This is a genomic window from Pseudomonas sp. LARHCG127 (genome assembly GCF_052871455.1).
On sequence record NZ_JBIXJT010000022.1, the window covers coordinates 1 to 57,671 of the forward strand.

A 57,671-nucleotide genomic window follows, 5' to 3' on the forward strand; every position below is an offset into this window, starting at 1 on the left:
TGGTCAGGAGAAACACGTAACTGGAGGCCAGTCGGGACGGTGTATCTGAACCCTGAAAGAGAGCTTACTGTGATCGCAAAAGTGGCATAACAAAACGGTGACGCGACAACTACCTTGAAAAACGCCGCTATCGCGAGCAAGCTCGCTCCCACAGGGGAAGGTGCTCGACCAGGCCCCGCCTGCTCGCCGCCGCTGATGGTGTTCACAGATAACCCAGCCACCACAAACGCCGTGGCGAGGGAGCTTGCTCCCGCTGGGTTGCGAAGCAGCCCCAACCAGGTGATCCCCAATCAACCTGACCCACCGCGCTGCATGATTTTGGGGCCGCTGCGCAGCCCAGCGGGAGCAAGCTCCCTCGCCACAAGAGCCGGCGCGGGTGCATGCTCTGCCACTAATAGACCAAACACTGAAAAATACCTGTGGGAGCGAGCTTGCTCGCGATGGCGGTAGACCAGTCGACATCAATGTTGCCTGACCTGGCCCCTTCGCGAGCAAGCTCGCTCCCACAGTGGTCTGTGTTCGGCCAGTCAATTCTGTCGGCTTTCCCCCCACCCACCACTTCGCCCACCCCCTGGTCAAAACGCCCAGAAAATAGAGCAAATTGGCATATTTCACTGCCCACCCCACACCCCTAACCTAGATCCCAACAACCTCATCACCCGGATCAAGGACATAACAAAAATGACTGAATACAAACTAGCTCTAGTCGGCTTCGGCGGTGTGAACCGGGCATTGGCTCAACTGATTGCCGAGCGCAACCAGCAGTGGAAAACCGAACTCGGCTTCACCCTGAAAATCGTCGGCGTCACCGACCTGTTCCTCGGTTCGGTGATGGACCGCCACGGCCTCGACGCCGCCTCACTGGCCAAACTGCCCACCACCAAAGGCGCCATGGCCCAACTCCCCGGCGGCACCGTCGACGCCCTCAACGAAGCCGTGATCAAAGACTGCGGCGCCGACATCATCGCCGAAGCCACCTTCACCAACCCGGTGGACGGCGAGCCCGCCACCTCGTTCTGCCGCTGGGCCCTGGAGCGTGGCAAACACGTGGTCACCACCAACAAAGGCCCCATCGCCCTGCACGGCGCCGAACTCAAAGCCCTGGCCCAGCGCAACAACGTCGCCTTCGAATACGAAGGTTCGGTCATGAGCGGCACCCCCGTCATTCGCCTTGCCAAACAATCCCTGGCCGGCAGCTCGATCACCGGCTTCGAAGGCATCCTCAACGGCACCTCCAACTTCGTCCTGACCTGCATGGAAGGCGGCCTAGGGTTCGCCGAGGCCGTCAGCCAGGCCCAAGCCCTGGGCTACGCCGAAGCCGACCCAACGGCCGACGTCGCAGGCCATGACGTGCGTCTGAAAGTGGTGATCCTGGCCAACGAACTGCTCGACGCCAAACTCACCGTCAACGACGTCACCTGCAACGGCATCGCCTCCCTCACCCTTGACGACATCGAAAAAGCCCGCCGCGACAACGCACGCTGGAAACTCATCGGCGCCGCCACCCGCAATGCCGACGGCTCCATCAGCGCCAGCGTCGAACCGCGCCTGCTCAGCAACGACCACCCACTGGCGAGCATCAGCGGCGCCACCAACGCCGTGTCGTTCACCAGCGAACTGCTCGGCGCCGTCACCGTCTCCGGCCCGGGCGCCGGCCGCACCGAAACCGCCTTTGCACTGCTGTCCGACATCATCAGCATCCACCAATCGGCAACCCTCAAACAGGAGCACACCCTGTGAACGTATCGCGCCTGGCCCTGGCGGTCGTCGAACCGCACATCGAAGTCCTCAACCCGTTTGACTGCAGCGTCGTCGGCACCGTCGCCGACGTGTGCGCCTCAGAAGTCCCACACCTGCTCGAGACCGGGCGCAGCGGCGCCAAAACCTGCGCCGCACTCCCGCGTCATCGCCGCGCCAGCATCCTCGAACAAGCAGCACTCAACATCGAACGCGACGCCAAAGCCTTCGCCCGACTCATTGTCGACGAAGCCGGCAAGACCCTCAAACAGGCCGAAAAAGAAGTCAAACGCTGCATCAACACCCTCAAACTCTCCGCCGAAGAAGCCAAGCGCAACGCCGGCGAAATCGTCCCGTTCGACGCCTACGAAGGCGCCGAATCGCGCCAGGGCTGGTTCACCCGCGAACCCCTCGGCCTGATCGTCGCCATCACCCCCTACAACGACCCGCTGAACCTGGTCGCCCACAAACTCGGCCCGGCCATCGCCGGCGGCAACGCGGTAATCCTCAAACCGTCCGAACTGGCCCCGTTGTCCGCCCTCAAACTCGTCTCGTACCTGGTCGCCGCCGGCCTGCCTGAAACCGTGGTCACCGTCGCCACCGGCGGCGCCGAACTGGGCAAGGCCCTGGTCGCCGCCCGCGATGTGCGCATGATCTCCTTCACCGGCGGCTTCGTCACCGGCGAACAAATCGCCCGCACCGCCGGCCTGAAAAAACTCGCCATGGACCTCGGCGGCAACGCCCCCGTCATCGTCATGGGCGATTGCAACCTCGACGCCGCCGTCGACAGCTGCGTCTCCGGCGCCTTCTGGGCCGCCGGGCAAAACTGCATCGGCACCCAACGCCTGCTCATCCACGCACCGATCTACGAAGCCTTCCGCGAACGCTTCGTCAACCAGGCCCAAGCCCTCGTCGTCGGCAACCCGCTGCTCGCCAACACCGACATCGGCCCGATGATCACCCAACAAGCCGCGCAGAACGCCGAACAAGTGGTCAACGAAGCCCTGCAACAAGGCGCCACCTTACTCTGCGGCCATCGACGCCAGGGCACCTGCTACGCCGCCACCGTCCTGGAAAACGTCGATCATTCCAGCCGACTCTGGCGCAATGAAGCCTTCGCCCCGGTGGTGGTGTTGCAGCCGTTCGAGACGTTTGATGAGGCGATTACGTTGGCGAACGAACCTGAATACGCGCTTCACGCTGGGATTTTCACCAACGACCTCTGCACCGCGATGAGCGCTGCACGACGGATCGAGGCGGGGGGCGTGATGATCAATGACTCCTCGGATTTCCGTTTCGATGCGATGCCGTTTGGCGGGTCGAAGTATGGGAGCTTGGGCAGGGAAGGGGTGCGGTTTGCATACGAGGAAATGACCCAGCCGAAGGTGGTTTGTTTGAATACGTTGGGGTGAGGGTGGCGAATCAGGTCTCGGACTATGGCCGAGGCGCAGGCGTCGCTTACCTGTCATGTCGCCAAAACGCCATTTCGACAACACGTTTCGTCCTCACGTCGTCACCAGCGACATGAGGACGAAGGGTGTCGCTGGTCAGGGTGATAGGCGCAATCAGCCACATCAAAGCAACTGACCCACCGCCATAACAGGCACTCCACATACCCCCTGTGGGAGCGAGCTTGCTCGCGATAGCGCAACACCAGTCACATCAAAACAACTGACCCACCGCATAAGGCATTCCACACCTCCCATTGTGGGAGCGAGCCTGCTCGCGATAGCGCCAAGCGCCCAGAACACCAAGCGTGCAGGCAACATCGGCGATCTCCCAAAAAACCAACTTCTTCAAACGCTCAAAGCTGAAACGTATCAGCTGTGAGAAAAAAACAAAATATGCACAAATGCATTTTTATGCTTGACCTGCATAGGCAAGCCTCTATAAGGTGATTTCACTGTATGCACATACAGTATTTCTAAATCGCTACTTATTTAAATCCATTCATGGACGAGGCAATAACCTATGAAAACCACCACTGAAAAATTCGGTGCAACCCCCCATCAACCCAGCCTCTGGACCCGCGCCGACGCGCTGAAAGTCCGGGCCGACGACCCCACCACCACTCAACCACTGGTCAGTCCGGATTTCCCGGTACTGAACAACGACGTGTTCATCTGGGACACCATGCCCCTGCGCGACCTGGACGGTAACGTGACGTCCGTCGATGGCTGGTCGGTGATCTTCACCCTGACCGCCGACCGTCATCCAAACGACCCGCAGTACCTCGACGAGGACGGCAACTACGACATCCTCCGCGATTGGAACGACCGCCACGGTCGGGCAAAGATGTACTACTGGTTTTCTCGTACCGGCAAGAACTGGGAGTTCGGTGGCCGCGTGATGGCCGAAGGCGTTTCGCCCACCGCCCGCGAATGGGCCGGCACGCCGATCCTGTTGAACGACCGAGGTGAAGTGGACCTGTATTACACCGCCGTCACCCCAGGCGCGACCATCGTCAAGGTGCGCGGTCGCGTGGTGACCACTGAACACGGTGTCAGCATGGTCGGCTTCGAGAAGGTCAAGCCGCTGTTCGAGGCTGACGGCAACCTGTACCAGACCGAAGCCCAAAACGCCTTCTGGGGTTTCCGCGACCCATGGCCTTTCCGCGACCCGAACGATGGCAAGCTGTACATGCTGTTCGAAGGCAACGTCGCCGGTGAGCGCGGCTCCCACAAAGTAGGCGAGGCAGAAATCGGCGACGTGCCACCGGGTTATGAAGACGTCGGCAACTCGCGCTTCCAGACCGCCTGCGTCGGCATCGCCGTGGCCCGCGACGCGGACGGTGACGACTGGGAAATGTTGCCGCCACTGCTGACCGCCGTCGGGGTAAACGACCAGACCGAGCGCCCGCACTTCGTCTTCCAGGATGGCAAGTACTACCTGTTCACGATCAGCCATACCTTCACCTATGCCGACGGTGTAACCGGGCCGGACGGCGTATACGGTTTCGTCGCGGACTCGCTGTTCGGCCCTTACGTGCCGCTGAACGGTTCCGGCCTGGTGCTGGGCAACCCGTCCTCCCAGCCCTTCCAGACCTACTCGCACTATGTCATGCCAAACGGCCTAGTGACCTCCTTCATCGACAGCGTACCGACCGACGAAACCGGCACGCAGATTCGTGTCGGCGGCACCGAGGCACCCACGGTGGGCATGAAGATAAAAGGTCAGCAGACGTTCGTGGTGGCCGAGTACGACTACGGTTACATCCCGCCGATGCTTGACGTCACGCTCAAGTAACAGCGACACCGGGGTTTCAGGCAGCGGGTTTGCGGTCGATGACAAAACCGTCGTGGATAGGATCGAGATATCCCGCCTGATTCATTGCGACGTTGCTCGCAAGCCTCATTGAACAACGCTTCGTAACCCTCTTCGCGACTGGCTGCAAGGATGCAGCCAGTCGCGCATGCATTCCCCTGCAACGCATGTTCACAAGCTCCTCTGTGGGAGCGAGCTTGCTCGCGATAGCGGTGTGTCAGCCAATATTTCGGCAGCTGTTTATCGTGATCCAGCGAGACCAGCCACGACCGACATCGCCTTGCGCCATTGCCTACAACTACGCCAGAATCCGCCGGCTTGTGCGTCCTTGGCTTCGTCGGTAGTTTTGATCCTGTCACTGCCCATCAGTGATCGGGTTTAGCAGCCCGTCGAGTTGAGTCGCATCAAGCTTCATCAGTCAGGTATCCCCATCCCTGCATTTGATGGTGGCTGTGCGTGGGGCGCCCCCGGGCGCGCCGATTTCTTAACTCGTCGGTCTGCTAACCCGCGTACAGCTGCCACCCACTCGTTTAGCAGCGAGAGGGTTGTGGCCTCACCAAAGAGAGTTAAGGCTATGGTCAAAATTACACCGAACCCTCCGACCACAGATGAGCATGTGTCTCGCGCTCAGTCTGCTCGTAACAATAAGCTTGATGAGGCTGCCAACCGGGCGTTGGATTACTACCTGAAGCCTAAGCCGAAGGAAGAAACGTCTGACAAGCCCAACACCATTTTCCGTATTGCGCCTGATGTTGATTCGGAGTGTCTGCTGGCCAATCTCAGTGAAAACCTGGCTTCGGCGAATGCCATGATCAGTGATTTGGCGTTTGGTCTTGAGGGATCACGACGGCATTTTGCGTTGGGGATTTTGCAGGTGATTGAGGTGAGTGAACTGTTGGCGAATCGGGCTTTGGATATTGTTGAGGTGAGGTAGCAGAGGGTATGGCTTGTCCCTCGGACGTAAAAAAGGTCTTGCATGGCAAGGCCTTTTTTATTGGTTTTTTAGAAGCGCGGAGCTTGTTCCAGTTAGTCTTCTGATTACAACGGCGCAGTTCGCCCTGTATTGGGAGCTTTCAGCGCATCAAGGCGGATGGCAGCAAGTTTTCCTTTCGGGTGGCCGGATCAGCGGTTGCTACGGTCCGGTCGGGCGTATCGAGCCCGGCATCGAGCTGTTTATCGTCGAGGGCATTGCAACGGCTTTCACTCTTCACGAGTAGACCGACAAGCAGTCGCCGCGGCAATGAGCTCCAGTAACTTGCTGCCGGCTGGCTTGGAATTGGAGCGCCTCCGTCCCAGTGCTCTGCTGGTCGTCGGCGGCGATGATTACCGTGTCAAGGACGTTGAGGGCAAGCCCCGCGCGGCCAAGGTGGCCGCCATCCATGCGGCTTCGATTTTCGACTGGAAGTACCTCCTGCCGGCCTGGTCGGAGAATGCGCCGCTGCACCTGTTGGACTTCAACGATTTGGCCGTCTGGCGCGAGGGCCGGGTATAATGCGCCCCGGTGACTGAAATTCAGCCCCCACAGAGCTGACACCTAAGCCGCTGCTACCGGATACCGCGCCACAGACGCTCTATCCCTTGGACGGTCAGACCTACGTGATGCGTGGCGCAGTCGAGGCCATTGTTGAGCATGCAATGGTGTCTGCCGCTATTGCCGGGCAGTGCGTTATTGGCGTAGCCACCCGTCTGGCGCAGCTCCGTGCAAACGCTTGGCACTACAATGGTAAGCCGGAAGGCGCGCTCTGCTCGCTCTTCATGCTGTCGCTGTTCGATTCGGGGGAAGGCAACGATGCAGCTAGAAGAAATCGGCAAATTGCAGGCGCTCGCAGACGTCGAGGCTCAACCAATACCGGTCATAGACACTTTGCACGCTACTCGCAATGCTCCTGGAGAGAATGACACCTGAAGGTAGAGGCTGCTATTTGTGCTCAGCAAGGGAGTCGTTTTCAACGTTTGCGCACAGCACAAATAACTTTCCGGGCCAAAAAACAATACGGCGCGTGTCCTGCAGGTTATGCTCGCCGCTTGCACGGTTTTCAGCGTTCGGCTGAGCAACCTAATAATTGTCTCAAGTCGTTCACTTCGCTCACTCTGGCCTCCAACCGCAGCGCTTTTGAGCGCCGTTTAGCAAAGCGCTAGGCCTTCCGAGCAGCGCTCGAGAAAATTGGGCCGACGCGGCTTATGAATGAAATTAAAACGGATCACCGATGACGAGTACTGAAGCAAACACCGCCGATCTAACTTACGCAGACACACTCTGGAAAACCGCAGACACCCTGCGTGGCCAGGTGGACGCTGCTGAGTACAAGCACGTTGTCCTGGGCTTACTATTTCTCAAATACATCTCCGATAGTTTCGAGAGCCGCAGTGACGACTTACGTGTCGAGCTGATGAACGACGGCATCAAGGGTGAACAGCTCGAACGCCTGCTTGAATCGCGCGACGAATACACTGCCGAGCGTGTGTTTTGGGTGCCGCCCGAAGCGCGTTGGTCGAACTTGCAGAATCAAGCAACGCGCCCCGACATTGCCACGCTGATAGACGACGCGATTCTTGCCGTCGAACGGGACAATGCGAACCTTAAGGGCAAGCTGCCGCGTGATTACGCCCGTCGCGGCATAGAACCGGTGAAAATGAAGGGGCTGATCGACGCGGTCGCTAGCATTGGCTTCAAAGGCGGCCGTGGTCGCGCGCGCGACATGTTGGGTCGTGTATATGAATATTTCCTCGGTAAGTTTGCTGCCGCCGAGGGCAAACTGGGCGGTGAGTTCTACACGCCGCGTAGCGTGGTGCGCGTGTTGGTCGAGATGCTGGAGCCCTACGAGGGTCGTATCTACGACCCCGCTTGCGGTAGTGGTGGTATGTTCGTCCAGTCGGAAAAGTTCGTTGAGGCGCATGGCGGCCGGCGCACCGACGTCTCAATCTTCGGGCAAGAAAGTAACCCTACCACATGGCGCCTAGCGCACATGAACCTCGCCATTCACGGCATCGAAGCAAGGCTGGGTGAGCAACCCGCCGATACTTTCCTACGCGACCAGCATCCCGATCTTCAGGCCGACTTCGTGCTCGCGAACCCGCCGTTCAACGTGAGTGACTGGTCCGGCCAACTGCTGCGAGGCGACAAGCGATGGGCCTACGGTGACCCACCCGTCGGCAGCGCTAACTACGCCTGGATTCAGCACTTCATCCATCATCTTGCCTACCCGAATGGCAAGGGTGGTGGTATGGCAGGATTCGTGATGGCCAACGGCAGCCTGTCGAGCATCACTGGCGGTGAGGGCGACATCCGCCGGAAAATCATCGAGGATGACCTCGTTGATTGCATTGTCGCATTACCAACTCAGCTCTTTTTCACCACCGGCATTCCGGTGTGCCTATGGTTCCTCACCCGCGATAAGACCGGTCGAAATATCCGCAGCGGCACACCCAATCGCCCCGGCGGTCGTTCGGGCGAAACGCTCTTCATTGACGCGCGCAAGCTCGGCACAATGCAGACTCGCGTGCTGCGCATACTCACAGGTATCGATGATGCCGAGTGCGTCCCCGGCACGGGCGACCCACTGCCCACATCGGATGTCGGCCGCATCGTCTACACCTACCGCCGTTGGCGTGGCGAGCCCGCGCCAGATTGGTGGAGCGAGGAAGAACATGGTCCGTGGGCCTTCGCTCCTACTCCCGGTTTCGCCAAGTCAGCGACGATCGATGAGATTGCTAGGCATGGTCACGTCCTCAGCCCCGGCCAATACGTTGGCGCCGAAGAGCAGGTGGAAGACCCCGAGCTTTTCGCCGAGAAGTACCCGCGGCTGATTGCGGCATTGGAGGAGCAACTGGCTGAGGAGGAGCGATTGGTGGCATTGATTCGCGCGGAGCTCGGGAGGCTGGAAAGTGGCGAGTAGCCGATTAACAACCATCGGTGATCTGCTTGCCGAAGACGAGGGCGACATTCAGACCGGTCCTTTCGGCACCAAATTGAAAGCGTCCGAATATACCTCTATTGGCGTACCGGTTATTTCCGTTGGTGAAATTGGGTACGGACGTTTGCGGTTGCATGATCGGACACCACGTGTTGACTCGGCCACTACTGACCGTATGCCTGAGTATGTGCTCAGAAGCGGGGATATCGTCTTCGCACGTAAAGGTGCAGTAGATCGAAGTGCGCAGGTTCAGCCAGAGCAGGATGGTTGGTTTCTAGGCTCCGATGGCATCAGGCTGCGACTTCCACCTTCATGCAATTCAACATTCGTCGCTTATCAACTGCAGCTTCCGGGCCATCGTGCGTGGATGTTGCAACATGCGGCAGGGTCTACAATGCCGTCTCTCAATGAGCGCATCGTGCGACGAATTCCCATCGTTCTCCCCAAACTTGATGAGCAGCGTGCAGTCGCTGCTGTACTTAGCTCAGTGGATGATAAGATCGAGCAAAGCCGTCGGACGATTCGGGCGTTGGAAGAACTGGCTCAGGCGACGTTCAAAGCATGGTTCGTGGACTTCGAACCGGTCAAGGCCAAGGCCGACGGGCAGACCAGCTTCCCCGGCATGCCCTCCGCCGCCTTTACGGCCCTCCCCGACCGCCTAACCGAATCAACGCTGGGGTTAGTGCCTCAGGGGTGGGATATACGACCCATAGGAGATCTCGTGTCGGTTAAGGGCGGAGGTACGCCAAGTACGAAAGTCGCCGAGTATTGGGATAGAGGCACTCATTTTTGGGCGACACCGAAAGACCTCTCCGGTTTGCAAGACCCCGTGTTACTCGAAACGAGCCGGCGTATCACGGAGGCGGGGGCCGAATGTATCAGTTCCGGTGTATTGGAAGAGAACACCGTGTTGTTGTCTTCGCGTGCACCGGTAGGATACACGGCGCTATCCAAAGTGCCGGTAGCGGTTAATCAGGGGTTCATCGCGATGACATGTGACGGACCGCTCCCCCCGCATTACGTACTTCACTGGACGCGATCCATGCTTGGGGAAATTAAGTCACGAGCGAGTGGAACAACATTTCCCGAAATCAGTAAAGGAGCGTTTCGTCCGATACCGGCCATTCTACCTTCTGCAGTCGTGCTGCGTGCATTCGAGAGCTTCACAGCGAATCTTTTCGATCTCATTGAAGCGAATGCACGACAGCGTTCTTCACTCAAGGAGATGAGAGACTATCTGCTCCCGCGACTGCTGAGTGGTGTCGTGAAGGTGCGTCTATGAACGATTTGGCCGCTCGCGATCATGCCGAGCTGGATTCCAAGAACCCGGCCGAAGCGTTACTCCAATGGCGGGAGACGCGCGATGCGGATCGTTACCGCCAATGGTGTTTTGATGCATTTGAAGGATACGTCAGAGTCGGTACGCATGAGTTCCATCCATCCGAAGTGCTGCGCCTTAAGCCGGATGTGGTCGACAAGACCATAGCTGAGTGCAAGTCTCAACTGTTGGAACAGGATGACGAGACGATCTGCGATCAGTTTCCATCACCCATCGCTATCCCTTATCAACAAGTCATTTACGGGCCGCGCGACTCTAATCGTCGATTGACGCGAATGCGTGATACTTGGGAGGGTTTAATTAATTTGCTTTTCGCTATGGTAATTGCTGAGGCCGGAGTAGTTGGAGTCGGAGGCTCGCCCGTTCAGGTGATTGAGGCTGCTTCAAGGCGCGCTATCAAACATAAAGATTTGCGGAGCGACAAACTTTCCATTCGAGTTGGCATAATTGAAGGGATTCTTGAAAGCTGGCGAGCCGCTGGTGTGCAGGCGATACTATCTGATTTGATTCCGGTCGGACTTCCAGCGGAGTTGCGTCGTCTTAATTCGGTGCGTAACGGATTCTCGCATCTAGGAACACTCTCTGACATGCAAGCAGCTCGTTTGGTAGAGGAAAGTCGGCCGATACTACACGACGTTTTGGTGGATTGCCTTTTCCTAGCTGAGACGCAGCTTGCCCGTTTAATCAAAGTGACACCTGGATCCCCGCCTTGTGCGGAAGTAGACCGGTTGAACGGTCACTCGACAGCACGCCATGTCAGCGACTTGGAATTGGATGCGGAAGCACAAAAGGTCGTAATGCAGTCGGGGAAGGTTGGGCCGTATGACCGTGTCCTCGCGAAAGTACGTTCTCGTTGCCTTGATCTGTCTCCCTACTTCTATGCTTGCGATGATAACTCGGGGCATCACACCCTTATTGCATTCTTTAAAAAACGAGCAGCGGATATGTGTCACTTGGAAGTTGTTGGTGAATCCCTTCCGCTGACGTCCGCCGCTAACCTTCATGCGCCCGAGTTCGCCCGCTGCGAAGTTGCGGTTGTTGGGAGCCAAGGAGTTGTTGGCGATGAGTAGCATTTCTGAGCGTTTCATCGAGGAAGAAGCTGCTCGAGTATTCGCAGAGGTAGGCATTCCATGCGAACTGACGCCAAGTCTCGACTTTGACAGTCGCGAGCGACCGGACATTAGCAGTGGTGTCCTCCCGCGTCGACTCGTTGAGCGCGTGCAAGGAATTAATCAAAGTCTACCGAATTCAATCAGCGCGGAAGTTGCGTTGGAGGCCAGTCGGGCGCCCCATCCCACGCTCATAGATAACAATCGATGGTTCCACGACCTACTTACCAATGGGGTGCCAGTGGAATACAAAGATGTTGTCTCCAGCGAGACGCGCGGTGGGCGGATGTGGCTGATCGACTTTGACAATCCCGCCAACAACGACTTTCTGGTCGTGCGGCAGCTCACGATCGCCGGGGCGGATGGCAAGACCATCCGGCCGGATCTTGTGCTCTACGTCAACGGCCTGCCACTAGTTGTTATCGAACTGAAGGACCCGGCCAATACATCGGCGACGTTGGATGCCGCGATGGATCAGCTAGGGCGATACAAGACCATCGCGCCTGATCTGTTCGTACCAAACCTGCTGCTGGTTGTCAGCGACGGGCTGTTGACGCGGGTCGGCAGCATCACCAGCGGCCGGCAGCGGTTCACACCATGGCGGCCCGCCCTTGGAGGCGAACCGACGTTGGAGGCGTTGATCCGCGAACTGCTTAACCCAGCGGCGCTGCTGGAGTATCTGCGGTCTTGCGTGGCGTTCGAGGAGGACGAGCGAGGGACCATTGTCAAGAAGGTGGCGGGATATCATCAATTCCGCGCGGTTCGCAAGGCCCGTGAGAGCATAATTGGTGCAATCAAGAGGCCGGAGCGCACCGAAGAGGAGGCCGCGGGCAAGGGCGGTGTAGTTTGGCACACGCAGGGCAGCGGTAAGAGTCTGACGATGCTGATGTTGGCCGGCACGTTGGTGCGCGCGGCGGAGATGTCCAACCCAACCGTGGTGATCGTCACGGACCGCAACGATCTGGACGATCAGCTCTTTGATACCTTTGCGATGGGCCGCGCATTGCTGCGGCAAGACCCCGTGCAGGCGGACAGTCGCGAGCATCTGCGACTATTGCTCGACCGAGCAAGCGGCGGTGTGGTGTTCACGACGATACACAAGTTCACCGAGGCGCACGGCGCGATCAGTGAGCGTGCGAATGTCGTCGTGATTGCGGACGAAGCGCACCGTAGCCAATACGGCTTTGTCGAAGGCGGGGCACGGTGGATGCGTGAAGCGCTGCCGAACGCGACGTTCATAGGCTTCACCGGCACCCCTTTAACTGCAGGCGACCGCGTGACTCGAAATGTGTTCGGCGAGTACGCCGACGTTTACGACATCCGGGAGGCAGTAGCCGACGGTGCGACGGTACCCATCTACTATGAGTCGCGCATCGTGAAGCTCTCGATCGACGAAGCGGGCGCGCAGCAGGCGGAGGCAAAGATAGCGCAGTATGCGACCCGCGACGAAAACGGACAGGCGACGCCGGAAAACATTCGCATTCCTTTAGAGGGGTTGTACGGCGCACCGGAGCGACTGGAACGCGTGGCGAAGTTCGTGGTGGAACATTGGGAAGAGCGCCGCGCGGCGATGGAAGGCAAGGCGATGCTCGTGACAATGAGCCGCGACATCGCCGCACGGCTGTACGACGAGATTTGCAAGCTGCGTCCGGCGTTTCACGACGACGATGATGCGAAGGGTGTGATGAAGGTCATTATGACCGGTGGCCCGGACGACCCGGAGCACATGGCGCGGCACGCGCGCAGTAAGGCACAGCGCAAGTCGTTGGCAGACAGGTTCAAGGACCCGGCTGACGACTTCCGACTGGCCATCATCGTGGACATGTGGCTGACGGGATTCGATGTGCCTAGCGCGCACACGATGTACCTAGACAAGCCGCTGGCCGGACACAATCTGATGCAGGCCATTGCGAGGGTGAACCGGGTGTACGGCGAAAAGCCTGGTGGGTTGATCGTCGATCTGATCGGGCTGGCCGATCCGTTGGCCGACGCTTTGGCGACGTATGCGAACGCGACGGGTGAAACTGACAAGCCAGTCAAAGAATTGCAAGATGAAGCAATTCCTGCCATGCAGTCGGCGTTTGAGCAACTACGCAGCTTCTTCCACGACTTCAACTATGCTGTGGCGTTAGACATTGATCCGTCGAGGGTGTTGCGTGTGTACCTCGGTGCAATCGACTACGTGCTGGACGTGAAACACACCGTGGGAGACGAAACAGGATGGCGGCGTTTCGGCGGGATGGTGAAGAGGCTGGCAACGGCATTCGCCTTGGCCGTGCCACGGGAGGAAGCGCGGAACATCGCGCCTCATCTAGCGTTCTTCCAGCGTGTAGCCGCGATGATCCGCAAGCGGCTTGCCGACGAGGACGGACCGATAGAGGGGCGAAGTGATGGTTCTACTGACATCGACGCCGCCGTGCGGCAGATCATCGGCAGTGCGGTGGATGCAGGCGAGGTGATCGATCTGTTCGCCGCCGCTGGGCTCGATGCGGCACGGCTGGACATTCTCAGCGACGACTTTCTGGATCGGGTATCAGCTCTGACGCAGAAGAATCTGGCCTTGGAGACGCTGCGCAAGCTATTGGCCGACCAGATCAAACTCAGCGAGCGGTCTAATCTCGTGCAAGCGCAGAAGTTTCGCGAGGCGCTGGAAAGGGCGATACGCGGCTACACAAACAAGCAGATCACCACCGCTCAGATGATTGCGCAGTTGCTAGAACTAGCGAAGTGGGTCCGCGAGGCGAAGCAGCATGGGCAAGAGCTCGGGCTTAGTGACGAGGAAACAGCGTTCTACGATGCCTTGACGGAGAACGGTTCGGCTAAAGAGGTCATGAAGTCCGACCAGCTTCGCGTGATGGCTCGCGAGTTGGCGGAAATGGTCAAGAAGATGCCCCGACTCGACTGGACCCAGCGGGAGAGTGTGCGAGCAGACCTCCGACGAAAGGTGCGTCGCTTGCTGGCTATGTATGGGTATCCGCCGGATCTATCCGAAGTAGCAACGCAGCTCGTCTTGCGTCAAGCTGAGTTATCGACGGAGAGCGCGAAATAGCAGAATGATTTGGGTAGGTGGCTAGCGGTCTACCTATGGCATACAAGGGACGGCGTTAGTGCGCCCATTGAAGCTGAACGTTTACGTCTGCCATAGGCCGATAGCATCCTTTTTTTGGTGGGGCTTCTAAGGCAGCCGCGGCGAAAGGTGTGGCCGAAACGCCCTCTTGAAATGCATCTTAATGTGGCGTTGCCCAACCATGTCGGCTTGGCCGGACACAATTGGGTAATGTCCGAGTTGATTTACGTAGGGTTTACAATCGCTGTTTGAGCCGCGATCACGTTCTGGATCGCTGCATATAGATCGATGGCGGTTTGCTCCGTCTTGATTGAGACAACGAGGCTGTACCGGACACGGTCATTGTAGCGCTCCTGCTTCAGCAGGGTCTTCCACCAGCCGAGGGCTGGGTAGATACCGATCATGCTGCGGTCAGCCAGTTCGGCGGCAGTACCGCGCCAAATATCCGAGTGCAGTGAACCTCGGTGCCGCGTCTGGGTTCCCAACAGCCAGTTAGGATCTGCTCCGCCGCCCTGATAGATACCGTCTTCTTCGTCGCGTGCACGTTTGTTGATACGCTGGCGGAACTGAGTCTTTTCTTCCGTAGGGCGGCTGACATCGAACCTGAGGCCGTGAGATTCGTACCTGTAACGACCTTTGATGCCGCGTTCGACAACTCCGGGGTTGGGCTCAACAAAGTAGGAAAGCGTCACACGCATCTCTACGTTGGTGTTGCCAAGATCGAGCAATTCTTGTTTTGGCCATGGCAGATCATGAAGATGCATATCGCGAGCAGTGGGATTGCCCTTGATCGGCTTCATGAACGGTTGCAGCTCGTCCTCAACGATCAAGGTGAGTGAGTCGCCGGCGCTCCACAGTGCTCGCCCTAAGTCGGGCACCCCAAATCCGCAGGTTTTCACTAGCCGCTCGTAATCGCCTTTCGACCCTGCGCCCAGGAAGTCCTCCTTCATGCGTTCGGTCCACTCAGCAGAGTGGACCACTAGCGCCCGAACAGTCTCTGGCCAGAAGACCGGGTACCTGGACAAAATCTGTACAGCCATGCGGGCTGCCAGCGCAGAGGCCGCGCTGGTGGCCCTAGTGAGGTCGAACAGCCTTACAGTAGGAGTGTGGCAGGTTGTCAGTAGGGAGACCGAGGGATAGTTGTAGGCGGCGAACTGATCCTTAACCAGATTGCCGCCCTCGAACACCACATCAGGCTTAAGTGGCCAGGCGGTGCGCTGCCAGGTCAACGACGTAGTGCTGTAAGGGCTCAGGCTTCCAGCACGAGCCACTGGCTGCAGCGTGGTATTGGGCGGATCGATAGTGACTTTTTGTGTGTACGCCCCTACGCATAACGCGTTCCAGGATTGGCCGGGGTCATGGATACCGTCGGTGGCATTGCTGTTGGGGTAGTCCAACGCCTGATTTTGATCTGCGTTACCGGCTGAAACCACAATCAGTCGTGGATTCGCCCGTTCGCCGAGAACATCGGAAGCCAATCCATCAACTGCGGCGGACCAAGCAGACGGGCGCCCGCGGTCACGAGCATCGGTGCTAGTAATGGCCATGCTGAAGACCCGGCCCACATTTGGCTGGGCGATTTCCGGTAAGGCAACTGCCCACATGGTGAGGGCGCCATAGGGTTCTTTCTGGTTACCTACGGAGGCTTGCAGGATCTTCACTGACTCGACCCGGTGCTGGATTGTGATGGGGCTTTGTGACGACAGCGGGTCAACGAGATCGCCATAAATGGCGAGCCCGGCCAGACCCGTACCGTGGCCCACGTTGTCCTGTACTCCCCACGCTGGATCGACGCTGTACAGGTCGTTAAGGTCGACATGCGAAGCCAGAAGTGGGTGTCCTGGGTTCACTCCGGTGTCGAGGAGGCAGAGGCGCACGCTGTCATCAGGGCCAGCAGTGGTCCGCGCGAGCAACTCATCGACCCATGCGTGTTGCTCGGTTGCGGGCATAGCGTCGAAGAACTCTGCGGTTTCCTTTGCCCTTCGAATTTCTGCGACTTCGTTGAGGAGCAGAATCGATTGGGTAATTGCCGCTTTCGATGCGAAGACGTTCAGCACTGTGCGTTCAGGGAAGTGGAGAGTTTTCTCTGAAGTGATGAAGCCAGAGGCTTCTGCAATGGTTCGGAATCGATTGAGTACAGCCTCGCGATCTTGCCGGACCGGCAACCAAAATTCCCACCATATTGTGTCGGTATCGTTCGCAGGAAGTACCGAGGGATCATCGGTCCAGAGTGCATTGAACGCGGCAAACCGGATCTCCTGAATCGGGTTGAGCAGCGGTGCGTTACGTGGTTGCCCCTTGGACGTATTCGCCTCCAGATACTGGCTAATGATGCTCTCAAAAGCCTTAAGCTGGCCATCGGGAACGAAAACCGTTGCCATGTCGGTATGGTTTTCTCGGTCACGGCGCAGGTTTAGTAACTCAATGCGCTGCGCTCCACGAGCAAGCCCCTCGAACGCCAACTCGAATCCGGGGAAGCTTTTGAATTCGATCTGCAGACCAAACCCGCTATCTCGACCTGATTGGCGCTGAAGATTGATGGCCTCGGTCATCTGCGAGCCAACGGATCGCAATTGGCCAAGCAACGCCGCACCGTGTCTGGCTCGGTCCTGCGGCGGGAAACGTGGTTCCCTAGTTGCGGATGCTGTGGAGCGGAACCTTTCTGGTTGCCCTGTTCCATGAAAGTGAAAATGTGGTCGCTGTCCTGCCTTTGGTTCCGTCATCTAGAGGCTCTACTAACTTAAGAACGTTGTCTCCCATGGAAAGCCTTTCGTTCCTCAAGATGCTTTTCCACGTCCTTGATGTCGACCTGTAGGCGGTCATTAATGATCGCATCCTTGATCGCATCGTCTGCTGCCCTTGCAAGCTCTGCGTAGCTGAGGCCCTCTGCAATCTTGCAGAGTTTTTCCCAACTGCGAATCGACTTCGAGTAATTGACGAGCCGACTCTTCAGCGCGGCTTTTGTTTGTTCCTGATTAGGGAGCCCATATTCGATAACATCATCGAAGCGGCGGAACAAGGCGTAGTCAAGAATTTCTGGATGGTTCGTGGCCGCGATGATCAGGCTATTGGACTGATCCTGCTCAATCATCTGCAGGAAGCTATTCAGGACGCGACGGATCTCGCCCACGTCGTTGGCCAGGCTGCGTTGTGAGCCGATCGCGTCGAACTCGTCAAAAAAGTAGATGCCGCGTGTATCGCGGATGGCATCAAAGATCTGGCGAAGCTTTGATGCAGTTTCACCCATGAACTTGGTGATGAGGCTGTCTAGGCGAACGGCGTATAGAGGAATGCCTAGTTCGCCAGCAAGTGCGGAGGCCGTCATGGTCTTACCGGTGCCGGGTGGACCAACAAGTAGGAGTTTGCGACGTGGTGATAGGCCGTGAGCGCGGATTTTCTCGAAATTACGCTGCTCATTGATGATCCGGGCCAAGCGATTGTGCGTGGCCTCATCCAGGATCATTTCCGAAAATCGAGTGCGAGGTAGAACGGCAGAGAGCAGATTACCCAGCTCGCCTCGTGGCTGACCGATCGGAACCGGAGAGTTCAACGGCATGCGGTTTTTCTTGGCCGAGTCGATGAGGGCCCGCAAGTCCTCCGCGAGCTTGCCATGCCCCTGCTTTGCTTCATGTGCCGCCAGCTGCATAGCGACGGACAAGAAGTGGGCATCATCCCCCTTGATGTGTGAGCGCAGAAGCGCTTTCAGATGTTCGCTGCTAGCCATAGTGCTCAACCCTTCTAAGCCGGTAGTGTAACCGCTTAGAGGTGAATAGACCTTGATAGGATCAATTTTCCTGTTGCGTAGTAGCGGTCCGGTGCTAGATCGACCATTCGTCGAATTCATTCTGAAAAAAACAGCGATTTCATAGATTCATAATGACTACCTCTGGCCGATTTTTCCTCTCGCCGCCGGTAGCTCCGATTCGAGCTCACCCGGTCTTACTATGGCGTGTATAGCTCAAACCGCGTGCAAGCAGGTGGTCAATATGAATGCAAATGGTGGTCACGCGATATGACGACAGATCGATTGCGTCAAAGAAATCGCGTAAATGGAACAGCGGCTCACCCAGAGCTTGGGTGTGGGTCAAAGGTCGGCATTCTGTCCGGCTTTCAGACATTAAAAAGCCGGCTTATGGCCGGCTTCTCGTTGACTAACTCAGTTCGTTTTTGACAAACCTCACCAGCCTTCAAAACGTACATCCGGCTCTTGCGGCCGGCTGTGGGACTTGGTCAGAAAGTGATCTGCCTTGTCGGTGCGAGGCGTGGGCTCGCAAATGTGGGGCGGAGGATACGCGGGTTTGCTTTGGAATCCCAGTGGTAAGTGGTGTGGAATCATTGGGTTAGGGGTGAAAGAGCAAAAGATCGCAGGCTTCGCCAGCTCCTACAGGGCCCAGCGGGAGCAAGCTCCCTCGCCACGGGGAGCTGCGGTGGATTTGGGTTAGTCGAACACCGGCGGTCTCTGTTTGTTGAGGGTGGACCACCAGAACACCCAGCCGATCACGTGGATGTGTTGCTTGTCGATCTGTTCTGCGCTGAAGACTTCGTCGGGATACGCAGCACTGTTATGGCTCCGCAGCCGCAGTCGATTACCGGGGATTCTGTGGAGGTATTTGATGCGGAGCATGCCGTCATGTTCGAGGGCGTAGATTTGGCCGTCGACGATTTGGGTCAGGCCGCGGTCGATGGCGAGGGTGGAGCCGTCTTCGATGCGTTCGGCCATGCTGTCGCCGACCATGGTGATGCAGATGGCGTCGTTGGGGTCGATTTCCAGGGATTCGAGGTGGCTGCGGGGCAGGCGGATGGATTGGTCGGGGATTTCGACGATGTGGGTTTTGGTTTCGCCGGGGGCGATGGGGACTTCCTTGTAAAAAGGCAGTTCGATGTCCGTGGGTTCTGCCACGCTATAGACGCCGTCGTTTTCGGCGGCTTCATAGGTGGTGCCGGGGCCGAGGCCCAATGGGGTTTGCGGGCCTTCGCCGTGGGCGAGCCATTGCGGGCTGACGGTCAGCAGGCTGGCGATGCTGTGGATGCGCCCGGGCGGGATGCCACGGTTGAACCAGTTGTTCACGTGTTGGGATTTCACGCCATATAACTTCGCAAAGTCGGCGGAACGGATGTTCGCTTCTTTTAGAAGGGCTCGGAAGCGGTCGCCACTGGACTGTATTTTCATAAACGGGAAGTTTAGGGGCGACGGTGTTTTCGGCAATAAACAGGTTGTTCAAATATATAAGATGATCTTTCCGTTTGCAGGATTTGAAAGGCGCGGGCTAAACGGGTTTAAACGATGTTAATACGAAGCTGTATTAAGGTCCATTAAGGCATAAAAAAACCCCGGTGCAAACCGGGGTTCTTTATTCAAGTACGGCTTAGCCTTTGTAGGCGGCAACCGACTGGGTGATCGCTTCGCGGGCGGCGTCTGCGCCGGCCCAGCCTTCGATCTTGACCCACTTGCCTTTTTCGAGGTCTTTGTAGTTCGCGAAGAAGTGTTCGATCTGCTGGATCAGCAGCGGTGGCAGGTCGGTGTATTCCTTCACGTCGACGTACAGTTGCGACAGTTTGTCGTGTGGCACTGCGATGACTTTGGCATCGCCGCCGCCGTCGTCGGTCATGTTCAGGATGCCGACTGGACGGGCGCGGATGACCGAGCCTGGGGCCACTGGGTAGGGGGTCACGACCAGCACGTCGAGGGGGTCGCCGTCGTCGGCCAGGGTGTTGGGGATGTAACCGTAGTTGGCCGGGTAGAACATCGGGGTGGCCATGAAACGGTCAACGAACAGGCAGTCGCTGTCTTTGTCGATTTCGTATTTGATCGGGGCGTGGTTGGCCGGGATTTCGATTGCGACGTAGATGTCGTTCGGCAGGTCTTTGCCAGCCGGAATCTTGCTGTAGCTCATTGGGCGGTGCCCCCGTTAGTTGACCAAATGACTGGTCGGATTGACCAAAAAGTGGCGGCGATTATAGGCATATTCCGCCGCTGTTGCCACGCTACCAGGGTCTTAGGCTTTGTACGAAAAGTGCCTGCGCGACGATCATGCTGCGTTGAAAACAGGCTCGGAATGCTCATTGACAACCAGTCAACTCCGCTTCCTCGCCTGTTTTCGCCTTGCCTGATCGCCGCTCGGCGACTTTTCGTACAAACCCTAGACCTTAGTATGACGCCTGATAGACCGGATCTTCGGCCTGAAGTTGCCGCAGCCGGGCCAATGGATCCTGGCGGTAGAACCCCTTGAGCTGTTCATACACCCGTGGATAGGCCTGGTGTAGCAGGTCTGGGGCGCTGAAGAAGTATTCGCTGGTGACGGCGAAGAACTCGGCGGGGTTTTCCGCGGCGTAGGGATCGATGGCGGTTTGTGCGTCGGGGTTCTGGTCGAGTTGGCGGTCGAGGTCGTCGAAGGCTTGCTGCATGGCCTCGGCCCAGTCGCTGACGCGCATGTCGGCGTGCAGCGGTGGCAGGCCGTTGGCGTCGCCGTTGAGCATGTCGAGTTTGTGCGCCAGTTCGTGGATCACCAGGTTGTAGCCGTCCCAGCCGCCGCTGGCCATGACGCCGTCCCAGGCCAGGATGATCGGGCCTTGGGGCCAGGCTTCGCCGCTGTGTTCGCCGTCCCACTCGTGTTCGATGCCGCTGGCGTCGCGGTACCGCTGGGGGCTGAGGAAGTCGTCGGGGTAGAGGACGATTTCGTGGAAGCCCTGGTACCAGTTCAGCTCGCCGAGGTGCATCAGCGGTAATTGGGCCTGGGCGGCGAGCAGCAGGCGTTGTTCCTGGTGCAGTTCGACGCCGGGCAGGGCGGTGAGGTGTTTGTCATGCAGGAACAGCACGCAGGCTTCCCGCAGCCATTGGTCCTCGGCGGGGCTGATGCCGTCGAGGAAGCTCAATTGTTGGCGCACCCGCTGCCAGGTGTCCTCGGCCATGGGGTGTTTGGCGAGGGTGCGTCGGCGGCGCCAGTTGCTCAGGGACCACATGGCGATCAGCGCGGTTGGGCTTTCGAGGCGCGCTGGCTCAGTTTGCTGCGCACCAGGCTGATGATCATCGGCAGCAGCGACAGCAGGATGATGCCCACCACCAGCAGCGACAGGTTTTGCTTGATGAAGGGCACGTTGCCGAAGAAGTAGCCGAGGGTCACCAGGCCGCCGACCCAGAGGACGGTGCCGAGGACGCTGAAGCCGAAGAAGCGCAGGTAGTTCATCTTGCCGACGCCGGCGACGAAGGGGGCGAAGGTGCGGATGATCGGCAAGAAGCGCGCCAGGGTCACGGTTTTACCGCCGTGTTTGGCGTAGAAGTCGTGGGTTTGCTGCAGGTAGTCGCGGCGGAAGATTTTCGAGTTGGGGTTGCTGAAGAGTTTTTCGCCGGCGGTGCGACCGATGAGGTAGTTGGTGCTGTCGCCGAGGATGGCCGCGAGCATCAGCAGGCCGCCCAGCAGGACGGGGTCCATGGCGCCACCGGCGGCGACGGCGCCGGCGATGAACAGCAGGGAATCGCCGGGCAGGAATGGCATGACCACCAGGCCGGTTTCACAGAAGATCACCAGGAACAGGATGGCGTAGACCCACGTCCCGTAGTTGGTCACCAGCATGTCGAGGTAGACGTCGAGATGCAGGATGAGGTCGAGGGGGTTGAAATCCATGTATGGCACCTGTGGTGGCGGCCCGACTCGGCAGGCGGGTGGGTCTGGCTTTGAGTATGGCTACAGGGTGTGTAGCTTTTTCTTACAAGCTGGGAAGAGCGGCATTATACGGTGGGGCGGGGGGAGTGCGGGGGGAGTTTGTAGCTGGGGATTTCTGAGGGATTGCCTGGATGAGGCGTGGCTCGGACCGCTTTTGTGGCGAGGGAGCTTGCTCCCGCTGGAGCGCGAAGCGGTCCTAACAGCTGCCACCGCGGTCATCCTGATGTACCGCGTGCTCAGGGATTGGGGCTGCTGCGCAGCCCAGCGGGAGCAAGCTCCCTCGCCACAAGGGGGTTACTCGGCCACGAAGTTTCATTCCGTCCCAAGGACGGTGGTGCTAAGGGGGGGCTTTGGTTGTTGGGTCTGTAATGGGTGCTGGCGCAGGCTGTCTTGTGTGGCGAGGGAGCTTGCTCCCGCTGGAGCGCGAAGCGGTCCCAACAGCAGCCATCGCGGTCATCCTGATGTACCACATGGTCAGGGATTGGGGCTGCTGCGCAGCCCAGCGGGAGCAAGCTCCCTCGCCACAAGGGTTTCACTCGGCCACAGAGGTTTGATCGCTCCCACGCGGAGCGTGGGGACGATCAGTCCGCGGTCATCAGGTCAAATCTTCGCTGATCGGCAGCACGTAGTTCTTGAACTCGGTGTCTTCCTTGAAGCCGATCGACTCGTAGGTCTTCTGCGCCACTTCGTTGTTGCTGCTGGTGGAGACGCGCATGCGCACGGCGTTGGTTTCCTTGGCCATTTTTTTTGCGGTGCGGATCAGGTTGTCGGCGACCAGTTGGCGGCGGGCGTCTTCGGCGACGTAGATGTCGTTGAGGATCCACACGCGCTTGAGCGACAGCGATGAGTAGCTTGGGTAGAGCTGGCAGAAGCCCAGCAGTCGGTTGTCGTCGTCATCGGGCAGGGCCAGGTAGATCACCGACTCTTTGCGGCGCAGGCGCTTTTCGAGGAAGGCTCGGGACGAATCCGGGTAGGGCAGTGAGCCGTAGAATTCCCGGTATTTGACGAACAATGGGGTCAGCAGGTCCAGGTGTTCCAGGGTTGCTTGGATAATCCGCATGGTAGGTCTCGTCTGCAAGGGTCGACAGATATTCAGACAACACTGTCGCGCTGCCGTGCTTTTGATGCTGCCTGAAAGCGGATCAAAAACGCAATCGGATAAACGGATCAGTTGCGGGGCGGCGCCAGTAGGAAATTACCTTTCATATCGGCAGCGTTTTCCGCCTCTAGAGTGTTTACCTGGGCTTCGTCCTTCAGATTGACCCCCGAGAGCTGCCGGCGGCAGGCCTCGCGCATCAGGTAGATCAGGCGATGAGCCGCCATGCCGTAGCTCAGGCCTTCGAGGCGAACGTTGGAGATGCAGTTGCGATAGGCATCGTTCAGGCCGACCTTGGGGGCGTAGGTGAAATACAGCCCCAGGCTGTCGGGGGAGCTGAGGCCGGGGCGTTCGCCGATCAGGATCACCGACATCTTGGCACCGAGCCGTTCGGCGACTTCATCGGCCACGGCGACGCGGCCTTGTTCCACCAAAACGATGGGCGACACCGACCAGCCTTCAGCGGTGATCTGCTCTTCCAGTCGCGCGAGGAACGGCAAGGTATGCCGATGCACGGCCAGCGCCGACAGGCCGTCAGCCACGACGATGACCAGGTCCACGCCGCCCGGATGGGCCGCCGCGTACGCGTCCAGGATTTGCGCGGATGCCTCATCGAGCCGTCGGCCCAGGTCCGGACGTTGTAGATAACTGTTGCGGTCGCTGGCCGCGCTATGGAGCAACAGGCTCTCACGGCCGCGTTCATCCAGTTGTGCGCGGATGCCCGGGTGGTCGAACGCCAGGTGTACGGCATCGCGAGCCTGGGCATGGGCGAACTGGAAATCCAGTTGCGCCGAGGTCGGCAGGCTGGTGCCGGTGCGGCCTAGGGCGATGCGCGCCGGGGTCAGGTTGCGCAGGTTCAGCCAGGGGTTTTGTGGATCGACAGGTGATTTATCCATGGCAGGTCTCTTATCCCAAGTGCGCTAAGGCATGACGAAACGCCGGTGGCAGGTTGTCGCCGAACCGCACCCGGCCATCGGCCTGGGTGAAGATGCCCATGTTCGCGAGCCACAGTTCGAATTCCGGCGCCGGCTTGAGGCCGAGGGTCTGGCGGGCGTAGAGGGCGTCGTGGAACGAGGTGGTCTGGTAGTTGAGCATGATGTCGTCGGAGCCGGGGATGCCCATGATGAAGTTGATCCCGGCCACGCCCAGCAGGGTCAGCAGGGTGTCCATGTCGTCCTGGTCGGCTTCGGCGTGGTTGGTGTAGCAGATGTCGCAGCCCATTGGCACGCCCAGCAACTTGCCGCAGAAGTGGTCTTCGAGGCCGGCGCGGATGATTTGTTTGCCGTTGTAGAGGTATTCCGGGCCGATGAAGCCTACAACCGTGTTCACCAGGAACGGGTTGAAATGTCGCGCCACCGCGTAGGCCCGGGTCTCGCAGGTCTGTTGATCGACACCGTGGTGGGCGTTGGCCGACAGCGCGCTGCCCTGGCCGGTTTCGAAATACATCAGGTTGTTGCCCAACGTGCCGCGATTCAGGCTGAGCCCGGCGTCGTAGCCTTCCTTCAAGATGTTCAGGCTGATGCCGAAACTGGCGTTGGCCGCTTCGGTGCCGGCGATAGACTGGAACACCAGGTCCAAGGGCACGCCGCGGTTGGCCGCTTCGATGGACGTGGTGACGTGGGTCAGCACGCAGCCCTGGGTGGGGATGTCGTAGCGCTGGATGATGGCATCGAGCATTTCCAGCATGGCGCAGATCGAGGCCGTGCTGTCGGTGGCCGGGTTGATGCCGATCATGGCGTCGCCGTTGCCGTAGAGCAGGCCGTCGAGGATGCTCGCGGCGATCCCGGCCGGTTCGTCGGTGGGGTGGTTGGGTTGCAGGCGGGTGGACAGGCGCCCGCGCAGGCCGAGGGTGCCGCGGAACTTGGTCACCACGCGGATTTTCTGCGCCACTAATACCAGGTCCTGCACGCGCATGATCTTCGACACGGCGGCGACCATTTCCGGTGTCAGGCCCGGGGCGAGTGCCCGCAGGCTCTGTTCATCGGCGGCGTCGCTGAGCAGCCAGTCGCGGAAACCGCCAACGGTGAGGTGGCTGACGGTGGCGAAGGCTTGTTTGTCGTGGGTGTCGACGATCAGCCGGGTGACTTCGTCGACCTCGTAAGGAATCAGCATTTCTTGCAGGAAATGGCTGAGGGGCAGGTCGGCCAACGCCATTTGCGCGGCCACGCGCTCGCCATCGTTGAGGGCGGCGATCTCGGCCAGGAAGTCCCCGGAACGGGCCGGGCTGGCCTTGGCCATCAGGTCTTTGAGGCTGTCGAAGCGGTAGGTCTGGGCGCCGACCGTGTGTGCAAAGCTGGCCATACAGGTTCTCCGTGACGGCGCCGCTGGGCGGCGCCGTGGTTTTCGGCACGTTACGGCTTAGTGCAAGGCTTCTTCGGCTTTTTGAATGGCCGCGAACTCCTCTTCGGGCGTGCCTGCGACCAAGTGATGCCGACTGTAGAAAGCAAAGTAAGCAATTAGCACTCCATAGATGATCGCGGCGCCGATCACCACTCGAGGATCGACCAGGAAGCCCGCCACCACGGCGATGCACGCCAACACCAGGGCCACGCCCGAAGTGAAGATGCCGCCCGGTGTGCGGTATGGCCGGTCCATTTTGGGGCGACGGATGCGCAGGGTGATGTGCGCGGCCATCATCAGCACGTAGGAAATGGTCGCGCCGAACACCGCCACCAGAATCAGCAAGTCGCCCTGGCCGGTCAAGGACAGGCCGAAACCGATGATGCCGGGAATCACCAGTGCCAGGACCGGTGCCTTGCTTTTATTGGTTTCCGAGAGTTTGCGTGGCAGGTAGCCGGCGCGGGACAAGGCGAAGATCTGTCGCGAGTAGGCATAGATGATCGAGAAGAAACTGGCGATCAAACCGGCCAGGCCGACGAGGTTGACGAAGCTGCCCATCCAGGTCGAACCGCCGTAGGCCTTGGCCAAGGCTTCCACCAGCGGGTTGCCCGAGGTCATCAGCGCGTTGGAGCCGGCGCCGCCCGGGCCAATCACCAGGATCAGCAGGGCGAAGGCCACCAGCACCAGCATGGCGCCGATCAAGCCGCGTGGCAGGTCGCGCTTGGGGTTCTTGGTTTCTTCAGCGGCTAGGGGCACGCCTTCCACGGCGAGGAAAAACCAGATGGCATAAGGGATCGCCGCCCAGACGCCGACGTAGCCGAAGGGCAGGAACGGACTGGCGCCCACCGCTTCCTTGACCGGGATGTCCAACAGGTTGGCGACGTTGAAGTGCGGCACCATCGCCACCAGGAAAACCCCCAGCGCTAGGGCGGCGACGGCGGTGATGATGAACATCAGCTTGAGCGCTTCGCCAACGCCAAATATGTGGATGGCGATGAAGATGATGTAGAACGCCAAGTAGATCATCCAGCCGCCAATGCCGAACAGCGACTGGCAATAGGCGCCGATGAACACGGCAATCGCCGCCGGGGCGATGGCGTATTCGATCAAAATTGCCGTGCCCGTGAGAAACCCGCCCCAGGGCCCGAAGGCGCTGCGGGCAAAACCGTAGCCGCCGCCGGCGGTGGGGATCATCGAGGACAGCTCGGCGAGGGAAAAGCACATGCACAGGTACATCGCGGCCATCAGCAGCGTGGCAAGGAACATCCCGCCCCAGCCGCCCTGGGCCAGGCCGAAGTTCCAGCCGGCGTAGTCACCGGAAATGACATAGGCCACGCCCAGGCCCACCAGCAGGACCCAGCCCGCCGCGCCTTTTTTCAGTTCGCGTTGTTGGAAATATTCGGAGCCGACTTTTTCGAAGTCGACCGAGGACGTTGCCGGTTGCGGGTTTGCATGATCGCTTGGCATAAGGGTTTACCTGTTTTTATTGTTGTTTTATCCAACCTGATCGCCAGAGTGGCGCATTACCCCTGTGGGAGCGGGCTTGCTCGCGAAAGCAGTGTGTCAGTCACTTAGATGTTGAAGGTACGACCGCCTTCGCGAGCAAGCTCGCTCCCACAGTGGATCTACTTCAACCCTGAAGGAGAGTTATCCACAAATCCCTGTGGGAGCGAGCTTGCTCGCGATAGCGATCTAAAGGGCCAGGCAGAATGACCTGCCTGGCCCCAAGGGCTTAGAAGAACCCCAACGGATTGATGTCGTAGCTCACCAGCAAATTCTTGGTCTGCTGGTAATGATCGAGCATCATCTTGTGCGTCTCACGACCCACGCCGGACTTCTTGTAGCCCCCGAACGCGGCATGCGCCGGGTACAGGTGGTAGCAGTTGGTCCAGACGCGACCGGCCTTGATCGCCCGGCCCATGCGGTAGGCGCGGTTGATGTCGCGGGTCCAGAGGCCGGCGCCGAGGCCGAACTCGGTGTCGTTGGCGATCGCCAGGGCTTCGGCTTCGTCCTTGAAGGTGGTGATGCTCACCACTGGGCCGAAGATTTCTTCTTGGAACACGCGCATCTTGTTGGTGCCCTTGAGCAGGGTCGGCTGGATGTAATACCCGGTCGCCAGGTTGCCCTCGAGTTTTTCCACCTTGCCGCCGGTCAACAGCTCGGCGCCTTCGCCCTTGGCGATTTCCAGGTAGGAAAGAATCTTGTCGAATTGCTGCTCGGACGCCTGGGCGCCGACCATGGTGTCGGTGTCCAGCGGGTCGCCGCGTTTGATCTGCAGGACTTTCTTCATCACTACTTGCATGAATTCGTCGTAGATCGACTCCTGCACCAGGGCGCGGGATGGGCAGGTGCAGACTTCGCCCTGGTTAAAGAACGCCAGCACCAGGCCTTCGGCGGCTTTCTCGATGAAGCTTGGCTCGGCCTGCATGATGTCTTCGAAGAAGATGTTCGGCGACTTGCCGCCCAGCTCCACGGTGGACGGGATGATGTTCTCGGCGGCGCATTTCATGATGTGCGAGCCCACCGGGGTCGATCCGGTGAAGGCAATCTTGGCGATGCGCTTGCTGGTGGCGAGGGCTTCGCCGGCTTCTTTGCCGAAACCTTGCACCACGTTCAGCACGCCGGGTGGCAGCAGGTCGCCGATCAGCTCCATGAGCACGCAGATGCCCAGTGGGGTTTGCTCGGCGGGCTTGAGGACCACGCAGTTACCGGCGGCCAGGGCCGGGGCGAGTTTCCAGGCGGCCATCAGCAGCGGGAAGTTCCACGGGATGATCTGACCAACCACGCCCAGCGGTTCGTGGATGTGATAGGCCACGGTGTTGCCGTCGATCTCGGCGGCGCTGCCTTCCTGGGCCCGCAGGCAACCGGCGAAGTAGCGGAAGTGGTCGGCGGCCAGGGGGATGTCGGCGTTGAGGGTTTCGCGCACGGCCTTGCCGTTGTCCCAGGATTCGGTGATCGCCAGCACTTCAAGGTTGGCTTCGATGCGGTCGGCGATTTTCAGCAGGATCAGCGAACGGGCCTGGACCGAGGTGGCGCCCCAGGCATCGGCGGCGGCGTGGGCGGCGTCCAGGGCTTTGTCGATGTCTTCGGCCGTGGAGCGCGGGAATTCGGCAATGGGCTGGCCATTGACCGGGGATGTGTTGGTGAAGTACTGACCTTTGACAGGCGCGACGAACTCGCCGCCGATGTAGTTACCGTATTTAGCCTTGAACGAAACGATAGCGCCTTCAGTACCGGGGTGAGCGTAACGCATGATGAGTTCTCCTTGGCTTTTGTGCTTATTAGGGAGCCGCGCAAATTCGCGCTGGTACTTAAGCCTAGAGCAAAGGTTGGGCCATTGCCTTGCAGGGCCCGGAAATCAAGACTTTAGGAGGAGTTGGCCGGACAAACGGAGGGGTTGTGTGACGCTTGCGATACAGCGGGTGTGACAGTTTGTGCCAGATGCGAGACAGTCTGTGACTGGCAGGTCGCGCCAGCATTGCAAAGGCGGTTGGGCTGGAGGATGCTGGCTCCGACGGCGAGGCCATGGACGGAGCGCTTTTGTGGCAAGACTGCTTTTCTTGCAGGACTGTTTGGGTGACAAGACCGCTTTTGTGGCGAGGGAGCTTGCTCCCGCTGGACCGCGAAGCGGTCCCCCAAAGCCAATTCGGTCAGCCTGATACACCGCAAACTCAGGTTTTGGGGCTGCTGCGCAGCCCAGCGGGAGCGAGCTCCCTCGCCACAAGGTTGGGTGTTCACAGTTGGATATTCACCAGTTGCTCCAGTGAGGCAGATCCTTCGGGGAGAACAATAAAAAAATGCACAGCAACCATTTGAGTCGCCATGCCCAGCAAGTCCTGACGGTCACCCAGGGCAAGGCCCATTTGCAGGGCCCTGGCAGCGATCCGTCGATCGCCCGTTCCTGGCTGCGCTGCCTCGAGGACTATCACCTCGACCCGACCCAGAACCTGGCGCCGACGGTACTCGAGCATGGCCGGGTGCTAGAGAGCCGCGAGCGCTTGCAGCAAGTGCTGCACATCGCCGGCAATGAAATGACCAGCCTGCACCAGCAACTCTCCGGCGCCGGCCACGCGGTGCTGCTGACCGACGCCCGCGGCGTAATCCTCAACTGCGTCACCGCCCCCAGCGAACGGAAGATTTTCGAACGGGCCGGCCTCTGGCTCGGCGCCGACTGGAGCGAAGCCTGCGAAGGCACCAACGGCATCGGCACCTGCCTGGTGGAGCGCCAGGCCCTGACCATTCACCAGGAAGAACACTTTCGTGGCCGCCACACCGGCCTGACCTGCTCGGCCAGCCCGGTGTTCGATCCCCACGGCGAATTGCTGGCGGTGCTCGACGTGTCCTCGGCCCGGCCGGACGTGTCGCGCCAGAGCCAGTTCCACACCATGGCCCTGGTCAATCTCTCGGCGAAGATGATCGAGAGCTGCTACTTCCTGCGTTGCTTCGACAATCAATGGCTGCTGCGCTTCCACTTGCAGGCCGAGTCCGTAGGACTGTTCAGCGAAGGCTTGATGGCCTTCGACGGCGACGGGCGGATCTGCGCGGTCAATCAGAGCGCGCTCAATCTCTTGGGACATATTCGCGGAGGCTTGCTCGGTCAGCGGGTCGAGGACTTCTTCGACTGTTCACTGGACGAGTTGCTGGGCCGGGCCAGCGCCCAGGCCAGCGCCAGTTGGCCGTTGCGCACCCGTGACGGCCGGCATTTGTTCGCCGTGTTGCGTGGCCAGCCCCGCAGCGTGCCGGTGCCGGTCGCGCCGTTGCTCAAGGCCATCGAGCCCGCGCGGCTGCCGGGCATCTGCCTGGGCGACGCGGCGTTGCAGGAGCATTTTCGCAAGGCGCTGCGGGTCTACGAGCGCGATGTGCCGCTGCTGATCCAGGGTGAAACCGGCTCCGGCAAGGAGGCGTTCGCCAAGGCCGTGCACCACGCCAGCCAGCGCGCCGGGAAAAACTTCGTCGCCCTCAACTGCGCGGCCATCCCGGAAAGCCTGATCGAGAGCGAGCTGTTCGGTTATCGCGGCGGCAGTTTTACCGGCGCACGCAAGGAGGGCATGCGCGGCAAGCTGCAACAGGCCGACGGCGGTACGCTGTTCCTCGATGAAATCGGCGACATGCCCCTGGCCTTGCAGACGCGCTTGCTGCGGGTGTTGGAAGATCGCCAGGTGGTGCCCATCGGCGGCGAGCCCGAGCCGGTGAACGTGCGCATCATCAGCGCCACTCACCGGCAACTGCTCGACCGCGTTCGCGATGGCAGTTTTCGCGAAGATTTGTATTACCGCCTCAATGGCTTGGAAATCCCCCTCCCGGCGTTGCGCGAACGCAGTGACAAGTCGCAGTTGCTGGATTTCCTGTTGGCTGAAGAGAGCGGCGCCGAGACGGTGTTCATCGACGAACCGGCGCGCCAGGCATTGCTGGGCTTCGACTGGCCGGGCAACGTGCGGCAACTGCGCAATGTGCTGCGCACCCTTGCAGCGTTGTGCGATGGCGGGCGGATTGGGTTGGAGGATTTGCCAGCGATGATCCGCCAGCGTCCGGTTACGCCGGTTGAAGCCCCGACTGAACACCCGCTGGCAGATGCCGAGCGCGTGGCATTGCTCGATGCGCTGGAACGCCAGCGCTGGCACATGACCCACACCGCCGAACAATTGGGCATCAGCCGCAATACCCTTTACCGCAAGCTGCGCAAACACGCGATTGCCCGCTGTGCCACTGACAATTGAACTGCTGACTGCTGACTGCTGACTGCTGACTGCTGACTGTTGACTGCTGACTGCTGACTGCTGACTGCTTGGCAACTGACTGCTTGGCAACTGACTGCTTTTGTGGCGAGGGAGCTTGCTCCCGCTGGGCTGCGCAGCAGCCCCAAGCTTTTTTCCCACCCTGAAACCGAAGGCGACTGCTGCGCAGTCGAGCGGGAGCAAGCTCCCTCGCCACAAAAGCAGCCAGTAGCAAGCCGGGGTTGTGCGGTCAACTGTGGGAGCGAGCTTGCTCGCGATGACATTGGCCCATTCAGCATCGTCGCAAGCTGACCCACCGCTATCGCGAGCAAGCTCGCTCCCACATTGGATCTGTGGGGCTCAAACACAAGGTGCGATTTTCCCCTCCCTACGCTAACCTGCGGCCATGTTTACGAGGTCGACTATGCACATCCATATTCTCGGTATTTGCGGCACTTTCATGGGTTCGATGGCGGTCCTGGCCAAGGAGCTGGGCCACCATGTGACCGGTTCCGACGCCAACGTCTACCCGCCGATGAGCACGCAGCTGGAGGCCCAGGGCATCGAGCTGACCCAAGGCTATGACCCGGCGCAACTGGACCCCGCACCGGACCTGGTGGTGATCGGCAACGCCATGTCCCGTGGCAACCCGGCGGTGGAGTACGTGCTCAACAAAGGCCTGCCCTACGTATCCGGGCCGCAGTGGCTGGCCGATCATGTGTTGCAGGGCCGTTGGGTCCTGGCCGTGGCCGGCACCCATGGCAAGACCACCACCAGCAGCATGCTCGCCTGGGTGTTGGAGCACGCGGGCATGAGCCCGGGTTTCCTGATCGGTGGCGTGCCGCAGAATTTCTCGGTGTCGGCGCGCCTGGGTGGCACGCCGTTCTTCGTGATCGAAGCAGATGAGTACGACAGCGCGTTTTTCGATAAGCGTTCGAAATTCGTCCACTACCGTCCACGCACGGCGATCCTCAACAACCTTGAGTTCGATCATGCCGATATCTTCCCCGATCTACCGGCCATCGAGCGGCAGTTCCACCACTTGGTGCGCATCATTCCCAGCGAAGGCCTGGTGATTCACCCGACCACTGAGCCGGCGTTGCAGCGCGTCATTGAAATGGGCTGCTGGACCCCGGTGCAGACCACCGGCGTGGGCGGTCAGTGGCAGGTGAAGTTGCTCAAGGATGACGGTTCGCAGTTCGAAGTGATGTTCGAAGGCCAGTCCCAAGGCGTGGTCGAGTGGGACATGACCGGCCAGCACAACGTTGCCAATGCCTTGGCGACCCTGGCGGCAGCCCGTCATGTCGGCGTGGTGCCGTCCATGGGCATTGCCGCGTTGAGTGCGTTCAAGAGTGTGAAGCGGCGGATGGAGAAAGTCGCCGAGGTCAACGGCATCACCATTTATGACGACTTCGCCCACCACCCGACGGCCATCGCCACCACCCTCGACGGTCTGCGCAAGCGTATCGGTGACGCACCCCTGGTGGCGATCATCGAGCCGCGCTCCAACTCCATGAAGCTCGGCGCCCACCGCGACGGCCTGCCGGAAAGCGTGGTCGATGCCGACCAGGTGATCTGGTACGCACCGGCCAACCTCGGCTGGGACCTCGGCGCCACCGCCGCGCTGTGCACGGTGCCGTCGATTGTCAGCGATTCCCTGGAGGGCATCATCGAGCGCGTGAAAAGCCAGGCCCAGCCCGGCACCCACGTGGTGATCATGAGTAACGGCGGCTTCGGCGGCCTGCACGGCAAACTCGCCGAGGCGCTGAAATGAGCAACGGCCCGGAACGCATCACGCTGGCGATGACCGGTGCGTCCGGCGCCCAGTACGGCTTGCGCCTGCTCGATTGCCTGGTGCGCGAGGACCGCGAAGTGCATTTCCTGATCTCCAAGGCCGCGCAACTGGTGATGGCCACCGAGACCGACGTGACCCTGCCGTCCAAGACCCAGATGATGCAGGCCTTCCTCACCGAATACACCGGTGCGGCGGCGGGGCAGATTCGTGTGTACGGCAAGGAAGACTGGATGTCGCCGGTGGCCTCGGGCTCCGGCGCGCCAGCAGCGATGGTGGTGGTGCCGTGTTCCACCGGGACGCTGTCGGCGATTGCCACCGGGGCCTGCAACAACCTCATCGAACGGGCGGCGGACGTCACGCTCAAGGAGCGCCGCCAGTTGATCCTGGTGCCGCGGGAAGCGCCGTATTCGAGCATTCACCTGGAGCACATGCTCAAACTGTCGAACATGGGCGTGACCATCCTGCCGGCGTCGCCGGGTTTCTATCACCAGCCGCAGACCATCGACGACCTGATCGATTTCGTGGTCGCACGGATCCTCAACCTGCTGAACATTCCCCAGGACATGTTGCCCCGTTGGGGCGAGCATCATTTGAGCAGTGATGAATAAGCTGCTGATCGTGCTGCTGGCGCTGCAACTGACCGGCTGCGCCACCGCCCGCACCCTCGACGCGGCCAAGCCGGGCGCGCCGGTGGTCTACGCCGGCACGCGCCTGGACTTGTATGCCCTGAAGGGTGGCTGCTGCGCCAAGGACCGCTTTGGGGCCGAGGCGCCGAGTTACCCGGGCGTGGACCTGCCGGGGAGTGCGCTGTTGGATACCTTGTTGTTGCCGTTGTCGTTGTTCACGGCATTAGGCGTGGGGTTCCGGGCGACAGGCGGGTTGTAGCAAACACCACAGTGCTTGATTTGCCTGGAACCTGTGGCGAGGGAGCTTGCTCCCGCTGGGCTGCGAAGCGGCCCCAAGCTTTTTCCCCCTGAAATCCAAGGCGACTACTGCGCAGTCGAGCGGGAGCAAGCTCCCTCGCCACAATGAGTGCTTGGCTTTGGATCGGCGATGCTCCCCATCGCGAGCAAGCTCGCTCCCACAGTGGACCGAGTTGGAACGCAATCTTTTGTGGGAGCGAGCTTGCTCGCGATGACTTCTGTCCAGGCACCACAGGGCTATTTGCCAAGCCTGCGCAACTCATCCGACTCCACCACCCGCACCCCATCCTGTTCTTCCAGCGCCAGACGCCACATCGCCCGGGCCAGTTGGCAGGCTTCGATGCCGTGGTACTTGCCTGGGATCAGCTTCGACAACGGCCCGGCCAGTTGCTCGGCCAGGCGCGGTTCGACGCGGTCGCCCAGCAGCAGGGAAGGGCGGCAAATGGTCAGTTGCGGCCAGCCCTGGGCCTTGAGGGCCGCCTCCATCTCACCCTTGACCCGGTTGTAGAAGAGCGATGACTTGGCATCGGCCCCCAACGCGCTGATCACCACCAAATGCCGTGCGCCCAGTTCCCGGGCGCGCTTGGCAAACGCCAGGACCAGGTCCAGGTCCACCGCGCGGAAGGCTTGCTCGGAGCCGGCTTTCTTGAGGGTGGTGCCAAGGCAGCAAAAGGCAATGTCGACCTGGCCACTGAGTTGTGGCAGTACCTGGGCCGGCTCCCCTACCGGGTTTTCCAAGTGTGGATGCTCGGCCAGTGGCCGGCGTGAAGGCGCCAATACACGGGTGATGGTCGGCTCGTTGAGCAGCCGGTCCAGTAGGTGTTCCCCGGTCAATCCGGTCGCGCCGGCGAGCAAAACATGCTGAGGCGTCAAGTACATAGTGTTTCCCCCTTGATACGGTTCAGCTTAGTTGCTCTTTGTCGCCTCGTCGTTCAATGCCGCACTTTGCAATGCTTTTCGCGCCTGCTGCTTGCGCAGCAATTGCCAGTGGGACAGGACCGTCCTTGGCGCCCAGATCTGCGGTTCCGAGGCTTCGAAGTTGTCTGCCTGCTCGCGCTCGGCAACGATGCCCTTGGCCCGTTTGAAGGCCTGCTCCAGGTCGTCGGTCTGGTTCAGTGCCTGGGCGAACAGGGCATCGCCGAAATAGGTGAAGTTGGCTTCCTCGGAGCAGCCGAAGGACACCCGGTCGGCCCGGGAGGCGGTCATGATCAGCGTGCGTTCGTCCTTGAGCGCCGGGATGAAACCGCCGGAATAACAGGCCGAGATCACCACAATCTTGTCGCGATTCTTCAGTGGTGCGAGGACCACCGCCAGTTCGTCGGCGGGCAGGTCGGCCAGTTCCATGCGCGGCTGGTCGAGCACCAGTTCGTGCTCGCTGGTGCCGTGGCTGGTCAGGTAGATGAAAATCAGGTCTTCCGGGCCGCTGCGTTCGGCCAGGGTGGCGGCGGCGCGGCGCAGGCTTTCACGGCTGGCCATGGGCCGGTCGCCGAGGTGGTCGCGGTGGTTCACCAGGCGGATCTGCCCGAACGCGCCAAAGCGGCTGGCGAGCATGTTGGCGACATAGTCGGATTCGCGCAGGAACACGCTTTGCTTGCCGTCGCCGCCCAGGGTCAGGCTGTACAGCTCCACCGCCGGGGTCGAGGCCGGGATGTTCGCCAGGGCATCCTCCAGCAGGCGGCCCTGGGCCAGCAGGCCGAGTTCGAGCACATCCGGCAGCAGCCTGCCGTCGGCGTCGCGCACCCGTTGGCCGTTGGCCCAGGTGCCGCTTTGCACCGTGCCATCGGTGAGCACCAGGGTGCCGCGCCCATGATAGCTGTCGGCCTCGAACTGGCCAATGTAGAAACTGCCGTCGGGCAGGTTCAGGCGGCCCTCGCCGGTAAAGCGCCAATCATTGAATCGACCGAGGTAGTGGCTGCCGTCGGCGCCGATCAGTTCGCCCTTGCCGGTCAGTGCGCCGTCCTTGAACTGGCCGATCCAGACATCGCCGTCGGCATTTTCGTAGCGACCGCGACCGTTGAGCTGGTTGCTCCGGAAACCGCCAATGTAGACATCGCCTTCGGCACTGTTGAAGGTGCCTTTGCCTTGTAGTTGCCCATCGACAAAGTGCCCGGTGAACTGGTTGCCGCTGGCGTCGAAGCGCTGGCCTTCACCGTTGGGCTTGCCGTTGACGAAGGGGCCCTGGTACTGGCTGCCGTCGTCGAGTTCCAAGCGTCCGAGGCCGGAATAGCGGTCGGCCTTGAATTCGCCCCGGTAGGTCATGCCGTTTTCCTTGAGCGTCCCTTCACCGTCCCGTCGCCCCAGCTTGAAGCCGCCGGTGTAGCTGCTGGTGGGTGTGGTCAGGCTGCCCTGGCCGTGGAACAGGCCCTGGTGGAACTGGCCGCGATAGACCTCGCCGTTGCTGCCATGCCATTCCCCGGTGCCATGCCATTGACCCTTGTCGAACTGCCCGGCGTACCAGCTGCCGTTGGGGTAGTCGATGCGCCCCTGGCCCTGCAGCAGCCCGTCCACCAGGTCGCCACGGTAGCGGCCGCCGTCGGGCAGGCGCGCGTCGGGAGGCAGCGGCGATTCGCCGGCGCCACAGGCGGTGAGCAACAGGGTCAGGGTCAGTGGGACGAGTAAGCGCATAACGGGATCCAGGTCATCAGGCCACGAGTATGCCGCAGCTTTGGCTCCCGGATATAGAGAAGCGATGCGAAACTGCCTGGACGGTTTCGCATGTGCGCAGGTTTACACGAAGCAGAGCGACAGCGGCTCGGCGATGTAGGCCGGTTTTTCCGAACCTTCGATTTCCAGGGTGGCGGTGGCCTTGAGCAGCCATTGGCCGGGTTTTTTCTCGGTGACTTCCACCAGGTCGACCTTGAGCCGGACCTTGGAATCGACCTTCACCGGTTGGATGAAGCGCACGCTGTCCAGCCCGTAGTTGACGACCATCTTCACGCCCTCGGGCAGGATCAGGATGTCTTCCATCAACTTGGGCATCAGCGACAGCGACAGGAAACCGTGGGCGATGGTGCTGCCGAACGGGGTCTGCGCGGCCTTGACCGGATCGACGTGGATGAACTGAAAGTCGCCAGTGGCTTCGGCGAACAGGTTGATGCGGTCCTGGTCGATGGTAAGCCAATCGGAACGTCCAAGTTCCTTGCCGACATAATCTTTGAGCGCTGCAACGGGGACGTAGGGCATTGAGACTCTCCTTGGGTTCATCGTTTTTACTTTTTCTGGAGCGGGGATTTTGCGTCCCCGGAAAACCACTGTAGATCAACATGGCGGGCCGGGAAGGTCATCGACCATGCTTTTTACGAATGCCGAACCATAGCGCGGGCATGCTTATAATGCCGGCGCATTCTTTGCAATTCGGTTCATTCAACGTGCGTGTTCGATTGTGGCGAGGGAGCTTGCTCCCGCTTGAGTGCGAAGCGCTCATAAAATGGGGCCGCTGCGCAGCCCAGCGGGAGCAAGCTCCCTCGCCACAGAACCACGCCGTGAACCGAATTGGCGCGTTCATTGGGGCTGTTGCGGGGGGATAGAGCGGATGTTGCTACGGGGCCTGACCTGGCTGGTGCTGTTTCAATTGCTGGGCACTGCGATCAATCATTTGTTCCTACCGGTACTGCCGGGGCCGATCATTGGCCTGCTGTTGCTGCTGGGGTATCTGGTGGTGCGCGGCGAAGTCAGCGAGCCGTTGAACCTGGCCGCCGGCAGTCTGCTGCGTTACCTGCCATTGCTGCTGGTGCCGCCTGCGGTAGGGGTGATGGTCTACGCCGGGGCGATTGCCGCCGATTTCTGGGCCATCGTTGGCGCGTTGACCTTGTCCCTGGTGCTGTCCGTGGCGCTGACGGGCGTGCTGATGCAGCGCCTGGCCCGTCGCCACGTCGCCGCTCCGGAGGACAGCCAATGATGCTCGATTGGCAGGGCGCCTGGACCTCGGTCATCCATCATCCGCTGTTCGGCATTGGCATAACCCTGGGCGCCTACCAACTGGTGCTGGCGGCGTACGAAAAAACCCGCTGGGTGTTCCTGCAACCGGTGCTGATGTCGATGGTGCTGTTGATCGGCGTGCTGGTGGGCTGTGGCATCGGTTATGCCGAGTACCGCAAGAGCACCGAGATCCTCAGCATCCTGCTGGGCCCGGCCACGGTCGCCCTGGCGGTGCCGCTGTATTTGAACCTGCGACGGATCCGGCAGTTGTTCTGGCCGATTTTTACTACGCTGGTGATAGCCGGGGTGTTTGCCACGGGCTCTGCAGTGGTGTTGGGCTGGGCCTTTGGCGCCGAGCACATGATTCTGATGACCATGGCGCCCAAGTCGGTGACCTCGCCGATCGCCATGCTGGTGGCCGAGCAGATCGGCGGCGTGGCGGCCATGGCGGCGGTGTTCGTGTTGATCACCGGGGTGCTCGGGGCGATTCTCGGCCCGAGTATTCTGACCCGGTTGGGTGTCCATAGCCCTGAGGCCCGAGGCATGGCCCTGGGGTTGGCGGCCCATGCGGTGGGCACGTCGGTGGCGTTGCAGGAAAGCGAGGAGTCGGGTGCCTTCGCGGCGCTGGCAATGAGTCTGATGGGCGTGGCCACGGCGGTGTTGCTGCCGTTGGTGGTGTCGATGACGGTTTAAGGAATTGGTTATGAGCTTGCCGCTTTTCCCGTTGAACACCGTGCTGTTCCCCGGTTGCATCCTCGACTTGCAGATTTTCGAGGCGCGTTACCTCGACATGATCGGGCGCTGCATGAAAAAGGGCGAAGGCTTTGGTGTGGTGTGCATCCTCGATGGCGAGGAAGTCGGCGTCGCGCCTGAAGGTTATGCGCGGGTCGGTTGTGAGGCGCTGATTACCGATTTTTCCCAGCAGGACAATGGCCTGCTGGGGATTCGCGTGCAGGGCGGACGGCGTTTTCTGGTGCACAGCAGCAGTGTCCAGGCCGATCAACTCACGGTGGCCGAGGTCGAGTGGCTGGAAGACGAGCCGGAACAACCGCTGCAAGACGAAGATGCCGACCTGGTGGCGCTGCTCAAGGCCCTGGCCGAGCACCCGATGGTCGAGGCGCTGAACATGGGCACCGAAGCGACCGGCCAGCAATCGCTGGCCAATCAACTGGCCTACCTGTTGCCATTCAATGAGCTGGACAAGATCGACCTGCTGCAACTCGATGATCCCCAGCAGCGGTTGGATGCGATCCAGGCGTTGCTCGATGAGCTGCAGGGTGAACTGTTCGCCTGATCCCTCACTGATAGGGCTGGCCCCTGTGGGAGCGAGCTTGCTCGCGATAGCGGTGGATCAGCTGCGTCAATGTTGAATGTGCCGCCGCCATCGCGAGCAAGCTCGCTCCCACAATGGTTTTATGTTGGCTGTGGGATTGATGTTCGCCACAGCCTCCTGTGGGAGCGAGCTTGCTCGCGAAAGCGGTGGGTCAGCTCGCATCAAGGGTGACTGTGCCGCCGTCTTCGCGAGCAGGCTCGCTCCCACAGGGGATCTTCAGTGCCCACAAATAGTGTGTTCAATAGGCATACCGCAACATCGCATGGGGCAGGTGCCGCAGGGCGAAGAAGCTGAACGCCGCCGTCAGCGCCGGCAGGACCAGCCACCAGACTTTCGGTGGCATGGCCGGCAGCAGGGTCTGGCGCTGGCTCAGCCATAGGGCGGCCGCACAGATGCTGGCGGCGAGCATCGCCCCGGCGACGATGTCGCTCGGCCAATGCGCTCCCAGGTAGACCCGCGACAGGGCGATGGCCAAGGCCGGCAAGCAGCCCAGCAACAGCCAGGTCAGGCGCAGGCGTGGCGGTTGGCCGCGGCCGGCCAGCACGGCGAGGGACAGGAACAGCGCGAATGCCCCAGAGGAGTGGCCGCTGGGCATGCTGTAGCTGGTCAGTGGGTCGGTGAGGATTTCCGGGCGCACCCGGGCAAAGAAGTGTTTGCAGCCGGTATTGGCCAGGGCGGTGAACAACATCGTGCCGCCGGCAAAGATCGCCTGGCGCCATTGCCGTGCCAATAGCAGCAACGCGGTCACCAAGCTGCAGACAATCAACATGTAGCGGAATTCGCCGATCAGGGTAAAGGTCACGGCGATTTCATCCAGCGTCGCGCTGCGATGCTCCTGGACCAGGGCCATCAAGCCTTGGTCGAACGCCGTCAGGTAGCGAAAGCCGATGAACAGGCCGATCAGGATCACCAGGCCGATGCCGGCGATCAGCGCCGTGGCATGGCGATGGCGACGCAGGGTGCTGTTGACGCTCAGCCCGATCATCACCGCGATGCTGCCGATGACCACGCCGGCCTGGGGCCAGAAACCCTCGGGCAGCGGCAGGCGAAACGCCGCCCCGGTGGCCCAGCCCGGCAACAGGTACGCCACGGTCCAGCCGGCGGCGGCCAACACGCTGACGGCGGCGAAGCGCGGGAACGGCATGTCGCACATGCCGGCCACCATCGGCAACATGGGCCGCAGCGGGCCGATGAAGCGGCCCACCAGCAGGCTGGCGATGCCGTAGCGCTGGAAATAGCTTTCCGCCGCGCTCATCCATTCCGGGTGATGCCGCAGCCCCGGCAGGCGCCGGATATTCTGGTGGAAATGCCGGCCGAGTAAATACGACACCAAGTCCCCCAGCAGGCCTCCGAGCAGCCCCAGCAGCAGCGTCTCGCCCAAGGACAACGCGCCGCTGCCGGCCAGCACCGCAATCGCAAACAACAGCACCGTGCCCGGCACGATCAACCCGGCGATGGCCAGGCATTCCACGCAAGCAACGACAAAAACCGCCACCGCCAGCCATTGCGGGTTGACGGTCAGCCAGGCGGTGATGCTATCGAGCCATGGGCCCATAAGAACAACTCCATTGAATAGTGATGGGCATGCAGTTTTTTACATGGGGTTCTGTTGCGAACACAAATCCTGTGACCACTGAAGCTCAACTGTGGGAGCGAGCTTGCTCGCGATAGCGGTGTGTCAGTCGCCATTTAATTCACAGGCCTGGCGCCATCGCGAGCAAGCTCGCTCCCACAAGGGGCCGCAGGGTCATGCAGTGTTTGTGTTCATGAAAGCAAAAAATAATCCCGCCCTTCGACCTGTCCGCGCCGCAACGGGTTGCGGGTGCACCAAGGGGCGTAGGCAGCGTCGACGAAGCGGTAGGGCAAATGCTCGTCCCGTCCCAGGGGAATGCCCAGGCGGGTGGTCTGGATCGCATTGACCGTTGGCACGCCGACGTCTTCCACCAACAAGCGCTCGGGGTCGAAGCGCTTGGCGTCCCAGTCCGGCACTTTCAGCCCCAAAGCTTTGCACAACAGGGTCTGGCCGGCACAGAGTTTTTGCGGTGTGCGTGGCCGGCCTTGGGCGTCGGGGTTGTTCAACAGCATCTGCGCCAGGCTCGCCGGCCCCGAAACGGCATCGACCCACGGGTAGGCCGACTTGATCAACACCGCGTTGCCCGGGCCCTGGGCGCTGAAGTTCAGCGAATCGCCGCCCCGGGCGTAGTACATATAGATGTGCCCGCCATCCAGAAACAAAGCCTTACGTTTTTCCGTGTAGCCCAGGGAGGCGTGGCTGCCTTTTTCGGCGAAGTAATACGCCTCGGTCTCGATGATCCGCGCGCTGAGCCACAGGTCGCCGACCTTGTGGCGGATGACTTTGCCCAGCAGGTCCTTGGCAAGCACCTGGGCGTCGCGATCGAAAAAGGCGTGGGGCAGGGCGTTGGGCGATGGCAAATCGGTCATGTCGATAGACGAAGTGAGGCCAAAGGAAGCGCGATGATAGCAATGGAAAGCTTAATCACCGCTGAACACTCGTTTCAACCGTAATGCCGTTCACTTAGGAAAAATGATGACCCTGTGGCGAGGGAGCTTGCTCCCGCTCGGCTGCGAAGCAGCCGTAAACCGGCGGGTGCGGTGTGTCTGATACGCCACAATTGGCAGGTTTTGGGGCCGCTTCGCGGCCCAGCGGGAGCAAGCTCCCTCGCCACGGGTTTGTCGATTGCCTTAAGTGAACAGCATTGCGCTTCAACCGGCTGTTTACGGCTGTTTTGCTTCTCCGCCGGTCACCACTGCGAGTCCATGCTGTTAGTCGAGGGTTACGACAGCTATAATCTGCCGCTTTCCCCATCGCCAAGACCACACAGACCATGACTGAGTCCGTTCTTGACTACATGACCCGCCTGGGTCGCGCCGCTCGCGAAGCGTCGCGCATCATCGGCCGGGCCAGCACCGCGCAGAAAAACCGCGCCCTGCAGGCCGCCGCCAATGCGCTGGACGCTGCGCGCGCCGAGTTGTCCGCTGCCAACGAGCTGGACCTGGCCGCCGGCCGGGCCAACGGTCTGGAGCCGGCCATGCTCGAGCGCCTGGCGCTGACTCCGGCCCGCATCGACGGCATGATCGTCGGTCTGCGCCAGGTCGCGGCCCTGCCGGACCCGGTCGGGGCGATTCGCGACATGAGCTACCGCCCGTCGGGCATCCAGGTCGGCAAGATGCGCGTGCCCCTGGGCGTGGTCGGGATCATCTACGAGTCGCGGCCGAACGTGACCATCGACGCCGCGAGCCTGTGCCTGAAGTCCGGTAACGCAACCATCCTGCGGGGCGGCTCCGAGGCCATCCATTCCAACCGTGCCATTGCCGCCTGCATCCAGCGCGGCCTGGCCGAGGCCGATCTGCCGGCGGCCGTGGTGCAAGTGGTGGAAACCACCGACCGCGCCGCAGTTGGCGCGTTGATCACCATGCCCGAGTTCGTCGATGTCATCGTGCCGCGCGGCGGCAAGGGCCTGATCGAACGGGTCAGCCGTGACGCCCGGGTGCCGGTGATCAAGCACCTGGACGGCATCTGCCACGTCTACGTCAGTGCCCACGCCGAATTGCCGAAGGCCCAGCGCATCGCCTTCAACGCCAAGACCTACCGCTACGGTATCTGCGGCGCGATGGAAACCCTGCTGGTGGACCAGGCCGTTGCCCAGGACTTCCTGCCGTCGATGGCCGCCCAGTTCCGCGAAAAAGGCGTCGAACTGCGCGGTTGCGAGCGCACCCGGGCAATCATCGAGGCCGTCGCGGCCACGGCAGAAGACTGGGACACCGAATACCTGGCGCCGATCCTGTCGATCCGCGTGGTCGACGGGCTGGACCAGGCCATCGAACACATCAACCGCCACGGCTCGCACCACACCGATTCCATCGTCAGTGAGCACCAGGGCGAAACCCGGCGTTTCGTGGCCGAAGTGGATTCGGCGTCGGTGATGATCAACACCCCGACCTGCTTCGCCGATGGCTTTGAATACGGATTGGGTGCCGAGATCGGCATTTCTACTGATAAGCTGCACGCCCGCGGCCCGGTGGGCCTGGAAGGCCTGACCTGCGAGAAATACATCGTGGTCGGTGACGGCCAGTTGCGCGGACAGGAGTCGGTCTGACTTGGGCGACCTCGAACCGCCGGCCCCTGTGACGACGACAACCCCGGCCCGGCGCATCGGTATCCTGGGCGGCACGTTCGACCCGGTGCACATCGGCCATTTGCGCGGTGCGCTGGAAGTCGCCGACGCCCTGGCCCTCGATGAGCTACGCCTGACGCCCAGCGCCCGGCCGCCTCACCGGGATACGCCGCAGGTGTCGGCCCGGGATCGCCTGGCGATGGTCGAGTGCGCGGTGGCCGGTGTGGCACCGCTGGTGGTGGACGCCCGCGAATTGCAGCGGGACAAACCGTCCTACACCATTGATACCCTGGAGCTGATGCGCGCCGAACTGGCCGTTGATGCCCAGGTTTTCCTGCTTCTGGGCTGGGACGCATTTTGCGGCCTGCCCACTTGGCATCGCTGGGAAGAGTTGCTCCAGCATTGCCACATCCTGGTGTTGCAACGCCCGGATGCCGACAGCGAGCCGCCGGATGCCTTGCGCAACCTGCTGGCGGCCCGCTCGGTGAGCGACCCGCTGGCCCTGAAAGGGCCGAGCGGACAGATTGCATTCGTCTGGCAGACGCCGCTCGCGGTATCCGCCACCCAGATCCGTCAACTGCTGGCCAGCGGTAAGTCGGTACGTTTCCTGGTGCCCGACGCGGTCCTGGCCTACATCGATGCGCACGGGCTCTACCGTGCGTCGAACTGAAAAAGGCGCGCTTCAAGGCACGTGAATGCGTGTAGCGAAGCGCCCGAACATACGAGCAGAACGAGTTTTATATGACTGACAAAGACGTAAACAAAGTAAAGCGCAAGGGCACGTTCAAGAGCGCCCCGCTGCCTGTAGAAGTCCACACCGGCGTGGCGCTGGTTGGCGAAGAACTGGTCAAGGTGGCCGTGGCAGCCCTGGAAGACGTCAAGGCCCAGGACATCCAGGTGATCGACGTTCGTGACAAGCAGAGCATCACGGACTACATGATCATCGCCACCGGTACCTCCAACCGCCAGATCGGCGCGATGCTGGACAAGGTCCGCGAAGCGGTCAAGGCCCAGGGCGTCAAGCCATTGGGTGAAGAAGGCAAGGGCGACAGCGACTGGGTCCTGTTGGACATGGACGATGTCATCGTGCACATGATGACCGCCTCGGCGCGCCAGTTCTATGACCTGGAACGCCTGTGGGCCGGTGCCGAGCAGAGCCGTTCGGCCAGCGCTGCGCACCACAGCCCGGAAAACCCCCATGAGCACTTCACCAAGCTCAACAAAGACCAGCAATAAGGGACCGCTGTGCGACTGCGCCTGATCGCCGTCGGTTCTCGCATGCCCAAGTGGGTGGAAGAAGGCTGGCATGAATATGCCAAGCGTCTTCCGTCCGAGCTGGCCCTGGAACTGGTGGAAATTCCGCTCAACACCCGTGGCAAGAACGCCGACGTGGCGCGCTTCATCCGCCAGGAAGGCGAAGCCATGCTGGCCAAGGTCGGGCCGAACGAGCGCATCGTCACCCTCGAAGTCCACGGCAAGCCCTGGAGCACCGAGCAACTGGCGGTGGAGCTCGATCGCTGGCGATTGGACGCGCGCACGGTCAACTTCATGGTTGGTGGCCCGGAAGGGCTGGCGCCGGAAGTCTGTGCCCGGGCGGACCAGCGCTGGTCGTTGTCGCCATTGACGTTGCCGCACCCGCTGGTGCGGATCCTGATCGGCGAACAGCTGTATCGTGCCTGGACAGTTCTGTCCGGGCACCCTTACCACAAGTAATCCTGCCCTCATGCCCCAGCCGATCCGCATCAAGGACCACGAAAAAGACGCCCGCCTGGTGCGTGGTCGCGTCGTGTTCGGCGCTATTGCGGTGGTGACGCTGATTGGCGTGCTGATCGCGCGGTTGTATTTCCTCCAGGTGATCCAGTACGAGTATCACTCGACCTTGTCGGAGAGCAACCGCGTACACGTACAGCCGATTCCGCCGACCCGCGGGCTGATTTTCGACCGCAATGGCGTGGTGGTGGCGGATAACCGGCCCAGCTTCAGCCTGAGCATGACCCGCGAGCGTTCCGGCGACTGGCAAAAAGTCCTCGACGTGATCGTCGAAGTGCTGCAGTTGACGCCCGAGGACCGGGCGATCTTCGAGAAGCGCATGCGCCAGGGCCGGCGTCCCTTCGAGCCGGTGCCGATCATGTTCGAGCTGACCGAAGAACAGATCGCCCTGATTGCGGTGAACCAGTTCCGCCTGCCGGGCGTCGAGGTGGTGGCGCAGCTGGTGCGGCATTATCCCCAAGGGCCGCACTTTGCCCACTCGGTCGGCTACATGGGGCGGATCAACGAGAAAGAGCTCAAGACTCTCGACCCGGTCAACTACAGCGGCACCCACCACATCGGCAAGACCGGTATCGAGCGTTTCTACGAGGCCGAGCTGCACGGGCAAGTGGGTTACGAGGAAGTCGAGACCAATGCCCGTGGCCGCGTGTTGCGCGTGCTCAAACGCACCGACCCGATTCCCGGCAAGGACATCGTCCTGAGCCTGGACATCAAGTTGCAGGAAGCCGCCGAAGCGGCGCTGGGCGGCCGGCGCGGCGCCGTGGTGGCGCTGGACCCGAACACCGGCGAAGTGCTGGCGATGGTCAGCCAGCCTAGTTTCGACCCGAACCTGTTCGTCACTGGCATCAGTTTCAAGGCCTATGCCGAGCTGCGGGATTCCATCGACCGGCCGCTGTTCAACCGTGTGTTGCGCGGCCTCTACCCGCCGGGCTCGACCATCAAGCCGGCCGTGGCGATTGCCGGGTTGGACGCGGGCGTGGTCACCGCGTCGAGCCGGGTCTACGACCCGGGGTATTACCAACTGCCGAACTACGACCACAAGTACCGCAACTGGAACCGCACCGGTGACGGCTACGTGGACCTGGAGGCGGCGATCATGCGTTCCAACGACACCTACTTCTACGACCTGGCCCACAAGCTGGGGATCGATCGGTTGTCGTCCTACATGAACAAGTTCGGCCTCGGTCAGAAAGTCTCCCTGGACATGTTCGAGGAGTCGCCCGGCCTGATGCCGTCCCGGGAATGGAAACGGGCGACTCGCCGCCAGGCCTGGTTCCCGGGCGAAACCCTGATCCTGGGGATCGGCCAGGGCTACATGCAGGCAACGCCCTTGCAACTGGCCCAGGCGACGGCGCTGGTGGCGAGCAAGGGCAAGTGGTATCGCCCGCACCTGGCCAAGACCATCGAAGGCCAGAAGCCGGTGGACCCGGACCCGATGCCAGACATCATCCTGCGCAATCCGGCGGACTGGCAGAGGGTCAACAACGGTATGCAGGCGGTGATGCACGGCGCCCGAGGCACCGCGCGCAAGGCGGCCCTCGGCGCGCAATACCGGATTGCCGGCAAGAGTGGTACGGCCCAGGTCGTCGCCATCAAGCAGGGCGAGAAGTACGACCGCTCCAAGGTCCAGGAACGCCACCGCGACCACGCCTTGTTCGTCGGTTTCGCGCCAGCCGAGAACCCGAAGATCGTCGTGTCGGTGATGGTCGAGAACGGTGAATCCGGTTCCGGCGTCGCCGCGCCGGTGGTGCGCCAGATCATGGACGCCTGGTTGCTGGATGAGCACGGCCAGCTCAAGCCTGAATACGCAAGCCCCATCACTGCGGAGGCTACGGCCCGTGAAGAATAATTTCGACCGGATCCTGTCCAGCGAAGACGTGATGCGCCGCCGTGCCACCTTGCTGCAGCGCATGCACATCGACGGCCCGTTGCTGATCCTGCTGCTGACCCTGGCCGCCGGCAGCCTGTTCGTGCTGTATTCGGCCAGCGGCAAGAGCTGGGACTTGCTGGCCAAGCAGGCCACCTCGTTCGGCATAGGCCTGGTGTCGATGATCGTCATCGCCCAGCTCGAGCCGCGGTTCATGGCGCGCTGGGTGCCGGTGGCCTACATCGTCGGCGTCGGTTTGCTGGTGGTGGTGGACATCATGGGCCACAACGCCATGGGCGCCACCCGCTGGATCAACATTCCCGGGGTGATCCGCTTCCAGCCTTCGGAATTCCTCAAGATCATCATGCCGGCGACCATTGCCTGGTACCTGTCCAAGCGCTCGTTGCCGCCACAGCTCAAGCATGTATGTGTCAGCCTGTTGCTGATCGGCATCCCGTTCATCCTCATCGTGCGCCAGCCGGACCTCGGCACCTCGCTGCTGATCCTGGCCGGCGGCGCCTTCGTGCTGTTCATGGGCGGGTTGCGCTGGCGCTGGATCCTCAGCGTGATCGCCGCCGCCGTGCCGGTGTCGGTGGCCATGTGGTATTTCGTGATGCACGACTACCAGAAGCAGCGCGTCCTGACCTTCCTCGACCCGGAAAGCGATCCGCTGGGCACCGGCTGGAACATCATCCAGTCCAAGGCCGCCATTGGTTCCGGCGGCGTATTTGGCAAGGGCTGGCTGATGGGCACCCAGTCGCACCTGGACTTTTTGCCGGAAAGCCACACCGACTTCATCATCGCCGTGATGGGCGAGGAGTTCGGCCTGGTGGGCATCTGCGTGCTGCTGCTGATCTATTTATTGCTGATCGGCCGGGGGCTGGTGATCACCGCCCAGGCCCAGACATTGTTCGGCAAGTTGCTCGCGGGCAGCCTGACCATGACGTTTTTTGTTTATGTTTTCGTCAACATCGGTATGGTCAGTGGCCTGTTGCCGGTCGTGGGGGTGCCGTTGCCTTTCATTAGCTACGGAGGAACTTCGCTGGTGACACTACTGTCAGCGTTTGGGGTTTTGATGTCGATTCATACGCATCGCAAGTGGATCGCGCAGGTTTGAATAAGGTGAAGAGTTCAATGCAAGCAATGCGTGGCTGGTCGACGCGATGTGCGCCGTGGATCGGCCTGGTCGGCCTCCTGGGCAGTGCGTCGCAGGCCTTGGCCGGTGAATACGAAGGCTCGCCACAGGTGGCCGAATTCGTCGGCGAGATGACCCGCGACTACGGTTTCGCCGGTGAACAACTGATGGGGGTGTTTCGCGAGGCCGAGCGCAAGCAGTCGATCCTCGACGCGATCTCCCGGCCCGCCGAGCGGGTCAAGCAGTGGAGCGAGTACCGGCCGATGTTCATCACCGAGGCGCGTGTCGCCCGGGGCGTGGACTTCTGGCGCCAGCACGAGGCGGCCCTGGCCCGTGCCGAGCAGGAATACGGCGTGCCGGCCCAGTTCATTGTGTCGATCATTGGCGTCGAGACCTTCTTTGGCCGCAACACCGGGAATTTCCGGGTGATCGACGCACTGTCGACCCTGGGCTTCGATTACCCGCCGCGTGCCGAGTTCTTCCGCAAGGAGCTGCGCGAATTCCTGCTGCTGGCCCGTGAAGAACAGGTCGATCCGCTGACGCTGAAGGGCTCCTACGCCGGGGCCATGGGCCTGCCGCAATTCATGCCCAGCAGTTTCCGCGCCTACGCGGTGGACTTCGATGGCGACGGCCACATCAATATCTGGACCAACCCGACCGATGCCATTGGCAGTGTCGCCAGCTATTTCAAGCGGCACGGCTGGGAACCCGGCCAGCCGGTGGTCAGCCGCGCCGATGTGCGCGGCGAGCAAGTGGACCAGGGCCTGACCGAGGGCATCGAGCCGACGAAAACCGTCGGGGAGTTGCGGGCGTTGGGCTGGTCGAGTCATGATGCGCTGCGTGACGACATGCCGGTCACCGCGATGCGCCTGGAAGGCGAACAGGGCCCCGAATACTGGATGGGCCTGAAGAATTTCTACGCGATTACGCGTTATAACCGCAGCGTGATGTACGCCATGGCCGTATATCAACTGTCTGAAGAGCTGGTCAAAGCACGGGGCGTCAAATAATGCGGGCATTGCCTACCTATCAACCCCTGAAAACCAAGCCTTTCAAGCTGGTGGCGCTGGCTGCGCTGTCGCTGCTGGTCGTCAGTTGTTCGACCAGCCGCGCGCCGGTCCAGAAAAACACCACCGCCGTGCGCGCCACGCCGGGCCTGGACATCAACCGGGCCCACAAGGACGGCGCGCCGTGGTGGGACGTGGACGTCTCGCGCATTCCCGACGCCACGCCGACCCTGCACACCGGCCCCTACAAGGCCAACCCCTATACGGTGCTGGGCAAGACCTATTTCCCGATGGCCGAGTCCAAGCGCTACGTGGCCTCGGGCACGGCATCCTGGTACGGCACCAAGTTCCACGGCCAGAACACCGCCAACGGCGAAGTGTACGACCTGTACGGCATGAGCGCGGCCCACAAGACCTTGCCGCTGCCCAGCTATGTGCGGGTGACCAACCTGGACAACAACAAGACGGTGATACTGCGGGTCAACGACCGTGGGCCGTTCTATTCCGACCGCATCATCGACCTGTCGTATGCGGCGGCAAAAAAGCTGGGTTACGCTGAAACCGGCACCGCCCGGGTCAAGGTCGAAGGCATCGACCCGCAGGAATGGTGGGCCCAACGTGGCCGTCCGGCGCCTTTGATGCTCAACGAGCCGAAAGTGGCGCAAAATGCCGCGCCCACCGTGACGGCGTCCACCGGCACGGTCGAGCAGTGGACACCGCCGCCGCAGCAACACGCCGCGGCCGTGCTGCCAGTGCAGATCGATGCAAAAAAAAACGCTTCTGCAACAGCGTCTGGCCAGTTTCTGCAAGTGGGCGCGTTCGCCAACCCGGACGCTGCCGAGCTGCTGAGGTCGAAGCTCAGCTCGATGGTGAGCGCCCCGGTGTTCATCAGCTCGATCGTGCGCAACCAGCAGACACTGCATCGGGTGCGCCTGGGGCCGATCGGTTCTCCGGGTGAAGTCCAGAAGGTGCAGGACAGTGTGCGCCTGGCCAATCTCGGTTCGCCGAGCCTGGTCACTGCTGAGTAATTGATTGAGGCCCGCTTGCGGTTGGAGCGGGTCAGGTTGTTGGCTCCATGAATAATAAAAGCCCGGCAAGGGTGTGAGTGAGCAACTTAAATACGCGGCAGCCCGAGGGTTTGTATGAAAAGTCGCCGAGCGGCGATCAGGCAAGGCGAAAACAGGCGAGGAAGCGGAGTTGACTGGTTGTCAATGAGCATTCCGAGCCTGTTTTCAACGCAGCATGATCGTCGCGCAGGCACTTTTCATACAAAGCCTGAGGTTGCCTGTTTTAGTTCTGCCTTCGGGCAGTCCCATTAGCGATTTCGAGAGACGGATGAACATCACCACCTTTGCCAAACGCCTTTGCCTGCTAGTCCCGCTGCTTCTCTCACCGGCCGCGTTCGCGGTCGAGATGATGCCGGCGCCTCCTCAATTGGCTGCTAAATCCTTTGTGCTGATGGATGCCAGCAGCGGCGAGGTGCTGGTGGAGAACAACGGTGACCAGCGTCTGCCACCGGCCAGCCTGACCAAGCTGATGACCGCCTACATCGCCACGCTGGAAATCCGTCGTGGCCAGATCGGTGAAAACGATCCGGTGACCGTCAGCGAAAACGCCTGGCGCACCGGCGGTTCGCGGATGTTCATCAAGGTCGGTTCGCAAGTGACCGTCAGCGACCTGCTGCACGGCATCATCATCCAGTCCGGCAACGACGCCAGCGTCGCCCTGGCCGAGCACATCGCCGGCAGCGAAGATGCGTTCGCCGACATGATGAACAAAACCGTGGCCGACCTGGGCATGACCAATAGCCACTTCATGAACCCCACCGGCCTGCCGAACCCTGAGCACTATTCGTCGGCTCACGACATGGCGATCCTGGCCCGGGCAATCATTCATGAAGACCCGGCGCACTACGCCATCTACTCCCAGAAGGAATTCTTCTGGAACGGCATCAAGCAGCCTAACCGCAACCTGCTGCTGTGGCGCGACAAGACCGTCGATGGCCTGAAGACCGGCCACACCGACGAAGCCGGCTACTGCATGGTGTCCTCGGCTGTGCGTGACGGCATGCGCCTGATCGCCGTGGTCTTTGGCACCAGCAGCGAAGTGGCCCGTGCCGCCGAGACCCAGAAGCTGTTGACCTACGGCTTCCGTTTCTTCGAAACCCAGACCTTCTACCAGAAGGGCACCGAACTGGCCCAGGCCCAGGTCTGGAAAGGCTCGACCAACCAGGTCAAGGCTGGCCTGGCCCAAGACCTGACCATGACCCTGCCTAAAGGCCAGCTCAAGAAGCTCGCTGCCAGCATGACCATGAACCCGCAACTGACCGCTCCTATCGCCAAGGGCGACGTGATCGGTAAAGTCGAAGTCAAACTGGACGACAAAGTGGTGCACAGCGCTGACCTGATCGCTCTGGACGCGGTCGAGGAAGGTGGTATCTTCCGCCGCATCTGGGATAGCATCCGTCTATTCTTCTACGGCTTGTTCAACTGATTGAAGTGTTGACCTGCATGGCCTCGTTCCCCTCCGGAGCGGGGCCATGTGCGTTACCACGGCTTACGAGGCCGTTACGCCATGACAGACTCCGAAGTAAAGGCGCCAAAAATTGAATTCCCGTGCGCGGATTACCCGATCAAGGTAATCGGCGACACCGGCGTGGGTTTCAAGGACAAGATCATCGCGATCCTTGAAAAACATGCCACCGTTGACCACAAGACCCTGGCCGAGCGCCAGAGTACCAACGGCAAGTACACGACGATCCAGTTGCATATCATTGCCACCGGTCAGGAACAGCTCTACGACATCAACAGCGAGCTGCGCGCCACCGGTTTCGTGCACATGGTGTTGTGATGCCGGGCACGCTGGGCTTTCGCGAGCTGGGCACGATGGCTTATGAGCCGGTCTGGCATGCCATGCAACGCTTCACCAACGAACGCGGCACCAGCGCCGACGATGAAGTCTGGCTGGTGGAACATCCGCCGGTGTTCACCCAGGGCCAGGCCGGCAAGGCCGAGCACCTGTTGCTGCCGGGGGAAATCCCGGTGGTGAAGGTCGACCGCGGCGGGCAGGTGACCTACCATGGGCCTGGCCAACTGGTCGCCTACCTGTTGCTGGATGTGCGCAAGCTGGGGTTTGGCGTGCGCGAGCTGGTCACCCGCATGGAAACGTGCCTGATCGAGCTGCTGGCCAGCTACGGGGTGACGGCGGCGGCCAAGCCGGATGCGCCGGGTGTCTACGTCGATGGGGCGAAGATCGCGTCCCTGGGTTTGCGGATCCGCCACGGCTGTTCGTTTCATGGCCTGGCGTTGAACGTGGACATGGACCTGGCGCCATTCCGACGGATTAATCCCTGTGGCTACGCGGGACTGGCGATGACCCAGTTGAGCGAGCACGCAGGACCGATTGAATTTGCCGAGGTAAGTGCCCGGCTGCGCGCGCAGCTCGTCAAACACCTCGACTATGCTGAGCAGACGACCCTCACGGGCGGAATCGACTGATATGACTACTGATGCAGTGCAAACCATGATCCCGACGCTGGACGTCACCGAGCGTCCGGCCCCGCGTGCCAAGGTAGAGGCCGGCGTCAAGCTGCGCGGCGCCGAGAAGGTTGCACGCATCCCGGTCAAGATCATCCCCACCACCGAATTGCCGAAGAAACCCGACTGGATCCGCGTGCGCATCCCGGTTTCCCCGGAAGTCGACCGTATCAAGGCCCTGCTGCGCAAGCACAAGCTGCACAGCGTCTGCGAAGAAGCCTCCTGCCCGAACCTGGGCGAGTGCTTCTCCGGCGGCACCGCCACGTTCATGATCATGGGCGACATCTGCACCCGTCGCTGCCCGTTCTGCGACGTCGGCCACGGCCGTCCGAAGCCCTTGGACACCAACGAGCCGGAAAGCCTGGCCATCGCCATCGCCGACCTGAAGCTCAAGTACGTGGTCATCACCTCGGTGGACCGCGACGACCTGCGTGACGGCGGTGCCCAGCACTTTGCCGATTGCATCCGCGAGATTCGCAAACTGTCGCCGAACGTCCAACTGGAAACCCTGGTGCCCGATTACCGTGGCCGCATGGACATCGCCCTGGAAATCACCGCCGCCGAGCCGCCGGACGTGTTCAACCACAACCTGGAAACCGTGCCGCGCCTGTACAAGGCCGCGCGTCCGGGTTCGGATTACCAGTGGTCGCTGACCTTGCTGCAGCGCTTCAAGCAGATGATGCCGCACATTCCGACCAAGTCTGGCTTGATGCTGGGCTTGGGTGAGACGGATGAGGAGGTTATCGAGGTCATGAAGCGCATGCGTGAGCATGACATTGACATGCTGACCTTGGGCCAATATCTGCAGCCTTCCCGTAGCCACTTGCCGGTGCAGCGTTTTGTGCATCCCGATACCTTTGCCTGGTTTGCCGAGGAAGGGTACAAGATGGGGTTCAAGAACGTGGCTTCGGGGCCGTTGGTGCGGTCTTCGTATCATGCGGATGAGCAGGCTAAGTTGGTCAAGGCTGAGCTTTTGGGGTCCTGATTTTTTGGGGCGGTGTGTATATCCGTTTCTTCGGTAACGGCTACTTATGGTTCCGCCCTTACGGCGGGTCACTTTTGAAAAGCCCGGAAGCCGGCCCAGTCAAAAGTAACCAAAACGCTCTTGCCCCACCACTCGGTGCCTCGCTTAGGCTCGGCATGCCCTCACTCCGGCATTGCTCCGTGGGCCCGCCGCGAAGGGCCATCCATGGCCCAGCGCGGCTATCCCGGCATCCATGCCGGGATACCCACTCCACAATGCCTGCGTTCGGCCATCGTGGTTAACGGGGCGCCCCAGATCAAGATCAAAATCAAGATCAAGATCAAAAGCCAAAGCGAGGCGGCCTGATAGCCGACCTGGCTCTGGCAGTCGTACTTCGATCCAATTGTGGGAGCGAGCCTGCTCGCGAAGGCGGTGGGTCAGTTTGCGGTGATGTTGGATGTGCTGGCCTCATCGCGAGCAAGCTCGCTCCCACAGGTTTTCGCGGTGTATATGGGGTTTGTGTCTGCTGTAGCTCCCATGTGGGAGCGGTGTATATGGGTTTTGTGTCTGCTGAAGATCTAATGTGGGAGCGAGCTTGCTCGCGATAGCAGTGGTGCAGCCACACAAATGCCAGCTCCGACCGCTTTTGCTTTGCTTTGCTTTGCTTTGCTTTGCTTTGCTTTGCTTTTGATCTTGATCTGGGGCGCCCCGTTAAACCACGCTGGCCGAACGCAGGCATTGCGCAGTGGGCATCCCGGCATGGATGCCGGGATAGCCGCGCTGGGCCATGGATGGCCCTTCGCGGCGGCCCACGGAGCAATGCCGGAGTGAGGGCACACCGAGCCTAGGCGAGGTGCCGAGTGGTGGGGCAAAGCGTTTTTGGTTACTTTTGGCGCTTTTCCAAAAGTGACCCGCTGTAAGAGCGGAACCATAAGTGGCCGTTACACAAAAAACGGATATACACACAAAGCACGCCGAAAAAACCGGGAACCCCATGGCCCTAACCCCACACCACCCAGTCCCAGCCCTCCCTAAAGAAGGCCTGATCGGAGTCATAGCCCCCGCCGGCCCCGCCCCCCTGGACACCGAAAAAGCCACCCAATGGATGCGCGCAAGGGGCCACGAACTGCGAATCTTCCCAGGCGTCTACGAAAAAGACGGCTACCTCGCCGGCAGCGACGACACACGCCTCAACGACCTGCACACAGCCTTCGCCGACCCAGAAATCAAAGCCATCATCTGCCTGCGCGGCGGCTACGGCACCCCCCGGCTGCTGGATCGCATCGACTTCGACCTCATACGCCGCAACCCCAAGCCATTCGTAGGCTACAGCGACATCACCGCCCTGCACCTGGCCATCAACCGCTACGCCGGCTTCGTGACCTTCCACGGCCCGCTGCTCAACGCCGACCTCCTCGGCGACAAGGAACCCCCAACCGTCACCTCGTTCTTCAGCCTGCTACGTGGACAAGTGAAAGCCGGCAGCCTGCTGAGCCATCCCGCGGCCTATCCGTTGACCACCGTCGAGCCAGGCATCGCCCACGGCCGCCTGCTGGGCGGCAACCTCTCGATGATCGCCGCGACCATGGGCACGCCCTATCAGATCGACGCCGAAGGGGTGATCCTGTTCATCGAAGATGTCAACGAACCGCTGTATCGCATCGATCGACTGCTGACTCAATTGCGACTGGCGGGCACCCTGGCGAAGTTGCACGGGGTCCTGGTAGGGGATATAGCGGGGGTAGACCTCGAGGCGTTGAACCGGTTGCTCAAGCAGACCTTCACGCCGTTGCGCATCCCGGTGTTGTCCGGCTGGCGCAGCGGGCACTGCGATCCGAACCTGACTTTGCCCATGGGGGCATTGGTGACGCTGGATGCGGGAGAGAAGCGGTTGGTGTTGGAGCAGGATGTGGTGATCAGCCGCTAGTCATGTAGCGCCTGCAAGTCAGTCTTCGCGAGCAAGCTCGCTCCCACAGGGTGACCGGACACCCGGTGGGAGCGAGCTTGCTCGCGATGGCGTCAGCGGCCATACGCCCGTTCAGCGGTTGCGCAACGCCTCAAGCAGTTGGTGCGTCGGATACCCATCCGCCGGCCAGCCGAACGACTGCTGGGCGCTGCGGATCGCTTTGCGGGTGTTGGCACCGATGATGCCGTCGGGGTTGCCCGCGTCGTAGTTATGCTTGCCCAGCAGGGTTTGCAGTTCCACGCGTTCGCTGCGGCTCAGGGGCAGGTCTTCCTTTGGCCATTGGCCGTAGACCAACCCCGCACCGCTGAAGCGCTTCGACAACAGTCCGACCGCCAAGGCATAGGACGATGAATTGTTGTACTTGAGGATGGCGCGGAAGTTATCGAAGATCAGGAACGCCGGACCGCGATGGCCAGCCGGCAGGAGCAAGGACGCCGAGAGCTGCTTGTCCTCGGGGGCGATTGGCAAGCCGCCATATTCTGAAACGCCTAGCCGCATCCATTCGGAGACAGGCTTGCGGATCGTGCCATCGGCCAGCGTGTAGTCGAAGCCCTCGTTGAGCGAGACCTCGAACCCCCACGGCTGGCCGCGCTGCCAGCCGGAGCTTTGCAGGTAGTGCGCGGTCGAGGCCAGGGCGTCGGTGGAGCTGCCCCAGATGTCGCGGCGCCCGTCGCCGTCGAAATCCACTGCATGGGTGTTATACGTGGTGGGAATGAACTGGGTCTGGCCCATGGCACCGGCCCAGGAGCCGAGCATTTTTTCCGGTGTGATATCGCCCTGTTGCAGGATCTGCAGCGCGGCGATCAATTGCGCATGGGCAAAGCCCGGGCGCCGTCCTTCGTAGGCCAGGGTCGCCAGGGAGTTGATGACCGACTTGCTGCCCTGGAACTGGCCGAAGTTGCTCTCCATGCCCCATACCGCCACCAGCGCCTCGCGATCGACGCCATAACGCTGCTCGATACTTTGCAGGATCTGGGCGTGCTGTTGGATCAGGCTCTTGCCCTTGTTGACTCGCAGTGGCGACAGCGCACCGTCGAGGTATTCCCACACGGGACGGGTAAATTCCGGCTGGCTGCGGTCGGCCTTGATCACGCTCATGTCCGGGCTGACGCCGACAAACGCACGGTCGAACAAATCGGCACGGATCCCGGCGGCCAGCGCTTCCTTGCGAAACCCGGCCTGCCATTCAGCAAAGGTCTGGGTGGGCGCAATCACCAAGTCGTCACCGGTGGGCACCACGGGCGGCACGATGGCAGGCGCGGTCACGACGGGAGCTGTCGGGAGCGGTTGGGCGTCGGCGGCGGTAGGTTTTTCGGCGCAGGCGACAAGCAGGACAACGCTTGCGGCAACAATCATTTGGCGCAGTGGCCAACGATGGGAAAGACAGAAGGGCATGCACGGGTCCAGAAATACAAATCAGGTGCTGACCTTATCATGCGAAAGGGGCGTAGGGCTTGTCCGAGTGTTTCAAGCGGCCAGAAAGCAAGAAGCCTCCCAGTTGTCAGACTGGAAGGCTTCGCGGCGGTAGCTGCCCTTGCCCTTGGCGGGTCGTTCCTGGCGGCTGCGGAACAGGGGCTGGGCGACGATGGACTTGGCCTTGTTGGGGCCATGCCTGGATGGCTTTTTGCTCATGATGGGTACTCTCGTGGGGTGGTTTTTGCGGGGCAAATCATGGGACAGAGTTGGGTGGTTGTCCAGTCCCTGCATTGCGTAGGAAATGTCATCTGAGGTGAAGCGCTTTTGTGGCGAGGGAGCTTGCTCCCGCTGGGCCGGGCTGGCGTTCCAGCGCGCAGCGGCCCTGTTTTTTTGGGTCTGCTGCGCAGCCCAGCGGGAGCAAGCTCCCTCGCCACAACAGCATTCTTGTCACAAAAAATCTGTTGTCTGGAAACGAGGGTTATTCAGCGGGCAAGGGGAGCCGCTGTCCGGCCATCAACAGCGACAACCGACTGAGGCTCATCCACGGCGAGCCCGCGGCCTGGCCCTTGATCTGCGCGTCGATGCGTTGGGCCTCGAGCAGCAATTGCGCCCAGCGCGACGCGGAATAGCGCTGCAGGGCCTTGCTCATCAGCGGTTTGCGCTT

50 protein-coding genes (1 of these 50 running past the window's edge) are annotated in these 57,671 nt (G+C 61.0%); 31 read left to right on the forward strand and 19 right to left on the reverse strand.

Annotation, left to right across the window (positions count from 1 at the left end; all coding sequences use genetic code 11):
- Positions 1-681: 681 nt before the first annotated feature.
- The 10 genes from ACIPQ1_RS26460 (at position 682) to ACIPQ1_RS26505 (ending at position 14,412) form a co-directional block, all read left to right on the forward strand.
- A complete protein-coding gene (locus tag ACIPQ1_RS26460; protein ID WP_446535048.1) occupies positions 682-1,740 on the forward strand; it encodes a homoserine dehydrogenase in 1,059 nt (352 codons plus the stop codon).
- On the forward strand, positions 1,737-3,149 hold the full coding sequence (locus ACIPQ1_RS26465; protein WP_446535049.1) for an aldehyde dehydrogenase family protein: 1,413 nt from the start codon (positions 1,737-1,739) through the stop codon (positions 3,147-3,149). Before ACIPQ1_RS26460 ends, ACIPQ1_RS26465 begins: the two co-directional genes overlap by 4 nt.
- 559 nt (positions 3,150-3,708) lie before the next feature.
- A complete protein-coding gene (locus ACIPQ1_RS26470) occupies positions 3,709-4,983 on the forward strand; it encodes a glycoside hydrolase family 68 protein (protein ID WP_434704042.1) in 1,275 nt (424 codons plus the stop codon).
- Between the two features lie 592 nt (positions 4,984-5,575).
- Positions 5,576-5,935, forward strand: a complete 360-nt coding sequence (locus ACIPQ1_RS26475) for a DUF6124 family protein (protein WP_446535050.1) — start codon at positions 5,576-5,578, stop codon at positions 5,933-5,935.
- 13 nt (positions 5,936-5,948) lie between these two features.
- The gene (locus tag ACIPQ1_RS26480; protein WP_163006682.1) at positions 5,949-6,218 is read left to right on the forward strand and encodes a hypothetical protein; all 270 of its coding nucleotides are present in this window, start codon (positions 5,949-5,951) and stop codon (positions 6,216-6,218) included.
- A 23-nt stretch (positions 6,219-6,241) separates the two neighbouring features.
- Entirely contained in the window at positions 6,242-6,493 is a 252-nt protein-coding gene (locus tag ACIPQ1_RS26485) for a hypothetical protein (RefSeq protein WP_446535051.1), read from the forward strand.
- A 715-nt stretch (positions 6,494-7,208) separates the two neighbouring features.
- Positions 7,209-8,897 (forward strand): HsdM family class I SAM-dependent methyltransferase, encoded by a 1,689-nt coding sequence (locus ACIPQ1_RS26490; protein ID WP_122565017.1) that lies wholly within the window; start codon positions 7,209-7,211, stop codon positions 8,895-8,897.
- Positions 8,887-10,197 (forward strand): restriction endonuclease subunit S, encoded by a 1,311-nt coding sequence (locus ACIPQ1_RS26495; RefSeq protein ID WP_446535052.1) that lies wholly within the window; start codon positions 8,887-8,889, stop codon positions 10,195-10,197. Before ACIPQ1_RS26490 ends, ACIPQ1_RS26495 begins: the two co-directional genes overlap by 11 nt.
- Complete coding sequence (locus ACIPQ1_RS26500; RefSeq protein ID WP_122565019.1) at positions 10,194-11,324, forward strand: hypothetical protein; 1,131 nt, start codon at positions 10,194-10,196, stop codon at positions 11,322-11,324. The genes ACIPQ1_RS26495 and ACIPQ1_RS26500 overlap by 4 nt, the downstream gene beginning before the upstream one ends.
- Positions 11,317-14,412 (forward strand): type I restriction endonuclease subunit R, encoded by a 3,096-nt coding sequence (locus ACIPQ1_RS26505; RefSeq protein WP_446535053.1) that lies wholly within the window; start codon positions 11,317-11,319, stop codon positions 14,410-14,412. The genes ACIPQ1_RS26500 and ACIPQ1_RS26505 overlap by 8 nt, the downstream gene beginning before the upstream one ends.
- 242 nt (positions 14,413-14,654) lie before the next feature.
- On the opposite strand, the gene ACIPQ1_RS26510 is transcribed toward ACIPQ1_RS26505, so the two are convergent.
- The 11 genes from ACIPQ1_RS26510 to exaC form a co-directional block, all read right to left on the reverse strand.
- Positions 14,655-16,982, reverse strand: a complete 2,328-nt coding sequence (locus ACIPQ1_RS26510; RefSeq protein WP_446535054.1) for a S8 family peptidase — start codon at positions 16,980-16,982, stop codon at positions 14,655-14,657.
- A 188-nt stretch (positions 16,983-17,170) separates the two neighbouring features.
- Positions 17,171-18,154 carry an ATP-binding protein gene (locus tag ACIPQ1_RS26515; RefSeq protein WP_122565022.1) on the reverse strand — a complete coding sequence of 328 codons (984 nt, stop codon included), beginning with the start codon at positions 18,152-18,154 and terminating at the stop codon, positions 17,171-17,173.
- Positions 18,155-18,868: 714 nt separating this feature from the next.
- A complete protein-coding gene (locus ACIPQ1_RS26520; protein WP_446535055.1) occupies positions 18,869-19,600 on the reverse strand; it encodes a LexA family transcriptional regulator in 732 nt (243 codons plus the stop codon).
- Positions 19,601-19,796: 196 nt separating this feature from the next.
- Entirely contained in the window at positions 19,797-20,324 is a 528-nt protein-coding gene (ppa, locus tag ACIPQ1_RS26525) for an inorganic diphosphatase (protein WP_186613746.1), read from the reverse strand.
- A gap of 253 nt (positions 20,325-20,577) precedes the next feature.
- Positions 20,578-21,390 (reverse strand): M90 family metallopeptidase, encoded by an 813-nt coding sequence (locus tag ACIPQ1_RS26530; protein WP_446535056.1) that lies wholly within the window; start codon positions 21,388-21,390, stop codon positions 20,578-20,580.
- Positions 21,391-21,395: 5 nt separating this feature from the next.
- The gene (locus tag ACIPQ1_RS26535; protein ID WP_186730282.1) at positions 21,396-22,052 is read right to left on the reverse strand and encodes a DedA family protein; all 657 of its coding nucleotides are present in this window, start codon (positions 22,050-22,052) and stop codon (positions 21,396-21,398) included.
- Positions 22,053-22,686: 634 nt separating this feature from the next.
- On the reverse strand, positions 22,687-23,151 hold the full coding sequence (locus tag ACIPQ1_RS26540; protein WP_186706590.1) for a GNAT family N-acetyltransferase: 465 nt from the start codon (positions 23,149-23,151) through the stop codon (positions 22,687-22,689).
- A 107-nt stretch (positions 23,152-23,258) separates the two neighbouring features.
- On the reverse strand, positions 23,259-24,083 hold the full coding sequence (gene eutC / locus ACIPQ1_RS26545; RefSeq protein ID WP_446535057.1) for an ethanolamine ammonia-lyase subunit EutC: 825 nt from the start codon (positions 24,081-24,083) through the stop codon (positions 23,259-23,261).
- A gap of 10 nt (positions 24,084-24,093) precedes the next feature.
- On the reverse strand, positions 24,094-25,488 hold the full coding sequence (locus ACIPQ1_RS26550; RefSeq protein WP_446535058.1) for an ethanolamine ammonia-lyase subunit EutB: 1,395 nt from the start codon (positions 25,486-25,488) through the stop codon (positions 24,094-24,096).
- A gap of 57 nt (positions 25,489-25,545) precedes the next feature.
- Positions 25,546-26,994 carry an ethanolamine permease gene (gene eat, locus ACIPQ1_RS26555; protein ID WP_053125697.1) on the reverse strand — a complete coding sequence of 483 codons (1,449 nt, stop codon included), beginning with the start codon at positions 26,992-26,994 and terminating at the stop codon, positions 25,546-25,548.
- 265 nt (positions 26,995-27,259) lie between these two features.
- A complete protein-coding gene (gene exaC / locus ACIPQ1_RS26560) occupies positions 27,260-28,780 on the reverse strand; it encodes an acetaldehyde dehydrogenase ExaC (RefSeq protein ID WP_186706587.1) in 1,521 nt (506 codons plus the stop codon).
- Between the two features lie 544 nt (positions 28,781-29,324).
- On the opposite strand from exaC, the gene ACIPQ1_RS26565 reads away from it, so the two are divergent.
- From ACIPQ1_RS26565 to ACIPQ1_RS26580, 4 genes are all read left to right on the forward strand, one after another.
- Positions 29,325-31,244, forward strand: coding sequence for a sigma-54-dependent Fis family transcriptional regulator (locus ACIPQ1_RS26565; RefSeq protein WP_446535059.1), 1,920 nt, complete (start codon positions 29,325-29,327; stop codon positions 31,242-31,244).
- Between the two features lie 421 nt (positions 31,245-31,665).
- A complete protein-coding gene (gene mpl, locus ACIPQ1_RS26570) occupies positions 31,666-33,015 on the forward strand; it encodes a UDP-N-acetylmuramate:L-alanyl-gamma-D-glutamyl-meso-diaminopimelate ligase (RefSeq protein ID WP_411385722.1) in 1,350 nt (449 codons plus the stop codon).
- Positions 33,012-33,644, forward strand: coding sequence for a flavin prenyltransferase UbiX (gene ubiX, locus ACIPQ1_RS26575; protein WP_053189919.1), 633 nt, complete (start codon positions 33,012-33,014; stop codon positions 33,642-33,644). The genes mpl and ubiX overlap by 4 nt, the downstream gene beginning before the upstream one ends.
- A complete protein-coding gene (locus tag ACIPQ1_RS26580; protein ID WP_186730288.1) occupies positions 33,637-33,921 on the forward strand; it encodes a YceK/YidQ family lipoprotein in 285 nt (94 codons plus the stop codon). The genes ubiX and ACIPQ1_RS26580 overlap by 8 nt, the downstream gene beginning before the upstream one ends.
- Before the next feature lie 275 nt (positions 33,922-34,196).
- Here ACIPQ1_RS26580 and ACIPQ1_RS26585 read toward each other — a convergent pair whose 3' ends face one another.
- From ACIPQ1_RS26585 to ACIPQ1_RS26595, 3 genes are all read right to left on the reverse strand, one after another.
- Positions 34,197-34,838, reverse strand: coding sequence for an oxidoreductase (locus tag ACIPQ1_RS26585; RefSeq protein WP_411385721.1), 642 nt, complete (start codon positions 34,836-34,838; stop codon positions 34,197-34,199).
- A 27-nt stretch (positions 34,839-34,865) separates the two neighbouring features.
- Positions 34,866-36,584 (reverse strand): C13 family peptidase, encoded by a 1,719-nt coding sequence (locus ACIPQ1_RS26590; protein ID WP_446535060.1) that lies wholly within the window; start codon positions 36,582-36,584, stop codon positions 34,866-34,868.
- Between the two features lie 102 nt (positions 36,585-36,686).
- Positions 36,687-37,142, reverse strand: coding sequence for a MaoC family dehydratase (locus tag ACIPQ1_RS26595; RefSeq protein ID WP_186730290.1), 456 nt, complete (start codon positions 37,140-37,142; stop codon positions 36,687-36,689).
- A gap of 349 nt (positions 37,143-37,491) precedes the next feature.
- On the opposite strand from ACIPQ1_RS26595, the gene ACIPQ1_RS26600 reads away from it, so the two are divergent.
- The 3 genes from ACIPQ1_RS26600 to ACIPQ1_RS26610 are packed head-to-tail and all read left to right on the forward strand — an operon-like array spanning position 37,492 to position 39,171.
- Positions 37,492-37,857 (forward strand): CidA/LrgA family protein, encoded by a 366-nt coding sequence (locus ACIPQ1_RS26600; protein WP_053125681.1) that lies wholly within the window; start codon positions 37,492-37,494, stop codon positions 37,855-37,857.
- On the forward strand, positions 37,854-38,570 hold the full coding sequence (locus tag ACIPQ1_RS26605) for an LrgB family protein (protein ID WP_053125679.1): 717 nt from the start codon (positions 37,854-37,856) through the stop codon (positions 38,568-38,570). Before ACIPQ1_RS26600 ends, ACIPQ1_RS26605 begins: the two co-directional genes overlap by 4 nt.
- 10 nt (positions 38,571-38,580) lie before the next feature.
- Complete coding sequence (locus tag ACIPQ1_RS26610; protein WP_186706578.1) at positions 38,581-39,171, forward strand: LON peptidase substrate-binding domain-containing protein; 591 nt, start codon at positions 38,581-38,583, stop codon at positions 39,169-39,171.
- Between the two features lie 277 nt (positions 39,172-39,448).
- Here ACIPQ1_RS26610 and ACIPQ1_RS26615 read toward each other — a convergent pair whose 3' ends face one another.
- Positions 39,449-40,765 carry a bifunctional DedA family/phosphatase PAP2 family protein gene (locus tag ACIPQ1_RS26615; RefSeq protein WP_411385719.1) on the reverse strand — a complete coding sequence of 439 codons (1,317 nt, stop codon included), beginning with the start codon at positions 40,763-40,765 and terminating at the stop codon, positions 39,449-39,451.
- A gap of 209 nt (positions 40,766-40,974) precedes the next feature.
- Positions 40,975-41,652 carry a DNA-3-methyladenine glycosylase gene (locus ACIPQ1_RS26620; protein ID WP_250965058.1) on the reverse strand — a complete coding sequence of 226 codons (678 nt, stop codon included), beginning with the start codon at positions 41,650-41,652 and terminating at the stop codon, positions 40,975-40,977.
- Between the two features lie 404 nt (positions 41,653-42,056).
- Between ACIPQ1_RS26620 and ACIPQ1_RS26625 the strand changes: the two genes are divergently transcribed.
- From ACIPQ1_RS26625 to ACIPQ1_RS26690, 14 genes are all read left to right on the forward strand, one after another.
- Positions 42,057-43,328, forward strand: a complete 1,272-nt coding sequence (locus ACIPQ1_RS26625) for a glutamate-5-semialdehyde dehydrogenase (protein ID WP_186730293.1) — start codon at positions 42,057-42,059, stop codon at positions 43,326-43,328.
- Between the two features lies 1 nt (position 43,329).
- Positions 43,330-44,016: a nicotinate-nucleotide adenylyltransferase gene (gene nadD, locus ACIPQ1_RS26630; RefSeq protein ID WP_411385718.1), complete on the forward strand. Its 687-nt coding sequence runs from the start codon at positions 43,330-43,332 to the stop codon at positions 44,014-44,016.
- Between the two features lie 71 nt (positions 44,017-44,087).
- Positions 44,088-44,582: a ribosome silencing factor gene (gene rsfS, locus ACIPQ1_RS26635; protein WP_186706573.1), complete on the forward strand. Its 495-nt coding sequence runs from the start codon at positions 44,088-44,090 to the stop codon at positions 44,580-44,582.
- Positions 44,583-44,591: 9 nt separating this feature from the next.
- Entirely contained in the window at positions 44,592-45,059 is a 468-nt protein-coding gene (gene rlmH, locus ACIPQ1_RS26640) for a 23S rRNA (pseudouridine(1915)-N(3))-methyltransferase RlmH (protein ID WP_047229490.1), read from the forward strand.
- Between the two features lie 10 nt (positions 45,060-45,069).
- Entirely contained in the window at positions 45,070-46,965 is a 1,896-nt protein-coding gene (gene mrdA / locus ACIPQ1_RS26645; protein WP_411385717.1) for a penicillin-binding protein 2, read from the forward strand.
- Positions 46,966-46,996: 31 nt separating this feature from the next.
- Positions 46,997-48,100, forward strand: coding sequence for a rod shape-determining protein RodA (rodA, locus tag ACIPQ1_RS26650; RefSeq protein WP_186706612.1), 1,104 nt, complete (start codon positions 46,997-46,999; stop codon positions 48,098-48,100).
- A 17-nt stretch (positions 48,101-48,117) separates the two neighbouring features.
- Positions 48,118-49,128: a lytic murein transglycosylase B gene (gene mltB / locus ACIPQ1_RS26655; protein WP_411385716.1), complete on the forward strand. Its 1,011-nt coding sequence runs from the start codon at positions 48,118-48,120 to the stop codon at positions 49,126-49,128.
- Complete coding sequence (locus ACIPQ1_RS26660) at positions 49,128-50,153, forward strand: septal ring lytic transglycosylase RlpA family protein (RefSeq protein WP_186706570.1); 1,026 nt, start codon at positions 49,128-49,130, stop codon at positions 50,151-50,153. Before mltB ends, ACIPQ1_RS26660 begins: the two co-directional genes overlap by 1 nt.
- Before the next feature lie 307 nt (positions 50,154-50,460).
- Positions 50,461-51,618 (forward strand): D-alanyl-D-alanine carboxypeptidase family protein, encoded by a 1,158-nt coding sequence (locus ACIPQ1_RS26665; RefSeq protein WP_186706569.1) that lies wholly within the window; start codon positions 50,461-50,463, stop codon positions 51,616-51,618.
- A gap of 81 nt (positions 51,619-51,699) precedes the next feature.
- On the forward strand, positions 51,700-51,975 hold the full coding sequence (locus tag ACIPQ1_RS26670; protein ID WP_053125656.1) for a DUF493 domain-containing protein: 276 nt from the start codon (positions 51,700-51,702) through the stop codon (positions 51,973-51,975).
- Positions 51,975-52,622, forward strand: a complete 648-nt coding sequence (lipB, locus tag ACIPQ1_RS26675) for a lipoyl(octanoyl) transferase LipB (protein ID WP_446535061.1) — start codon at positions 51,975-51,977, stop codon at positions 52,620-52,622. Before ACIPQ1_RS26670 ends, lipB begins: the two co-directional genes overlap by 1 nt.
- A 1-nt stretch (position 52,623) precedes the next feature.
- A complete protein-coding gene (gene lipA, locus ACIPQ1_RS26680) occupies positions 52,624-53,646 on the forward strand; it encodes a lipoyl synthase (protein WP_014340371.1) in 1,023 nt (340 codons plus the stop codon).
- Positions 53,647-53,850: 204 nt separating this feature from the next.
- Entirely contained in the window at positions 53,851-53,991 is a 141-nt protein-coding gene (locus tag ACIPQ1_RS26685; RefSeq protein ID WP_250965065.1) for a hypothetical protein, read from the forward strand.
- Positions 53,992-54,619: 628 nt separating this feature from the next.
- Complete coding sequence (locus tag ACIPQ1_RS26690; protein ID WP_411385714.1) at positions 54,620-55,552, forward strand: S66 peptidase family protein; 933 nt, start codon at positions 54,620-54,622, stop codon at positions 55,550-55,552.
- A gap of 111 nt (positions 55,553-55,663) precedes the next feature.
- On the opposite strand, the gene ACIPQ1_RS26695 is transcribed toward ACIPQ1_RS26690, so the two are convergent.
- From ACIPQ1_RS26695 to holA, 3 genes are all read right to left on the reverse strand, one after another.
- Positions 55,664-56,986, reverse strand: coding sequence for a lytic murein transglycosylase (locus tag ACIPQ1_RS26695; protein ID WP_446535062.1), 1,323 nt, complete (start codon positions 56,984-56,986; stop codon positions 55,664-55,666).
- A gap of 72 nt (positions 56,987-57,058) precedes the next feature.
- Entirely contained in the window at positions 57,059-57,223 is a 165-nt protein-coding gene (gene arfA / locus ACIPQ1_RS26700; protein WP_030140368.1) for an alternative ribosome rescue factor ArfA, read from the reverse strand.
- 262 nt (positions 57,224-57,485) lie between these two features.
- Positions 57,486-57,671, reverse strand: the 3' portion of a protein-coding gene (holA, locus tag ACIPQ1_RS26705; protein ID WP_446535063.1) for a DNA polymerase III subunit delta. It continues 852 nt past the right edge of the window; the window shows 186 of its 1,038 coding nt (coding positions 853-1,038); its start codon lies beyond the right edge, outside the window; its stop codon occupies positions 57,486-57,488.

Excerpts from the sequence above, each read along its gene's own strand:
- mrdA (WP_411385717.1), top strand. The coding sequence starts at position 45,070 with ATGCCCCAGCCGATCCGCATCAAGGACCACGAAAAAGACGCCCGCCTG.
- eutC (WP_446535057.1), bottom strand. The coding sequence starts at position 24,083 with ATGGATAAATCACCTGTCGATCCACAAAACCCCTGGCTGAACCTGCGC.
- ACIPQ1_RS26690 (WP_411385714.1), top strand. The coding sequence starts at position 54,620 with ATGGCCCTAACCCCACACCACCCAGTCCCAGCCCTCCCTAAAGAAGGC.
- lipA (WP_014340371.1), top strand. The coding sequence starts at position 52,624 with ATGACTACTGATGCAGTGCAAACCATGATCCCGACGCTGGACGTCACC.
- ACIPQ1_RS26485 (WP_446535051.1), top strand. The coding sequence starts at position 6,242 with ATGAGCTCCAGTAACTTGCTGCCGGCTGGCTTGGAATTGGAGCGCCTC.
- rodA (WP_186706612.1), top strand. The coding sequence starts at position 46,997 with ATGCGCCGCCGTGCCACCTTGCTGCAGCGCATGCACATCGACGGCCCG.
- ACIPQ1_RS26500 (WP_122565019.1), top strand. The coding sequence starts at position 10,194 with ATGAACGATTTGGCCGCTCGCGATCATGCCGAGCTGGATTCCAAGAAC.
- ACIPQ1_RS26685 (WP_250965065.1), top strand. The coding sequence starts at position 53,851 with ATGGCCCAGCGCGGCTATCCCGGCATCCATGCCGGGATACCCACTCCA.
- ACIPQ1_RS26665 (WP_186706569.1), top strand. The coding sequence starts at position 50,461 with ATGAACATCACCACCTTTGCCAAACGCCTTTGCCTGCTAGTCCCGCTG.
- ACIPQ1_RS26580 (WP_186730288.1), top strand. The coding sequence starts at position 33,637 with ATGAATAAGCTGCTGATCGTGCTGCTGGCGCTGCAACTGACCGGCTGC.
- ACIPQ1_RS26505 (WP_446535053.1), top strand. The coding sequence starts at position 11,317 with ATGAGTAGCATTTCTGAGCGTTTCATCGAGGAAGAAGCTGCTCGAGTA.
- ACIPQ1_RS26460 (WP_446535048.1), top strand. The coding sequence starts at position 682 with ATGACTGAATACAAACTAGCTCTAGTCGGCTTCGGCGGTGTGAACCGG.
- exaC (WP_186706587.1), bottom strand. The coding sequence starts at position 28,780 with ATGCGTTACGCTCACCCCGGTACTGAAGGCGCTATCGTTTCGTTCAAG.
- ACIPQ1_RS26510 (WP_446535054.1), bottom strand. The coding sequence starts at position 16,982 with ATGACCGAGGCCATCAATCTTCAGCGCCAATCAGGTCGAGATAGCGGG.
- ACIPQ1_RS26565 (WP_446535059.1), top strand. The coding sequence starts at position 29,325 with ATGCACAGCAACCATTTGAGTCGCCATGCCCAGCAAGTCCTGACGGTC.
- ACIPQ1_RS26615 (WP_411385719.1), bottom strand. The coding sequence starts at position 40,765 with ATGGGCCCATGGCTCGATAGCATCACCGCCTGGCTGACCGTCAACCCG.
- ACIPQ1_RS26595 (WP_186730290.1), bottom strand. The coding sequence starts at position 37,142 with ATGCCCTACGTCCCCGTTGCAGCGCTCAAAGATTATGTCGGCAAGGAA.
- ACIPQ1_RS26695 (WP_446535062.1), bottom strand. The coding sequence starts at position 56,986 with ATGCCCTTCTGTCTTTCCCATCGTTGGCCACTGCGCCAAATGATTGTT.
- ACIPQ1_RS26470 (WP_434704042.1), top strand. The coding sequence starts at position 3,709 with ATGAAAACCACCACTGAAAAATTCGGTGCAACCCCCCATCAACCCAGC.
- ACIPQ1_RS26610 (WP_186706578.1), top strand. The coding sequence starts at position 38,581 with ATGAGCTTGCCGCTTTTCCCGTTGAACACCGTGCTGTTCCCCGGTTGC.
- lipB (WP_446535061.1), top strand. The coding sequence starts at position 51,975 with ATGCCGGGCACGCTGGGCTTTCGCGAGCTGGGCACGATGGCTTATGAG.
- ACIPQ1_RS26550 (WP_446535058.1), bottom strand. The coding sequence starts at position 25,488 with ATGGCCAGCTTTGCACACACGGTCGGCGCCCAGACCTACCGCTTCGAC.
- ppa (WP_186613746.1), bottom strand. The coding sequence starts at position 20,324 with ATGAGCTACAGCAAGATTCCGGCTGGCAAAGACCTGCCGAACGACATC.
- ACIPQ1_RS26490 (WP_122565017.1), top strand. The coding sequence starts at position 7,209 with ATGACGAGTACTGAAGCAAACACCGCCGATCTAACTTACGCAGACACA.
- ACIPQ1_RS26520 (WP_446535055.1), bottom strand. The coding sequence starts at position 19,600 with ATGAAAATACAGTCCAGTGGCGACCGCTTCCGAGCCCTTCTAAAAGAA.
- ACIPQ1_RS26540 (WP_186706590.1), bottom strand. The coding sequence starts at position 23,151 with ATGCGGATTATCCAAGCAACCCTGGAACACCTGGACCTGCTGACCCCA.
- ACIPQ1_RS26620 (WP_250965058.1), bottom strand. The coding sequence starts at position 41,652 with ATGACCGATTTGCCATCGCCCAACGCCCTGCCCCACGCCTTTTTCGAT.
- ACIPQ1_RS26515 (WP_122565022.1), bottom strand. The coding sequence starts at position 18,154 with ATGGCTAGCAGCGAACATCTGAAAGCGCTTCTGCGCTCACACATCAAG.
- ACIPQ1_RS26475 (WP_446535050.1), top strand. The coding sequence starts at position 5,576 with ATGGTCAAAATTACACCGAACCCTCCGACCACAGATGAGCATGTGTCT.
- ACIPQ1_RS26530 (WP_446535056.1), bottom strand. The coding sequence starts at position 21,390 with ATGTGGTCCCTGAGCAACTGGCGCCGCCGACGCACCCTCGCCAAACAC.
- mltB (WP_411385716.1), top strand. The coding sequence starts at position 48,118 with ATGCAAGCAATGCGTGGCTGGTCGACGCGATGTGCGCCGTGGATCGGC.
- ACIPQ1_RS26600 (WP_053125681.1), top strand. The coding sequence starts at position 37,492 with ATGTTGCTACGGGGCCTGACCTGGCTGGTGCTGTTTCAATTGCTGGGC.
- eat (WP_053125697.1), bottom strand. The coding sequence starts at position 26,994 with ATGCCAAGCGATCATGCAAACCCGCAACCGGCAACGTCCTCGGTCGAC.
- ACIPQ1_RS26535 (WP_186730282.1), bottom strand. The coding sequence starts at position 22,052 with ATGGATTTCAACCCCCTCGACCTCATCCTGCATCTCGACGTCTACCTC.
- ACIPQ1_RS26590 (WP_446535060.1), bottom strand. The coding sequence starts at position 36,584 with ATGCGCTTACTCGTCCCACTGACCCTGACCCTGTTGCTCACCGCCTGT.
- ACIPQ1_RS26605 (WP_053125679.1), top strand. The coding sequence starts at position 37,854 with ATGATGCTCGATTGGCAGGGCGCCTGGACCTCGGTCATCCATCATCCG.
- ubiX (WP_053189919.1), top strand. The coding sequence starts at position 33,012 with ATGAGCAACGGCCCGGAACGCATCACGCTGGCGATGACCGGTGCGTCC.
- ACIPQ1_RS26625 (WP_186730293.1), top strand. The coding sequence starts at position 42,057 with ATGACTGAGTCCGTTCTTGACTACATGACCCGCCTGGGTCGCGCCGCT.
- mpl (WP_411385722.1), top strand. The coding sequence starts at position 31,666 with ATGCACATCCATATTCTCGGTATTTGCGGCACTTTCATGGGTTCGATG.
- ACIPQ1_RS26670 (WP_053125656.1), top strand. The coding sequence starts at position 51,700 with ATGACAGACTCCGAAGTAAAGGCGCCAAAAATTGAATTCCCGTGCGCG.
- arfA (WP_030140368.1), bottom strand. The coding sequence starts at position 57,223 with ATGAGCAAAAAGCCATCCAGGCATGGCCCCAACAAGGCCAAGTCCATC.
- ACIPQ1_RS26585 (WP_411385721.1), bottom strand. The coding sequence starts at position 34,838 with ATGTACTTGACGCCTCAGCATGTTTTGCTCGCCGGCGCGACCGGATTG.
- ACIPQ1_RS26660 (WP_186706570.1), top strand. The coding sequence starts at position 49,128 with ATGCGGGCATTGCCTACCTATCAACCCCTGAAAACCAAGCCTTTCAAG.
- rsfS (WP_186706573.1), top strand. The coding sequence starts at position 44,088 with ATGACTGACAAAGACGTAAACAAAGTAAAGCGCAAGGGCACGTTCAAG.